This window comes from Stenotrophomonas sp. SMYL86 (assembly GCF_036320025.1).
Taxonomy (GTDB): domain Bacteria; phylum Pseudomonadota; class Gammaproteobacteria; order Xanthomonadales; family Xanthomonadaceae; genus Stenotrophomonas; species Stenotrophomonas maltophilia_A.
Genome location: NZ_JAWIRU010000012.1, coordinates 1 through 55496, shown reverse-complemented (window position 1 = coordinate 55496; position 55496 = coordinate 1). Strand labels below are relative to the sequence as shown.

Sequence of the window (55496 nt, the reverse complement as noted above, 5' to 3'; positions counted from 1 at the left end):
GTTGGCACCCGGCACCAGCGGGGCGGCCTGCCACGGCTTCACTGCAGCGTTGATCTGCTCGGCGAGGGCGCGCAGTTCGTTGTCGTTGGCGAGGTTGGCGCCCATGGAGTTCTTCCTGTCGTGGTTCTGGCTGCGCAGCAGGTCAACCGGCAGCGGGATCTTGGGGTGCGGAATCGATTCGAACGAAGCGACCATCTCGACCGGATCGCGGATCAGGTCGGCGATCGGCACGCGCTCGTCGGTGATGCGGTTGACGAAGCTGGAGTTGGCGCCGTTTTCCAGCAGGCGGCGCACCAGGTACGGCAGCAGGTCTTCATGCGAACCGACCGGCGCATACACGCGGCAGGGCAGGTTCAAGCGGTCGGCCGGCACCACTTCGGCGTACAGGTCGTCGCCCATGCCGTGCAGCTTCTGGTGCTCGTACACGCCGCCATTGGCGATGCTGCGCACGGCCGCGATGGTGTGCGCGTTGTGCGTGGCGAACATCGGGTAGATCGCGTCGGCATGCGTGAACAGGCGCTTGGCGCAGGCCAGGTAGGAGACATCAGTGTTCTGCTTGCGGGTGAACACCGGGTAGCCCGGGTAGCCTTCGATCTGCGCGCGCTTGATCTCGGCGTCCCAGTAGGCGCCCTTGACCAGGCGCACCTGCAGGCGGCGACCGGCGCGGCGTGCCATGTCGGCCAGGTGGTCGATCGTGTACGGCGTGCGCTTCTGGTAGGCCTGCACGACCACGCCGAAGCCGTCCCAGCCGGCCAGCGAGGCGTCGGAGAAGACCTGCTCGATGATGTCCAGCGACAGTTCCAGGCGGTCGGACTCTTCGGCGTCGACGGTGCAGCCGATGCCGTAGCTCTTGGCCAGTTGTGCCAGTTCCAGCACGCCCGGCACCAGGTCCTTCAGCACGCGCTCGCGCTTGGCGTGCTCGTAGCGCGGGTACAGCGCCGACAGCTTGATCGAGATGCCCGGCGCGTTGTTGACGTCGCCGTCCGGACGGCCGCCGCGTGCCTTGTGGTCGCCGCCGATGGCGTGGATCGCACGACGGTAGTCTTCCAGGTAGCGCAGCGCGTCCTTCATGGTCAGCGCGCCTTCGCCCAGCATGTCGAACGAGTAGCGGTAGTTCGCGTTGTCGCCCTTGTGCGAGCGCGACAGCGCTTCGCTGATGGTGCGGCCCATGACGAACTGGTGGCCCATGATCTTCATCGCCTGGCGCACGGCCAGGCGCACCACCGGCTCACCGACGCGGCCGACCAGGCGCTTGAACGCGCTGGGCGCATCGGCACGGGTGGCGTCGTTCATCTGCACCAGCTTGCCGGTCAGCATCAGGCCCCAGGTGGAGGCGTTGACCAGCACGGAGTCGCTGCCGCCCAGGTGCTTTTCCCAGTCGGCATCGGCCAGCTTGTCGCGGATCAGCTTGTCGGCGGTGTCCTGGTCCGGAATGCGCAGCAGCGCCTCGGCCACGCACATCAGCAGCACGCCTTCCTCGCTGCCCAGGTCGTACTGGCGCATGAAGGCTTCGATCGCACCCTGGTCCTTGGCACGCACGCGCACGCGGCCGACCAGGTCGGCGGCCAGCGCCTGCACCTTGGCCTGCTCTTCGGCGGGCAGGCGGGCCTGCGCCAGCAGCTCGCGCACGTGGCTGGCCTCGTCCTTCAACCAGCCATCGGTGATGGCCTGGCGGAACGGGTTGGGGGGCGCCGGCAGTTCCGGCGACAGCAGCGCGCCGGGACGCGGAGCGTCGTGGGCGGCAGGGGAGGAGGAAGGTGCGTTCATGCCGGTCCGGCCAGTGGAAAACTTGGCGATTTTAATCATTTTTGCGGGTTGCGGAAGTGCCCATCAGCCACCTTCGTGAAGCGCTGATAGCCCCTAGCTGCGGTGGATTCAGCGTGTTCAGCAAGCTCGGCAGAATTTGTGCTGAATTCGTCATTCGTGCCGCCGACCTCATGCTGTGTTGCAGCATGGTAAAAAGTGTGAATGCACCCTTGCTACCGGCGAGAGGGCGGGGCTACCATCGAGACGTTTCCCGCGGCAGGAACGCGGTTGCGACATGATCGAGGTGCTTCCAGCTCCGGATGGGTCAGGTACGCAGCTGCGGCTGCGTCCCCCACGGGCGCTCGATGCCCGGCAGTTCGTCCTGTTGTTCACCGTGTTGTCGGGTGCGATGTGGCTGGTGTCCGCCCTCGGGTGGTTGGCCGGCAATGCATTCGCCCCCCTGTTCGCGCTGCTGTACAGCCTGGTGCTGGCGGCGGCACTGCGTGCCTTGTGGCGCAGTGGTGAACGGCAGGAGGAGATCCGGGTAGTGCCGGCGTACGTGGAGGTCATCCCCGTACCCGGTGGATCGCCGGTGTTCCGGGCCCACCCCCACTGGGTGCGCCTGCTCACCGACGACGAGAGGGTCCGGCTGGCATCCAGCGGCCGGCAGGTGGAGGTGGGGAGTTTCCTCGCGCCGGCCGAACGTCAGACGCTCGCAGAGACACTTGAAAGCTTGCTCGCCGCCAGCGATGGCGGCAACCGACGACGCTAAGGGTCTAGGCAATGAAGCAAAGCAGCAGGTGGGGCACGAAGTGCGTTGCAGCGGTCGCCGCCATGGTGGCCGGGGGACTGATGCCGGCGTTGGCTTGGGCCCAGGCGGCCGATCCCAAGCCGTGGCAGCTGAACATGGGCAAGGGGGTGACCCAGACCTCGCGCCTGGCCTGGGAATCGAACAATCTCTCGTTGATCATCTGCACGGTGATCGGCGTCATCGTGTTCGGGGCGATGGCCTACGCCATCTTCAAGTTCCGCAAATCCAAGGGCGCGGTCGCCGCCACCTTCAGCCACAACACCAAGGCCGAGATCATCTGGACAGTGATCCCGGTGATCATCCTGATCGTGATGGCATGGCCGGCCACGGCCAACCTGATCAAGATGTACGACACCCGCGATGCCGAGATGACGGTGAAGGTCACCGGCTACCAGTGGATGTGGAAGTACGAATATCTCGGCGAGAACGTCACCTTCACCAGCCGCCTGGACCGCGAATCCGACCGCGTGCGGCAAAGTGGCATCGTGCCGACCCGCGAGAGCCATCCGCACTACCTGCTGGATGTCGACAACCGCCTGGTGCTGCCGGTCGATACCAAGGTGCGCTTCGTCATCACCTCCGACGACGTGATCCACGCCTGGTGGGTGCCGGCGCTGGGCTGGAAGCAGGACGCCATCCCCGGTTTCATCAATGAGGCCTGGACCAGCATCGAGCAGCCCGGCGTCTACCGCGGCCAGTGCGCCGAGCTGTGCGGCAAGGACCATGGCTTCATGCCGATCGTGGTCGAGGCGGTGTCCAAGGAAGAGTTCAAGCAGTGGCTGGCGCAGCGCAAGCCGGCGCCGCCCGCCGAGCCGGCAACGCCGGCGGCACCTGCCGAACCGACTGCACCGACGGGAGAGGCACCTGCAGCGCCTGCCGCTGCTGAAGCCGGCAGCGCGCCTGCCACCGCGGCCAGCGGAGCGTGATGTAAAGCCCGCGGCCGTTCGCGGCCGTGGTGACAACCGATTCTGAGAGGTGTTTTGCAATGGCGCACTCGGCAGTTGGGCACGACGATCACCATCACCAGCAGAGTTTCTTCGAGCGTTGGTTCTTCTCGACCAACCACAAGGACATCGGCACGCTGTACCTGGGTTTCAGCTTCATCATGTTCATCATCGGTGCGGCGATGAGCGTGGTGATCCGCGCCGAGCTGGCGCAGCCGGGCCTGCAGTTCGTCAAGCCCGAGTTCTTCAACCAGATGACCACCGTGCATGCGCTGGTGATGATCTTTGGCGGCGTGATGCCGGCCTTCGTCGGCCTCGCCAACTGGATGATCCCGCTGCAGATCGGCGCGCCGGACATGGCGCTGCCGCGCATGAACAACTGGTCGTTCTGGCTGTTGCCGGTGGCCTTCAGCCTGCTGCTGCTGACCCTGTTCCTGCCCGGTGGTGCGCCGGCCGGCGGCTGGACGCTGTACCCGCCGCTGTCGCTGCAGGGCGGCTACAACGTCGCCTTCAGCGTGTTCGCCATCCACGTGGCCGGCATCAGCTCGATCATGGGCGCGATCAACATCATCGCCACCGTGCTGAACATGCGTGCGCCGGGCATCGACCTGCTGAAGATGCCGATCTTCTGCTGGGCCTGGCTGATCACCGCGTTCCTGCTGATCGCGGTGATGCCGGTGCTGGCCGGTGCGGTGACCATGCTGCTGACCGACAAGTTCTTCGGCACCAGCTTCTTCAACGCCGCCGGTGGCGGTGACCCGGTGATGTACCAGCACATCTTCTGGTTCTTCGGGCACCCCGAGGTCTACATCATGATCCTGCCCGCCTTCGGCGTGGTCAGCGAGATCATCCCGACCTTCAGCCGCAAGCCGCTGTTCGGCTACCAGGCGATGGTGTACGCCACCGCCGCGATCGCGTTCCTGTCGTTCATCGTCTGGGCCCACCACATGTTCACCGTGGGCATGCCGCTGGGTGGCGAGATCTACTTCATGTTCGCCACCATGCTGATCTCGATCCCGACCGGGGTGAAGGTGTTCAACTGGGTCAGCACCATGTGGCGTGGCTCGCTGACGTTCGAGGCACCGATGCTGTGGTCGGTGGCGTTCGTCATCCTGTTCACCATCGGTGGCTTCTCCGGCCTGATGCTGGCCATCGTGGCGGCTGACTTCCAGTACCACGACACCTACTTCGTGGTCGCGCACTTCCACTACGTGCTGGTGACCGGTGCGGTGTTCGCGCTGATCGCGGCGGTGTACTACTGGTGGCCGAAGTGGACCGGGCGGATGTACAGCGAGAAGTGGGCCAAGGTGCACTTCTGGTGGTCGATCGTGTTCGTCAACCTGCTGTTCTTCCCGCAGCACTTCCTCGGCCTGGCCGGCATGCCGCGCCGCATTCCCGATTACAGCGTGGCCTTCGCCGACTGGAACCTGATCAGCTCGATCGGCGCGTTCGGCATGTTCGTCACCCCGTTCATGATGGCCGCGATCCTGCTGTCCTCGCTGCGCAACGGCGAGAAGGCCGAGGCCCGATCGTGGGAAGGTGCGCGCGGCCTGGAATGGACGCTGCCGTCGCCGGCACCGGCGCATACGTTCACCACGCCGCCGACCATCCGCCCGGGGGATCTGGCGCATGACGACATCACGCATTGAGGTGGGGCATGCATAACGAAAGCCCGCTCCCGATCGGTAGAGTCGAGCCATGCTCGACTGACGAAAAGCAGCCGAGCACGGCTCGGCTCTACAACAGCGAAGCGCAGCCGACCAGCGGTCGGCTCTACCAGGGTGGAAGCATCGAGCAGCAACGCCAGCGCGCCAGGCGCACGGCGATGTGGGTCGGCGCCATCGCCGTGCTGGTCTACGTCGGCTTCATCCTCAGCGGGGTGATCGGCCGATGAGCGACGCACCGGCCAGCACACCGTCACGCAGTGCGGGGCTGCCGCGCCTGATCGGCATGGCGGTGGCGGTGTTCCTGCTGACGTTCTCGCTGGTGCCGCTGTACCGCATCGCCTGCGAAAAGGTATTCGGCGTGCGCCTGGAGCGCGGTCCCGGCAGCGAGGCCAGTACCGGCGCCGTGACCGGCAAGCGCACCGTGCGCGTGGAATTCGATGGCGGGGTCAACTCACGGCTGCCATGGTCGTTCCATCCCGAGCAGCTGACCATGGACGTGGTGCCCGGCGAACTCAACGAAGCGCTGTACTTCGCCCGCAATGACAGCCAGCAGGCAGTGGTCGGCAGCGCGGTGCCTTCGGTGGCGCCGGCGCGTGCGTCGGGCTTCTTCAGCAAGACCGAGTGCTTCTGTTTCACCGCGCAGACGCTGCAGGCCGGCGAGAAGCGCGACATGCCGGTGCGCTTCATCGTCGATCCGGACCTGCCACCGGAGATCAAGACGATCACGCTGTCCTACACCTTCTACCGCAACGACGCGCTGTCCGATCGGCTGGCTCCGGCCGCCACCTCGGAAGGCGCGCACGCCGCACCCTGACCCCGGATACCGACATGGCCCAGACACCGACCGACGCCAACGTGTACTTCGTCCCGGCCCAGAGCAAATGGCCGTTCGTGGGTTCCATCGCGATGATGGTGACCATGGTCGGTGTGGCCAGCTGGCTCAACGATGCCAGCTGGGGACGCTGGACGTTCTACATCGGCATCGCGATGCTGGTGCTGACCCTGTTCTGGTGGTTCAGCGACGTGGTGCGCGAATCGCAGGCCGGCAACTACAACCATCAGGTCGATGGCTCGTTCCGGATGGGGATGATCTGGTTCATCTTCTCCGAAGTGATGTTCTTCGGTGCGTTCTTCGGCGCGCTGTTCTACACCCGCAACCTGGGCCTGTCGTGGCTCAGCGGCGAAGGCCGCGGGGTGATGACCAACGAGCTGCTCTGGCAGGGCTATTCCGCCGGATGGCCGACCAATGGCCCGGCGGCGATCGGTGGCGCGTTCCAGACCATTCCGGCCTGGGGCCTGCCGCTGATCAACACGCTGATCCTGTTGACCTCCGGCGTGACCCTGACCATCGCCCATCACGCGCTGAAGGCGGGCAACCGTCGCCAGCTGCTGATCTGGCTGGGCCTGACCGTGGTGCTCGGCCTCGGCTTCCTGACCCTGCAGGCGGAGGAGTACATCCACGCCTACAAGGAACTGAACCTGACACTGGGCTCGGGCATCTACGGTTCAACGTTCTTCATGCTGACCGGCTTCCACGGTGCGCACGTGCTGCTGGGCACGATCATGCTGATCGTGATGTGGCTGCGTTCGGCCAAGGGGCACTTCACCCGCGACAACCATTTCGGTTTCGAAGCCGCCGCGTGGTACTGGCACTTCGTCGACGTGGTGTGGCTGATGCTCTTCATGTTCGTCTACGTGCTTTGACCGCGCACGTATCGGTGGCCTCAGCCGCCGATGCCGTGCGGTTTTATCCAGCCCATGTAGATGCTCACGATCACCAGCAGGATCAACGCCACCGACACCGCGATGCGGCGGGTCAGTGCGTTGACCGTGCGCTTGGTCTGGCCGCGGTCGACCAGCAGGTAATACAGGCCGGCGCCCAGATTCCAGACGATGACGATCAGAAACGCGATTACCAGCAGGGTCTTCAGCGAATCACTCATGCGCGGCTCGAGGGCAGGGTGGATGCGCCTATCTGACCGCGTTTGCGCGGACTTGTCATGATGCGCCAGCACACGCGCGTGATCGGCTGGCTGTTGGCGGTGCTGGCGATGGCCGGTTTCAGCGCATTGGGGCTGTGGCAACTGCAGCGCATGCATGCCAAACAGGCAATGTTGGATGCGCAGGGTCCAGCTGTGGCGCAAGCGCTTCCGTTGTCGCAGGCCCTGGCGGCGCCCGGCGCCTTGCACGGCGTGGCCGACCACGGCCGCTTCCTGCCCGGCGTGGTGCTGCTGGACAACCAGACCCGGCATGGTCGCGCCGGGGTGAAGATCTATCGTCCGTTCCGCAGTGACGGAGGCAGCGTGCTGCTGGTCGACCTCGGCTGGCGCGCGCTGCCGCCGGATCGCACGCTGCCGGATGTGCCGGCGCCGCCTTCGCCGGTGGCGGTGCGTGGGTTATTGGCGCCGCCGCCGTCGGCGGGACTGGCACTGGGCCCGGCGTTCTCCGCTACCGATGAGGCCGGGCGTTGGCTGGCCAGCCGTTTGCCCGCCGAAGGCCTGGCGGCGGCGCTTGGCCTACCGGTATTGCCCGACCGCGTCCTGCGCCTGGACCCGGCACTGCCATTCGGCGACGAACGCGATCTGGACCTGCTGCCGAACACGCTGCCGCCGCAGCGTCACCTGGGCTACGCCGTGCAGTGGTTCGGCCTGGCCCTGACCGTGCTGGTGGTCGCGCTGGTGCTGGAGTGGCGCAGGAGACGTGCCGTGGCCCGGTAGTGGGGGGGGGGGGGGGGGGGGGCCCCCCGCGGGGGGGGGGGGGGCGCCGCGGGGGCGCCGCGCGGCGGCGCCCCCGCGGCGCCCCCCCCCCCCCGCCGCGGCGCCCCCCCCCCCCCCCCCCCCCCCCCCCCCCCCCACTACCGGGGCACCACACCCGCATCCCTTACCCAACCATGAGAAAATGCCCCGCATGAACACTGCTACGTCCCCGCAGGCGCGCGGCTCCGGCCGCCGGACCCTGGTGCTGCTGTTTGCCGTGTTCTTCGGTGCGATGGCACTGGCCGCCGTGCTGCGCTTCTCCGGCTGGCAACCGACCGGGCACCGCAATGCCGGCCAGCTGCTGAAGCCGCCGGTGGACCTGCGCCAGCAGGCGCCGACCCTGGCCAGCGGCCAGCCCTACGCCTGGAACCCCGAGGCCCGTACCTGGCGTCTGCTGGTGGCGCCGGCCGGTGCCTGCGACGCGCAGTGCGTCACTTTGTCGCAGGGACTGGGCAAGGTGTGGCAGCTGTTCGGCCATAACGCCGATAATGTCGAAATCCTGTGGCTGGGAACGCCACCGGCGTCGATCGCCTCGCTGCCCGCGCTGCGGCCGCTGGCTCCGTCGCCAGCACTGCGCGCGGCCCTGCCCGGCGTCGACGATCCGGCTGGCCTGCCGGTCTACGTGATCGATCCGAACGGCTTCGTGATCATGCGTCATGCCCCGGGCACCGACCTGGGTGGCCTGCGCAAGGACATGGCCACGTTGCTGAAACTGAAGTGAGTCCCGTTTGATGAGCCTTTCCGCGCGTCCGGCGCTGCACCGCAATTTCCACCGCCTGGCGTGGTTCGCCATGATCATGACCGCGAGCACGATCATGTTCGGCGCGTTCGTGCGCCTGTCCGATGCCGGCCTGAGCTGCCCGGACTGGCCGACCTGCTATGGCCAGGCCACCTGGCCGCAGCACGTGGAAGAGACCATCGGCCACCCGGCGGCGGAGATCCGCCCGCTGGAGACCCACAAGGCCTGGCGTGAGCAGGTGCACCGCTTCCTGGCTGGCGCGCTGGGCATCGAGATCCTGACCCTGGCCCTGTTGGCCACGCGCAAGCGGCGATTCGGAAGCACGGCGGTGGTGACCGCCTGCGTGCTGGTGGCCGCCGGCATACCGCTGTACATGATGGGCTGGCATGGCACGGCCAGCGTGCTGGCGTTGATCGGTGAGGCGATCCTGCTGATCGCCGCGCTGCGCTGGAGCAACATCGACCTGGCGCGCGCTGCATTGCTGACCCTGGCGGTGGTGATCTTCCAGGCCTTGCTGGGCATGTGGACGGTGACCCTGCTGCTCAAACCCATTGTAGTGATGGGCCATCTGCTCGGTGGCATGCTGATGTTCGGCCTGCTGGTGTGGATGGCCTGGCGCGCGACGCACATGCCGATCACCCTGGCCGAGGCGCCGAAGCTGAAGTGGCTGCTGCGCATCGGCGTAGCGGTGCTGGTCACCCAGATCGCGCTGGGGGGCTGGGTCAGCGCCAATTACGCGGCGCTGGCCTGCGGCGGTGGCAGCGCCTCGCTGGACAACTTCCCGCGCTGCGCCAACCAGTGGTGGCCGCAGCATAACTTCGTCGAAGGCTTCACTCTGTGGCGTGGCATCGGCGTGGATTACGAAGGCGGCGTGCTGGATGGCGCCTCGCGCATCGCCATCCAGATGGCACACCGCCTGTTCGCGGTGGTGGTGGCCGTTTACCTGCTGTGGCTGGGCGTGCGCCTGTTCCGGTTGCCGAGCATGCGTGGCTGGGCCAGCGCGCTGATCGCGCTGCTGGTGCTGCAGGTCACCCTCGGCATCCTCAATGTAAAGCTGGCGCTGCCGCTGGAAGTGGCGGTGGCCCACAACGGCGTGGCCGTTGCCCTGTTGTTCGTGCTGGTCAGCCTGCTGGCCCGCCTGCGTGCCCCGGACTGATTCCATGTTTTCCAATTACCGCCAGTACTGGGACCTGACCAAGCCCAAGGTCGTCGCCCTCATTGTTTTCACTGCCCTGGTCGGCATGGTCCTGGCCATCCCCGGCGTGCCCAGCTGGGAGCAGGTGCGCGCGGGCGTGCTCGGCTTCCTCGGCATCTGGCTGGCGGCGTCGGCCGCGGCCGCGATCAACCAGCTGCTGGATGCGCACATCGATGCGCAGATGGCACGTACCTCGTGGCGGCCGCTGGTGGTGGGCAAGGTCAAGCCGTGGCAGGTGCTGGTGTTCGCCAGCGTGCTGATCGTGCTGTCGATGGTCATCCTGGTGCTGTGGGTGAACCTGATCACCGCAGTGCTGACCTTCGCCTCGCTGATCGGTTACGCGGTCATCTACACCGTGTACCTGAAGCGTGCGACCTCGCAGAACATCGTCATCGGTGGCCTGGCCGGCGCGATGCCGCCGATGCTGGGCTGGGCCGCGGTGACCGGCATGCAGGGCTCGTCGGACTGGGCGTATTCGTCGCTGCTGGTGCTGATCATCTTCATCTGGACCCCGCCGCACTTCTGGGCGCTGGCGATCTTCCGCCGCGAGGACTACGCAAAGGCGGAGATTCCCATGCTGCCGGTGACCCACGGCGTGGTGCACACCCGCAAGCAGATCATGGTGTATTCGGTGGTGCTGGCGCTGGTCTGTCTGCTGCCGTACCTGGTGGGCATGAGCGGTGCGTTCTACCTGGGCGGCGCGATCGTGCTCAATGCGGTGTTCCTCTGGTACGCCTGGCGCATGCTCAATCCGCCGGACGAACTGTTCTCGATGAAGATGTTCTATTACTCCATCGTCTACCTGATGGCGCTGTTCGCCTTCCTGCTGGTGGACCATTGGATCCTGCCCTGGTTGTAGAGTCGAGCCATGCTCGACTCGGGGGCGGATCCCCGTCGGGGCTCTGACCCGGTCTGATGGTGGGCGCATCCACGCATGGCGTGGATCTACTGTAGGTTCACGCCATCCGCGGTTTGGAGTAGATCCACGCCATGCCTGGATGGTTTACCCGGAACGACCCGCGCGCCCTGTCAGGGCTTGCGCCGCGCGTAACGCTGCGCGATCACGCCGCAGACGATCAGCTGGATCTGGTGGTAGATCATCACCGGCAGCACGATCGCGCCGAGGCTGCCGCCGGCGAACAGTACCTTGGCGATCGGCACACCGGTGGCCAGGCTCTTCTTCGAGCCACAGAACACGATGGCGATCTCGTCCTCGCGGTTGAAGCGCAGGCGGCGGGCGATGAAGGTGATCAATGGCATGGCGATACCGAGCAGCACGGCGGCGACCACCGCCACGGCCAGCAGCGACAGCAGAGGTGTCTTGCTCCACAGCCCTTCGGTCACCGCTTCGCCGAACGCGGAGTACACCACCAGCAGGATGGTGGCCTGGTCGGTGTAGCGCAGCAGCGCGCGCTGCTTCTCCACCCAGCCGGCAATCCACGGCCGCAGCAGGTGGCCGGCCACGAACGGCACCAGCAGCTGCAGCATGATGCCGCCGATCGCGTGCAGCGGGTCGTGCACGCCGCCGGAGGTACCGGCCAGTGCGGTCAGCAGCAGCGGCGTCAGGAACACACCGAGGATGCTCGACAGCGACGCGCTGCATACCGCGGCAGGCACGTTGCCGCGTGCCATCGAGGTGAACGCGATGGACGACTGCACGGTGGAGGGCAGGGTGCACAGGAACAGCACGCCCAGGTACAGCTCCGGGGTCAGCAGCCAGCCCGACAGTGGCTTGAACATCAGCCCCAGCAGCGGGAACAGGATGAAGGTGCAGGCCAGGATGGTCAGGTGCAGCCGCCAGTGCAGCATGCCGCCGATGATCGACTCGCGCGGCAGGCGCGCGCCATGCAGGAAGAACAGCGCAGCGATGGCGAGGGTGGTGACATCATCGAGGACGATGGCGGCGGCGCCCTTCATCGGCAGCAGCGAGGCCAGGCCGACGGTGCACAGCAGGGCGAGGGTGAAGTTGTCCGGTCGCAGGCGCGACCACCAGCGGGTCATGGTGGGCAGAGTCCTTGGTGCGGAGGGTTCAGGGCGAGGTGACCGGCGTGGCCAGGCGCTGGCGGGTGGCGGCTTCCAGCGACTTCAGGCCGGCACGCTGGCCGAGCTGCAGGGCCTGTTCGGGGCTGGCGTGTTCGTAGCGTGCGTTGACCAGGCCGAGCACGGCGCCGGCGCGGTTGCCGGACGCGCAATGTAGCAGCACCGGCCCCTGGCTCTGCTGCAGTGCCTGGTGCACGGCGCGTACGTTGGCGGCATCGAGCCCCTCGGCGCCGGCCACTGGAATGCGCACGTAGCGCAGGCCCAGCGATTCGGCGAGGCGGGTTTCGTCAAAACCACGGTCCTCGTCGGGCTGGCGCAGGTCAATCACGGTGCGTACGCCCTGTGCGGCCAAGACCTGCAGCTGTGCGGCGCTGGGCTGGCCGCCGGCATACAGGCCGGGGCGGACTTCGTTGAGGGACGCGTCTTCGGCCAGGGCCGTCAGCGGCAGGCAGAGCGACAACAACAGCAGGCAGGTCAGGCGCAGCAGCATGGTCCTCTCCGTGAAAACGTTCTGCCCGCTACAGGCGCAGTCCGGCCCGCGCCTTCAGCAGCTCGCGCAGTTCGTATTTGTCAGTATCGTCCAGACCCTGTTGGCGCTGCTTTGCCAACAACTCCTCCAGACGTTGCACCAGCAGCTGTTTCTCCAGCTGGGCCACGGCATCGTGCAGTTCCTGGGTCCACATCGCGTCGTCGCCGGGCATCGTCTGCGCGGCCAGCGTGTGCAGTGACGCCTGTTCCTCACGCCCGTCGAAGTGCTCCAGCAGTGCGCCGGTGCTGATGTCCGGACGTTGCTCGACCAGGTCCAGCAGCTCCAGCAGCAGCTCCACGCCCGGCAGGCGCAGGCCCTGGAAGTGGTGCTTGCCGCCCAGCGTCAGTGCCAGCGAAGGCTGCTGCAGCAGCACGGCGATCGCGCCGCGCACCAGACTGCGCTTGGCCACCGGCTGGATCGCTCGCGAGGGCTGGCGTTGCGGCATCGGTGCGCGCGCTGCCTGGGCATTGCCGCCAAGGCCGGTCAGCTGCGCCAGCTGCTGCTTCATCAGGTCGCCGAAGGCGCCGTCGGGAATCTGCGCCAGCATCGGCTTTGCGCGCTCGGCCAGGCGCGCCTTGCCATCGAGCGTGCCCAGGTTGATTTCGCGGGTGAGCTCGTCGAAGAAGAACTGCGACAGCGGTGTGGCCTGTTTCAGGCGTTCGTTGAAGGCCTCGGCGCCTTCCTTGCGCACGATGGTGTCCGGGTCTTCGCCATCGGGCAGGAACAGGAAGAAGGCCTGGCGGCCATCCTTCATGCGCGGCAGCACCGACTCCAGCGCCTTCCAGCCGGCGCGGCGGCCGGCGGCGTCGCCATCGAAGCAGAAGAACACGTCCGGTGCGTTGCGGAACAGCAGCTCGGCATGGTCCGGCGTGGTTGCGGTACCCAGCGTTGCCACCGCCTGGGTGACCCCGAACTGGAACAGCGAGACCACGTCCATGTAGCCCTCGACCACGATCAGCCGCTCGATCTTCTGGTTGGCCTGGCGCACCTGCCACAGGCCGTACAGCTCGCGGCCCTTGTGGAACAGCGCGGTTTCCGGCGAGTTGAGGTACTTGGGGCCGTCGTCCTTTTCGAACACGCGGCCACCGAAGGCGATGACCCGGCCGCGGCGGTCGAAGATCGGGAACATCACCCGGTCGCGGAACTTGTCGTAGACGTGACCGCGATCGTTCTTGGAGAACAGGCCGGCGCGGTCGAGCAGCTTCATCCGCCGCTCGTCCTTGCCCAGCGCATCGCGCAGGCCGCTGTAGCCATCCGGCGCGTAGCCGATCTGGAAGCGCGCGCGGTTCTCTTCATCCACGCCGCGGCCATCCAGGTAGCTGCGGGCCTTGTCGCTGCCCTGCAGGTTGCTCTGGAAAAACTTCGTGGCCGCCTCAAGCGCCGAGTACAGCTCGCGGCTGTCGTCCTGCTGCTGGGGGCTGCGCGGGTTCTCGCTGCGCGGCACTTCCATGCCTGCGCGCTTGGCCAGTTCATCCACCGCGTCGAGGAATTCGAGGCGGTCGTAGTTCATCAGGAAGCTGATCGCGGTGCCGTGCGCGCCACAACCGAAGCAGTGATAGAACTGCTTGGTGGGCGAGACCGTGAACGAGGCCGAGCGCTCATCATGGAACGGGCAGCGCGCCGCGTATTCCTTGCCCTGGCGCTTCAGCGGCACGCGGCTGCCCACCACCTCGACGATGTCGGAGCGGGCGAGCAGGTCGTCGATGAAAGCGTCGGGGATACGGGCCATGGGCAACAGAACGGGGCGCGGCCGCCAGGGCGCGCAGCAGGGGCGGCGGATTCCCCTAGTTTACTCGCTGGCGACGTCGGGACTGGCCTGTTCGGCCTCGACCCCGGCCCTGGCCAGCTGCGCCCGTGCATGCTGGCGTTCGTCGATCACCGCGGTCATCAACGCACCGACGAAGAACACGGCGGTGGCGTAGTAGATCCAGACCAGCGAGATCACCAGCGCGCCCATCGAACCGTAGGCACTGCCCGGGGCCACGGTGGCGATGTAGACGCCGATGCCATAGCGGCCGAGGGTGAACAGCACCGAGGTGATGGCACCGCCGATGAAGGCCTGGCGCCAGGCCACGCGGCGGTCCGGCAGGTAGTGGTAGAGGAAGGCGAAGGCCAGCGTGTACAGCAGCAGCGAGGTCAGGTAGCCGATTGCCGGCAGTACCGAGGGCAATTGCGCGAACACCACCTGCAGTGCGGTGGTGGCGGTCATCGACAGGATCAGCAGGAAGCCCAGTGCCAACACCACGCCGAATGAGAACACGCGCTTGCGCAGCCAGGCCTTGATGCCTTCCAGACGCTGGCCGCTGGTGTGGAAGATCCGGTTCAGCGCGTTCTGCAGCTGGGCGAACACGGCGGTGGCGCCGATGAACAGCAGCAGCGTGCTCCACAGCCCGGCCAATGAACCGACGCTGGGCTGGCTGTTGGCGTTGTGCAGCACGGTGTCGGCGACGCTGGCCACGCTGCTGCCGGCCACCGAACCGATCTGGCTGATCAACGTCTGTTGTGCTGGTGGGTACAGCGAGGCGGTCAGCCACAGCAGCAGCACCAGCAGCGGTGCCATCGACAGCAGGGCGTAGAAGGAGACCGAGGCGGCCTGGGTCAGCACGTCGATTTCGACGAAGCGCTTGGCGACGGCCATCGGGAAGCTGTCCTGCAGGCGGTCAGCGTAGTGGCGAAGCCGTGCGGGAATGCCGTGGGGACGCGTGTCGGCGGGGGAGTGCGATTGCTCGACCATGGGGATGTTGTAGCAGCCGGGGGTCGAAGGTGCGGTGAAGCGGGTGCATCAATGGGGTCAGAGCCCTTCCGCGATGCGAAAGGGATCCGACCCCGGCAATGGCTTACGCCAGCTGCTGCTTGACCAGCTTGGAGACCAGACCCATGTCGGCCTGGCCAGCGAGCTTGGGCTTCAATGCGCCCATCAGCTTGCCCATGTCGGCCGGACCGGAAGCGCCGGTCTCGGCGATGGCGGCCTGGATCGCGGCGACGATCTCGGCTTCGCCCATCTTGGCCGGCAGGTAGGCTTCGATGACCACGATCTCGGCGCGCTCGATCTCGGCCAGGTCCTCGCGGTTGGCGGCTTCGAACTGGCTGACCGAGTCCTTGCGCTGCTTGACCATCTTGTCGAGCACGGCGATCACGGCGGTGTCATCCAGCTCGATGCGCTCGTCCACTTCGCGCTGCTTGATGGCGGCGTTGATCAGGCGGATCACGCCCAGCTTGTGCTTCTCGCCCGCCTTCATGGCGGCCTTCATGTCTTCGGTGAGCTGCTGCTTCATGCTCATGAGGAACCTCGTGGTGGTAGGTGGGGCGGGGCGGATGCCCGAACCCGGAAACGCAAAAAGCCGGCGACGCTCGCGCGTGCCGGCTTCGGCTCCATCGCGACAGGCAAGCCCATCGCAATGAAGATGCGTCCGATCAGTACAGGCGCTGACGCTTGGTAACGTCGCGCGACGAGCGGCGCAGCTGACGCTTCACAGCAGCGGCGGCCTTGCGCTTGCGCTCCTGGGTCGGCTTTTCGTAGAACTCGCGCTTGCGGGTTTCGGCCAGCACACCGGCCTTTTCGCAAGTGCGCTTGAAGCGGCGAAGAGCAAACTCGAAGGGCTCGTTCTCGCGGACTTTGACGCTGGGCATGGAATCTCCGGGACACAGTAGAACCGGGTCACGCCCGGCGAGCCGCACATTATAGCGGCGAATAGACAAACTGCAAGCGGCCAACCCTGAATACGGGCCAGAGGTTCGAAAGCAGTGAGACCTGCACGTCCCCCGAGGGGGCGGCAGGGGCGTCATAATAGCAGGCATGCGAGTCCTTGGCATCGAATCTTCCTGTGATGAGACCGGCGTGGCGGTGTATGACACCGACCTGGCCGGCAGCGCGGCCCTGCGCGCCCATGCGGTCTACAGCCAGATCGCCCTGCACGCCGAATACGGTGGTGTGGTGCCCGAACTGGCCAGCCGCGACCACGTCCGCAAGTTGCTGCCACTGGTACGCCAGACCCTGGCCGACGCCGGCCTGGGTGTAGGTGATATCGACGGCGTGGCCTATACGGCCGGTCCCGGCCTGGTCGGCGCACTGCTGGTCGGCGCTGGCGTGGCGCGGTCGCTGGCCTGGGCGCTGGAGGTGCCGGCGGTGGGCGTACACCACATGGAAGGCCATCTGCTGGCCCCGCTGATGGAAGACGACCCGCCGGAAGCGCCGTTCGTGGCACTGCTGGTGTCCGGTGGCCATACCCAGTTGGTGGCGGTGGATGCGATCGGCCAGTACCGCCTGCTGGGCGAGACCCTGGACGATGCGGCCGGCGAGGCCTTCGACAAGACCGCCAAGATGATGGGCCTGCCCTATCCGGGCGGCCCGCAGCTGGCCAGGCTGGCCGAGCAGGGCACGCCGGGTGTCTACCGCTTCGCGCGGCCGATGACCGACCGCCCGGGGTTGGATTTCAGCTTCTCCGGCCTGAAGACCCAGGTCCTGATGGCCTGGCGCGACAGTGACCAGAGCGAACAGACCCGCGCCGACATCGCTCGGGGCTTCGAAGACGCCGTGGTCGAGACTCTGTCGATCAAATGCGAGCGCGCGCTGGAAGCGGCCGGCACCAACGTGATCGTGGTGGCTGGCGGCGTCGGCGCCAACAAGCGCCTGCGCGCACGCCTGCAGCAGATGGCCGAGCGCCTTGGCGGCCGTGCCTGCTTCCCGCGGCCGGCGTTGTGCACCGACAACGGCGCGATGATCGCCTTCGCCGGCGCGCTGCGGCTGCAGGCCGGCCAGCACAGCCCGCCGAAGGTGGACGTCACCCCCCGCTGGGACATGGCGACCCTGCCGGCGGTCTGAGCCCCCGGCCGCGCGAACCGCTCGATCGGCGTTTGTAGAGTCGAGCTTGCTCGACTGGGCGCAATGACGGACACAGAGCAGTCGAGCAAGCTCGACTCTACAGGCAGGCCTCCGTAGCGCCGGGCCACGCCCGGCTACACATTACGGACGCCCTGCCAACGGCGACGCCGCCAACACCGTTGTCGCCCGCTCATGGCGCTGCAGCCAGCCCAGCGTATGCGGGCAGCGGGCGTGGATCAGCCGTCCGATCGCCGCCAGGTCGGCACCGATGTCGCGTTCCAGGATGGGTTCGTGGTGCGCGATGCGGTTGCGCAGGTGGCGAATGCGTCCGATGTCAGCGTGGATGGCTTTTCTGATGACGCTGGGATGAGCTGAGGGTGCATGCCGCAGAACTCCATTGAGTGCGGGTATCCACAGCGTGTCGTCGAAGCGACAGGTGAAAAGCTGCTGCCAGAACACCATCGGCAGCTTGGCGACGATTTCGGGTGTATCGGTCGTGCGGCCAGCAACCTGTTCCAGTGCTGCACGTGCGGAAGTACAGGACGAGGTTGGCAGCCTGCGTCGGAAGGCATCATTCCAGGGCCAACGCGGGCCATGCTGCCGGGCGAGCACGGTAGCAGCGGCGTTACGGGTGACCACTTCGCACAGATGGACCGGCATCATCAGTGCACCGCACATCCGCATGTTCCAGAGGTACAGAGATTCGGCCGTGACGTCGGGGCTGCAGGTCGATGCGATTCTCTCGTAAGTAGACAGACGCTCCGCTGACAACGCGCGCCGCAGTACATCGTATGGAGCCATCGTCATGTGCGGTGGTGAAGGAGGGATCGATGTTCGCGAGAGTGGGCGGCGGCCACCATCAGGGAACGTCGTTGTCTGCGCGGCTGATTCTCTGCGTTTGACCTCGGACGACTACCTGACCTGCCCTGTCGGAATTGGCCTTGACCGGTGATCTCGTCTTTACCTAATCTGCGTGCCTGCGCCACCGGGACCCGCGGCTGTTCAACAGCTCCCCCCGGGGACAAACGGTAGTACCAAAGGGCCCTGCTAGCGGGGCCCTTTGTTTTTTCTGGAACCGCGCCCCTGCCGGCCACCCATCGCCCGTTCCGGGCAGGCTCACCGCCGTGCCGTTACCATGGCCCCCTGTACTCGGGCTGGTAAGCGCAATGGACAAGGTTTTCATCGAGGGGCTGACGATCGACGCCCTGATCGGTATCTACGATTGGGAACGACGGATCCGCCAGGACCTGGTGTTCGACCTGGAGATGGGCTTCGACAACCGTCGTCCCGCGGCCTCCGACGACATCGCCCATACCCTGAACTACAAGGCGGTGAGCAAGCGCCTGGAGCAGTTCGTGCGCGAGTCGGAATTCGGCCTGGTGGAAACCCTGGCCGAGCGCTGCGCACAGATCGTGCTGGACGAATTCGACGTGAAGTGGCTGCGCCTGAAACTGAGCAAGCCGGGCGCGGTGCGTGGCGCGCGCGCGGTGGGCGTGATCATCGAGCGCTCGCGGGACTGATCCGGTAGTGCCGGCCGCTGGCCGGCACCCCCAACAACAACGACAACGCAAGGAGACAACTGATGGTGGACGCGGTGGTGGCGGTACAGTGGCTGGAAAAGCTGCAGAACACACTGGAACCCTATCCCGGCGCCTACCTGGCGTTGATGATCTCAGCCCTGCTGATCGCAGCGGGCCTGGCCAACTGGGTGACCAAGCGCATCCTGGTGCGTGGCCTGCGGCGCCTGCTGCAGCGCCTGCCGGGCGCCGAGTCCGGGCGCGGCAGCCACTTGATGCGGGTCATTTCGCGCCTGTCCAACGTGGTGCCCAGCCAGGTGATCGCCTCGGGCATCACCCTCATCCCGGATCTGCCGGAAGGCCTGGTCAAGGTCATCATCAAGCTGTGCATCGTATGGGCCGTACTGACGGTGTCGATGGCGTTCTCGCATGCGCTGGACGCGGCCAACAGCCTGTACGAGCGCAAGCCCGATGCGCGCAACAAGCCGATCAAGGGCTACCTGCAGGTGGTCAAGATCGTGGTGTTCGTGGCCGCCGGCCTGTCCATCGTCGCCACCCTGCTGGGGGTGAAGCTGGGCCCGCTGGTCACCGGCCTGGGCGCGGCCACGGCGGTGCTGATGCTGATCTTCCAGGACACCATCCTGTCGCTGGTGGCCAGCGTGCAGATCAGTGGCGATGGCCGCGTGCGCATCGGCGACTGGATCGAGATGCCCAGCCAGAACGCCGATGGCGACGTCATCGACATCGCGCTGCACACCGTCACCGTGCAGAACTTCGACAAGACCATCACCACCATCCCGACCAAGAAGCTGGTGACCGAGTCGTTCAAGAACTGGCGCGGCATGCAGGAGGCCGGTGGCCGCCGGATCAAGCGCGCGCTGTACCTGGACCAGCACAGCGTCGGTTTCCTGGACGAGGGCGACCTGGCCTTCCTCGGCGAATTCGCGCTGCTGCGTGACTACCTGCAGGCCAAGGAGCAGGAACTGGGCCAGTGGAACGGGCGCCTGCGCGAGCAGGGCGTGGCCGAGGTCAACAGCCGCCGGGTGACCAACCTGGGCACCTTCCGTGCGTATGTGGAGCGTTACCTGCGCAGCCACCCGGGCATCCATACCGACATGACCCTGCTGGTACGGCAGCTGCAGCCGACCACCGAGGGCCTGCCGCTGGAGCTGTACTGCTTCACCCGCAGCACCGCCTGGGGCGAGTACGAGGCGGTGCAGTCGGATATCTTCGACCACCTGCTGGCGATCCTGCCGGCCTTCGGCCTGCGCGTGTTCCAGGCCTCCAGCGACGCCATGTTGATGGCCGGGCAGCGCCAGTTGGCCGGCTCGGAGTAAGCTGCGGTGCCGCTGGCGGGGCCATACGGACCCCGCTGGTGGCTGAAACTGAATGAAGAAACCTCTCGCCAAATCGCCCGGGATCGCTAGAATGCCGGGCTTGTAAACGTTTTCATCAAGGACTGCCGGTGGCCTCCGATCGCATCGAATCCCTCATTGCCCAGATGACCGTCGAGGAAAAGGTCGGCCAGCTGGGTGTCTTCGCGGACATGGTCCGCCCGTTCGCCCCGGACGTGAACCCGGAAGCCAACGTGCGCAATGCCGACCAGGTGCTGCAGCAGGTGCGCGAGGGCAAGGTCGGCTCGCTGTTCAATGGCGTGGGCGCCGAGCTGGGCCGCCGCATCCAGCAGGTCGCCACCGAAGAGAGCCGTCTGGGCATCCCGGTGATCCTGGCCGCCGACGTCATCCACGGCATGCGCACCGTGTTCCCGATCCCGCTGGGTGAGGCCGCCAGCTTCGAGCCGGAGCTGGCCGAGCGCACCGCACGCGCCACCGCCGTCGAGGCCACCGCTGCCGGCCTGCACTGGACCTATGCGCCGGCGGTGGACATCGCCCGCGACCAGCGCTGGGGCCGTGGTGCCGAAGGTGCCGGTGAGGACGTGGTGCTGGGCTGTGCATTCGCAGCCGCCCGCGTACGCGGCTTCCAGGGCAGCGACCTGCGCGCTGCCGATTCGCTGCTGGCCACGCCGAAGCACTTCGCCGCCTACGGTGCGGTGATGGCCGGCATGGAATACAACATGGTGGACATCTCGCCGCAGACCCTGCGCGACGTGCACCTGCCGCCGTTCAAGGCCGCCTTCGATGCGGGCGCGATCACCGTGATGTCCTCGTTCAACGACATCAACGGCGTGCCGGCCAGCGCCAACGCCGAACTGCTGACCGACATCCTGCGCGGTGAGTGGAAGTTCCCGGGCGTGGTGATCTCCGATTACACCGCCGACATGGAACTGGTCGCGCACGGTTATGCCGCCGACGACCGCGATGCCACCGCCAAGGCGTTCACCGCCGGCCTCGACCTGAGCATGCAGAGCGGCTTCTACGCCGAGCACCTGCCGGGCCTGGTCGAGAGCGGCGAGGTGCCGATGGCGGTGCTGGATGAAGGCGTGCGCCGCATCCTGTGGCTGAAGGAAACCATCGGCCTGTTCGACGACCCGTACCGTTCGCTGGATCCGGCGCGCGAAGCCGATACCTCGCACATTGCCGCACATGACGCGCTGTCGCGCGATGCGGCGCGTCGTTCGATCGTGCTGCTGAACAACCGCGACAACGTGCTGCCGTTGCAGAAGACCGGGCAGAAGATCGCGCTGATCGGCCCGTTCGTGCAGGACCGCGAAAACATTGAAGGCTGCTGGACGCTGTTCGGCGACAAGCAGCGCTACGTGGACCTGGAAACCGGCGTTCGCGCCGCCATCGGCGATGACGCGCTGCTGGAAATCGTGCCGGGCTGCGAACTGGAAGTGGCCATCCCCGGTGGCACCGAAGCGGCCGTGGCCGCCGCGCTGCGCGCCGACGTGGTGGTGCTGGCGCTGGGCGAGCCGCAGCGTTACAGCGGCGAAGCGCAGTCGCGCGTGGAAATCACCCTGCCGCCGGCACAGCAGGCGCTGGCCGAAGCGGTGGCGATGACCGGCAAGCCGCTGGTGGTGTTGCTGCGCAATGGTCGCGCGCTGGCCCTGCAGGGCGCGGTGCGCAATGCACAGGCCGTGGCGGTGACCTGGTACCTGGGCACGCAGACCGGCCACGCGGTGGCTGATGTGCTGTTCGGCGATTACAGCCCGTCCGGCCGCCTGCCGGTCAGCTTCCCGCAGGTATCCGGCCAGCAGCCGTACTTCTACAACCACCCGCGCACCGGCCGCCCGGAACTGCCGACCATGTCGGAGTTCAAGGCCCGCTGGCGCGAGATTCCGAACGAGCCGCTGTATCCGTTCGGGCATGGCATCGGCTACACCACCTTCGCCTATGGCGTGCCGCAGTTGAGTGCGGGCCAGCTCGGCTGGGACGACACCCTGACCATCACCACCACGCTGACCAACAGCGGCGACGTGGCCGGCGAGGAAGTGGTGCAGCTGTACATCCACGACCGCGTGGCCAGCCGCGTGCGTCCGGTGCGCGAACTGAAGGACTTCCGCAAGGTGGCACTGCAGCCGGGCGAGTCGACCGAAGTGGTGTTCACCCTGACCCGCGAGCAGCTGGCGTTCACCGGCCGCGACGGCGTGCTGCGTGCCGAGCCTGGCCAGTTCGACCTGTGGGTCTGCGCCTCGTCGGCAGCAGGCGAAGCCGTGCAGTTCGAGCTGCTGAAGGCCTGATCGAGAAAAAGGGGACGGAGGGGATTAAGTCGTTTGTGCCACTAACGACTTAATCCCCTCCGTCCCCTTTTTTGTTGTCCTCACTGGGGCGGCGCTACCATCGGTGTTCTTGAACCGATGGATGCCCGCGCATGCGCACGATCGCTGTGTTGATTCCCGCCCTGTTGCTGGCGGCCTGTTCGCAGCCGGCACCGCCGGCCGAGCCTGCGGTGGACGCACCGCCGCCGATGGAGGCCAGTGCTGCGGCAACGCCTGCGGCACCTGCCGCTGAATCCGCTGCTTCGGCACCGGCCGCGCCCGCAGCGGAAGCGACTACCGAAGACGCACGTGCGCGCATCGAGACGCTGCTCGGCGACGCCGCGCAGTACGAGAAGGTGTTCAACGCGTTCAAGACCGCCGTGGTCGGCGGCGATCGCGCTGCGGTGGTGGAGGAAGTGCGCTTCCCGCTGAATATCGCTAACGGAAGGAAGATCACCGGCCCCGGTGAGTTCCAGCGCAACTACGAGAAGATCATCACCCCGGCGGTGGTCAAGGCGGTGTCCGAACAGGACTTCGGCAAGGTCTTCGTCAATCAGCAGGGTGTGATGATCGGCGATGGCCAGGTGTGGTTGAACGGGCAGTGCCTGGACCAGGCCTGCACGAAGACCGAGGTGAAGGTCATCACCATTCAATGAACGCAGACGGCCCCGCGTGCGGGGCCGTTGCGGGAAAACGTGCCGGCCAGCGGCCGGCACTACCGTCCTGTCAGGTTTTCGGGGTGAGCTTCAGCAGGCGCGCCTTGTTGCCGTCCTCCAGCAGCCACAGTGCGCCATCCGGGCCCTGTTCCACTTCGCGGATGCGCTCGCCCATGTTGAAGCGTTCGGCTTCGCGCGCGCTGTCACCATCGAAGGCCACGCGCACCAGCGAGGTGGACGACAGGCCGCCGATGAAGCCGCTGCCCTTCCACTGCGGGAACAGGTTGCCGCTGTAGATCACGAAGCCGGCCGGCGAGATCACCGGCGTCCAGGTCACCTTCGGGGCGGCGAATTCCGGGCGGGTGCTGTGGTCGGGAATCGGGCGGCCGTCGTAATGGTCACCATTGGAGACGATCGGGTAGCCGTAGTTGGCGCCGCGCACGATCAGGTTCAGTTCGTCGCCGCCGGCTGGGCCCATCTCGTGCGCCCACAGCTTGCCGTTGGCGTCGAAGGCCATGCCGAGGATGTTGCGGTGGCCCAGCGACCACACCTGCGCAGCAACACCGCCCTGCGAGGCGAACGGGTTGTCGGCGGGCAGGCTGCCGTCGTCGTTGAGGCGGATGATCTTGCCGAGATTGCCGCCCATGTCCTGGGCCGGATCGAACTTCTGCCGCTCGCTGGAGCTGATCCACAGCTTGCCGTCCGGGCCGAAGACGAGGCGGTGGCCGTAGTGGCCCTCACCACTGACCTTGGGGCTCTGCCGCCAGATCACCTTCAGGTCCTTCAGCTCACCGCCACCCTTGGCATCCAGCGCCAGCGTGGCGCGTGCGACGGCAGCGCCACGGGTGTCCAGCGTGCCTTCCTCGGCATAGCTGAGATAGATCACGTGGTTGCTTGCGAACTGCGGGTGCAGGATCACGTCACCGAAACCACCCTGGCCACCGTAGGCGACCTTCGGAACGCCGGTGATCTCGTGTTTCTGGCCGCTGGCCAGGTCCAGATGCTGCAGCTTGCCGCGCTTTTCGGTGACCAGCAGGCTGCCATCGGGCAGGAAGGTCATTGCCCACGGCTGGTCGAAACGAGTGATTTCGGATGCGGTGAATGGTCGCTGGTCGGCAGCGTCTGTGCTGGCAGCGGCAGCTTTCTGCCCACTGGCATCGGGGCCGGCGGCACTGCAGGCCGTGGTGGCGAGGATCGGCAACAGGCCGAGGACGAGCAGCAGGGGCGTGCGGGTCATGGGTATCTCCAGCGGAAGGGGATGCGGATGGCCAGGCTCTCCCTTGTATACCACCGGGGCGGTGACGGTCTTGGCCCGAAGGTCCTGTTTCCCCCTGTGCGGCGGCGGCGGGATCGTCTAGGGTGGGTTCGCCCGGGCAAAGCATGCCCGCCTGACTGCAAGGAACCGCAATGAACGCACCGATCATCCATCGACCCTCGCCGGCCTTCATTGCCGCCTCCTGGGTGGCCCTGCTGCTCGGCGCGGTGGCCTACCTGATAGGCCTGTTCAATGCGGAGATGCCGCTGAACGAGAAGGGCTACTACCTCACCCTGCTCCTGTTTGGCCTGTTCGCAGCGGTGTCGCTGCAGAAGAGCGTGCGCGACCGTGTCGAGGGCATTCCGGTGAGTGGCCTGTACTACGCGCTGTGCTGGTTCGCGCTGCTGTCGGCGCTGATGCTGCTGCTGGTCGGGCTGTGGAATGCCACCCTGGCGTCGAGCGAGAAGGGCTTCTACGGCATGGCGTACGCGCTGTCGCTGTTCGGTGCGGTGGCGGTGCAGAAGAACACCCGCGACCTGATCGCCGCCGGTGGCGGTGAAAGCAAGCGCAGCACGGCCGTGCCGCCGCTGCCGGAACAGGAGTGATGCAGCAACGATAGCGCCGGGCCATGCCCGGCGTTGCCGCATATCGGGTCCGTCAGGGGCCGCGTGCCAGGCGCGGTTCCACCTGCTGCGCTTCCTCCCAGCCACGGCGCACGGCACTGCGTGCCTGCGCCCAGTCCAGGCGGCTGCGGCCGCGTTCGCTGGCCCAGCGTGATTCCAGCTCGCGTTCCACTTCCTCGTAGGCGCGGATCATGTCCTGCGCACGTGCGGCGTGGCCGATGCGGTAGGCCGGCTCATAGTCCTCGAAGAACAGCTGGTCGTCGTAGTACGGCTCGGCCGTGTAGCGCTCGCGCCAGTAGTTGCTGACCGCATCGCGCGGTGTGCTGTCGTCCGGTACGCGGCCGGGAATCTGGTACTCGGTCATGGAAGGGCTCCGTTGTGGACGAAACCTGATCGTGCCTGCGAGGCGGTTAACGGCCCGGTCCGGCAGCGTGATCGCCAGATCAATCCGCCGGGCATGGCCCGGCGCTCCGCTCACCCGGCGTCGGCATCCTTGCGCGGCAGCTTGTAGATCACCGCGCCGATGGCAAACGCGACCAGTGCAGCGGCAATGTTCTGCCAGCTCGCACTGGCGAACAGGGCAACACATAGCAGCAGCGCCAATACCGGAATCAGTGGGCCACCGGGCAGCTTCAATGCACCGGGGCGGTCGGCGTAGCGCTTGGCCAGCACCAGTACTGCAGCGGCAGTACCGATGTAGGCGAACAGGCGCGTGGTCATCGACAGCAGCGCCAGCTGCACGAACGAACCGGACAGGGCCAGGCCGAGTGCGATCAGGCCCTGGCACAGGATCGACGCGGCCGGCGTGTGGAAGCGCGGATGCACCTGCGCCAGGATCTTCGGCCCGTAGCCATCGCGGGCCAGCGCGAACAGGAAGCGCGGGCCCATCATCATCGTGTTGCTGTTGGTGCCGAGGATGGAGATGGTCGCGCCGATGGTCAGGATCAGCGCCAGTGCCTCGCCACCGAAGCCGGCGGCGGCATCGGCCAGCGGCGTGGCCGAGCTGGCCAGGCCGGCCAGCGTGCCCTGCGCCACCACCTGCACCGCACCGTAGATGACGGTGACGGTGATGATCATGGTGATCAGCGCGAATGGAATATCGCGGCGCGGATTACGGTACTCGCCGGCGGCCGCCGGAATGTTCTCGAAGCCGGCGTAGGCGTACAGCAGCAGCAAGGCGGCTTCGCCCATGCGCTGCAGGTCATGCGGGTCCGGCCGCTGGCCGGAGAAGGCCAGCTGCGGATCGATGTAGAACGCACCGATGGCCACGAACAGCAGCAGCGGCAGCATCTTGCCGATCACCAGCACCACGCCGGTGCGCGCGGCCGAGCGCACGCCGATGATGTTGACGCCGGTGAGGAAGCCCAGCGACACCACGATCACCGCGATGCGGCCCATGCCGGCGCCGGCCCACGGCCAGAAGCGCGCGACCGCATCGGCCAGTGCATTGCTCAATGCGGCCGCCGAGCTGATGCGGGTCAACCAGATCATCCAGCCGATCTCGAACCCGGCGAATCGCCCGAACGCCTCACGGGCATACAGGTAGCTGCCACCGGGTTCATCGAAGTAGCTGGCGGCCTGCGCGTAGCACAGCACCAGCAGGGCAACGACGATGCCGGCGGCGACCACGCCCCACAGGCTGAAGGGGCCGAGCAGGGCGACGGTGGCGGCCGGCAGCAGGTAGATGCCGCTGCCGATCACATCGTTGATCGACAGGCCGACGATCTGCCAGCGGCTGACCGCGCGCTGTAGCTGCGGTTCGTCCTGCGCGCTCAACGGGCGTCTCCGCTCAGTGCGGGCAGCTGCCACTGGGCCTGCAGGCGCGTGTACTCGGCGCGCGGCAGCAGCACGAAGCGCGGCCTATCCTGCGGGCGCAACCAGTCCAGCAGGGCCTGCATGCGCGCCTGCGGCATGGCGGTGCAGCCGGCCGTGGCCTCGCCGGGCTGGCGCCACAGGTGGGCGAAGATGCAGCTGCCCTTGCCGGGCTGGTTGTCCGGGTTGTGGGCGATGACGAAGCCTTCCCGGTAGCGCACGTCGCCCTGGTTGTGCAGGTCCAGCCGCATCGGCTCGGTGGAGCCCTTGACCGCTGCACTGCCGACCTTCTTTTCATCCACGATGCGGTTGTAGAACGGAGAGCCGGGCACATCCATGCAGTAGCTGCTGTCCAGCATCGGCTGGTAGGGCATGGCGGTGCCGGGGCGTGTAACGGCATAGCCGAACGCGCTGCCCAGCGCGAACACGCCGGCCGGGCTGAGGCCATCGCCTTCCTGTTTCTGCGGGCCGTCGGCCTGCGCCGGATGCAGGCCCAGCCCCCAGGCGCTGCCGGTACGGCCGAGCGCCACCGGGAACGCCTGCCCATGTGCATGCCAGCCCTTGCCATCGCGCACATAGGCCTGCAGTTGCCCCTCGGTGCTGTCCCAGCTTCCGCTGGTGACCACGATCAGCTGGCGCGCGCCATCCAGCGGCGAGGCGTGGGAGGACATCGCTGCAGCAAGCAGCACGGCAGTGGTGGCAAGGCGGACCAGCGATTTCATCAACGTGCGCTCCGGTCAGGAATCCAGCAGGTGGTCGATCCGCTCCAGGTTCACCGCGAGCTGCTGCTGGCGATCCGGATTGGCGTGGCAGAGCAGCACGAACAGGAAATCGAGCAGGGCGTGCATGGCGCTACGGTACAGCAGCTGCGCGACCTGCGGCGTGCGGTCGTGCGCACACACCACCAGTGTTGCATCAGCATGCGCGCGCAGCGGGTTGGCGGTGTGGCGGGTGATGGAAATCACCTTGCCACCCATGTCCTGGAACTGGCGCGACAACTGCGAAAGCTGGGGCAGGTTGCCGAACTCGGAGAACACCAGCAGTGCATCACCGGGGCGCGCGGCCGACAGGTTGGCCAGCATCAGGATCGGGTCGGTATGCGGCACCACCAGCAGGCCGAGCAGCGACAATCGCATGGCGAACTCACGCGCGTACAGGCCGTCGTCACCCAGGCCGTACACGAACAGCTTCGGCGCGCCGTCGAGCAGCTGCACGATGCGCTCGATTTCCCCGCGCGGGTTGGCCTGGCGGGTTTCCTCTTCGGCTTGTGCCTTGCTGCGGCGCAGGGCCTCGCCCAACCGCAGGTAGTCATCGCCGCTGTCGGGTTCGCTGGGCGCCTGCTGCGGGTCGGCACCGGCGCGAGCCACATCCTGGCCGATCGAGTACTTCAGGTCCGGGTAGCCCTTGAAGCCGAGCTTCTGGCTGAACTTCACCACGCTGGACTGGCTGATGCCCAGCGCGCTGGCCAGCTGTTGGGACGAGTAGTCGCGCAGCAGGTGGGCGTTGTCGAGAATGAAGTCGGCGATGCGACGCTCGATGGCCGACATCTGCCCGCGCTCGGAACGGATCTTCAGCAGGGGCGGCATGCGGGGAGTCCGGGCATGTGTAGGCGCATTGCGGTTGGCAGCGTAGAGCGTGTCATGGAATGGGCCGGGCGGGTGCCAGACGCGAGGGGGGTACGGGGTAGAGCAGAAGCAGGAGCATCCACGCATGGCATGGATTTACTGGGTGCAGCTGTTGCTTTGGACGTTGAGTCCGCCTTGTAGCGAGCCGAGCACCGCAGGTCCGGCGAGGGCGAAGAGGCGCGGGTGTCTGAGCGCAGCGAGTTCCGCGCCGTCCCTCGCCGGACCGAGGAGCACAGGGCACCGACGTGCGCAGCACGTCGGCTCGCGGCCGGCGGAGCGTTTCTTTTGGTTACTTTTCTTTTCGCGAAAAGAAAAGTAACGCCCGACCAGGCATCAGATACGCACGGCCCTTGTAGAGTCGAGCCATGCTCGACTGCGCGGTTCAACCCAGCATCTCCAGCCCACGCACTTCGGTGATGCCCAGCCCCGGTACGTCGCTGATGCTGATCTCCGATTCATTGAAATGCACGCCCCCGCTGACCGGGTCGAACTGGCCCAGCGACGGGCCGTCCAGATCGACCTTGGTGATCACATCGCTCTTGGCCACCGCCAGGTGCACGGCCGCGGCCACGCTGACGCTGGATTCGATCATGCAGCCGATCATGCAGGGCACGCCGTAGATGCCGGCGATGTCGGCAATGCGGATCGCGTTGGACAGGCCGCCGGTCTTCATCAGCTTGATGTTGATGATGTCGGCCGCGCGCTGCTGGATCAGGTCCATCACCTGGCTCGGGCTGAACACGCTTTCGTCGGCCATCACCGGCGTGTTGACGCGGTCGGTCACGTACTTCAGGCCACTGATGTCGGCGGCCTTCACCGGCTGCTCCAGCAGCTCGAGCACCACGCCCGCTTCCTCCAGCGTGCGCATGGCATGCACCGCCTGCTTGGCGGTCCAGCCCTGGTTGGCATCCAGCCGCAGCAGGGCGCGGCCTTCCACAGCAGCGTGGATCGCCTTGACCCGTTCGATGTCCAGACCGATGTCCTTGCCGACCTTGATCTTCAGCGACTCGAAGCCGCGCTCGATCGCCGATAGCGAATCGGCCACCATCTTGTCGATGTAGTCCACGCTGATGGTGATGTCGGTGGTGATCACCGGGTCGCCGCCGCCCAGCATCTGGTACAGCGGCGCGCCATGCAGCTGTGCCCACAAGTCGTACAGCGCGATCTCCACCGCCGCCTTGGCGCTGGTGTTGCGCTCCATCGCGGTCTGCACCAGACCGCACAGGCGATTGAGGTTGGCCACGTCCTGGCCGATCAGGCGCGGCGCGATGAAGTGACGGATCGCTTCGATGATCGAGCCGTGCGTATCGCCGGTGATCACCGCCGTGGCCGGGGCTTCACCGTAGCCGGTGTTGCCCGTGTCGGTGCGGATCAGCACCACCACGTCTTCCACGGTTTCCACCGTGCGCAGGGCAGTCTTGAACGGTGTTTTCAGCGGCACGCGCAGCATGCCCAGTTCGATGGCAGTGATCTTCATTCAGGGGGTCTTGGCACGCAGGCGTTGGATGTTGGTGATGCGGTCGATGTAGCGGACGCTGTCGCTGGCCATCATCGGCTCCAGCGGGGTGACCGAAACACCATTGAGGTGGGCCTGCACGCGCGTGCCGTCAGCACCAAACCAGCTGCCGCCCGCCGTATCGTGGATCACCCAGGTGCGGCCGTCGACGTGGCCGATGGCCATCATCACGTGGCCGGGGATGTAGACCAGGTCGCCCACCTGCAGGTCGGTGACGGCGCGGTCGCGCACGGCCTTGCCGTCCTTGCCGGTGAATGGCACGCGGTCCAGCGCCGGGCTGACCGCCTGCGCGCTGGTATTGCGCGGCAGCAGCACGCCGAAGCTGCGGTAGATCTCGGAAACGAAACCGCTGCAGTCGCGGGTGTCGTAGTCGTGGCCCCAGCCGTAGCGTTCACCGAGGAATTTGAAGGCCTGCTGCAGCAGCAGGCGTGGGGTCAGCGGCAGGTAGTCGGCGGCGGTGTCCTGCGAGCGCGGCAGCAGGGCCGGTATCAGCTTCAATCGACCATCGGCCTCGCGTACCGGCAGCTGCACCACCCACGATGCGTGCGCCTGCTGGCCGTTCACCGGCTCTGACGCCGGCCAGTCGGCCAGCACCGGCAAGCGCACGCCCATGTCCAGCTGCAGGCGCGAGACGCGCGGTTCTTCCGGGGTGTAGGCAGTCTGCGCGGTGGCGCCGGTGATGATCCGGTAAGGTCCCTTCGCGCCGTAGCCGAGCACCGTGGCTTTGTCGCCGCTGGCGATGGCATCGGCCTCGATCCATGCGCTGTAGCGCTCGCTGTGCACGAACAACCAGCGGCCGTCGGCGCTGCGATGGACCACGGCAACCTTGTCGCCGGGGAACAGCGCCGATTCCTGGAAGCGATCGATGTCGGTGTCGCCGATGCTGCTGAACACGCGCTCGCGAGTGGGGAAGGTGCGCAGTGCGGCGCGCTTCACCACCAGCCCGTATTGCGGTGTCGTCTGCGCGGGAATGGACTGCAGGCCCAGATTGGCTTCGGTCGCGCTGCGCAGTGCCGGCGTAATGGCCTTGCCCTTGTCGTTGTACAGAGTGCGGATGGGCCAGCTCGACAGCGAGGTGATGCTGGCGCGCACCGCCGCCGCATCAAGCTGCGCGGGCAGTGCGGCGATGTCCTGGATGTGGCTGTCCTGTGCCTGCATCCGCGCGTTCTGTGCCTCGATCTGGCTGCGGTCCAGGATCGGCACGTCTGCGTTGTCCAGGCGCGCGGTCCAGTACTGCGGGGTGAGGTAGGCCTCGTGCAGGCCGATCACATAGGGCAGCGGCGCGCCCGGGTCGGGCGGCGGGGCCGCCTGTGCAAAGGCCGGTGCGGCCAGCAGGCACAGGGCCAGGGTCAAGCGGCGTGGCCAATGCCGATGCCGTTCGCGGGAAGCCAGGATCATGCGCTGCACACCCTCCTCGAATGCCTGCTGGAATATTTATTCCTTTTGGCATCGAAAGCAAGAATAAATTATTGACCGGCATCCCGGCCCGTGTTACACAGCCGTTACCACCCGCGCTGGGGAAGTGTCGCTGTGGAGTCTGCCGTTCGCAAACTGCGTCTGCCTGCTGCTGCCGGCCTGAGTGCCGCGCTGCTGCTGTGCGCGTGGTCGGCGGGAGCGGAGCCGCCACCCTCGGCCATCCAGTTCGCGCGCGTCGTGCAGATGATCGACGCGGGACGGTTCTTTGAAGCCGGCAGCGAACTGAACACCTGGTCGGCTGCGGACGCGGCGGAGCCTGGCGTCAGTTTCGACGACATCGCGTTCCAGGAAGAGCGCATGCGCCGCATCCGCCTGGATTTTTCCCTCGACGAAGCCGCCGCCAAGTCTGCCGTGCGCCGCTGGATTCCCGACCTGACCGACGAGGAATTCGCACGCTGGGACCAGCTTGGACTGATCGAACACCTCGACATCGATGGCACGCGCTGGTACTTCAAGCGCGCACCGTCGAACCTGTTCCTGCTCAGCGACGAGGCTCGCGCACGCCGGCGCGCGGATGCACCGATGTCACCGCCGGGACCGAACGAGGTGCTCAACGCGCACCACGCACGCGTGCTTGCCGCAGCCGAACAGAGCGGCCGGGCGTCGGTACTGCCGCAGCGCATTGAATTCACCCAGTCGCTCACGGTGAAAGCCGATGCGGTGCCGGCCGGCGAGACCGTACGCGCCTGGATTCCGTACCCGCGCGAGATCCCGGGCCAGCAGGAGCGGGTGCAGTGGCTGGGCAGCACCCCGGGCAAGGCGCGCGTGGCGCCAGCCAGCACCCTGCAGCGCACGGCCTATCTGGAAGCCAAGGCGGTGGCGGGGCAGCCGACGCGCTTCGAGGTCCGCTACGCGGTCACGATCCTGGCCCGGCATACCGCGATCGATCCGGCCAAGGTGCAGCCGACACCGGCCGATCCGGCGCTGAAACCCTACCTGGCCGAGCAGCCGCCGCACGTGCGATTCACGCCGGCACTGAAGCTGTTCTCCGACCAGGTGCTGCAGGGGGAAACCCGCCCGTATGAAGTGGTGCGCAAGCTGTTTGCTGCCGTGGATCGCATTCCATGGGCCGGTGCGCGCGAATACTCCACGATCAGCAACATCAGCGATTACGCGCTGCGTGCCGGACATGCCGACTGCGGCCAGCAGACGCTGTTGCTGATCGCGCTGCTGCGCATGAACGGCATTCCCGCACGCTGGCAGTCGGGCATGGTGTTCTCCGGCGATGGCAGTGGTTACAACAACCTGCATGACTGGGGGCAGGTCTACCTGGCGCCGTATGGATGGCTGCCGATGGACGTGACCACCGGCGCACTGGCCAGCGACGTGCCGGCCCTGCGCGATTTCTACCTGGGTGGCCTCGACGGCTACCGCATCGCCTTCAACGACGATTTCGGCCAGGCCCTGGTGCCGGCCAAGCAGCACTTCCGCTCGGAAACGGTCGACTCGCAGCGCGGCGAGGCCGAGTGGGCTGGCGGCAACCTGTACTTCGACCAATGGAACTACGACTTCCAGTGGCGGGTACTGCCAGCCGGGCAACGCTAGCGCGACACATCGCACTCCACACCATTCAATTCTTGCAGGAGAGAGCAGGGGATGAAGGCTTACAGCATCAAGCGGGCGGCGTTGTGCGTCGCCCTTGGGGCGTGTCTGGGCATGATCGCGCCCAGCGCATTCGCACAGGATGGTTCGGTGGTTGGCCGGCTGGTCACCGATTCGGGCCAGCGCCTGGACGCCGCCACGGTAACCGTGCGCAATCCGGCTACCGGTTTCTCGCGTTCGGTGAAGGCCGACGCCAACGGCAGCTACCGCATTCCACAGTTGCCGGTAGGCACCTATACGCTGGAGGTCGCGGTGGCTGGCGGTACGCCGGCGCAGGTGGGTGAAGTGACGGTGTCGCTTGGCAACGCCACAACGGTCAATGTGCCCGTCTCTGGCATCAGCACGCTGGGTGCCGTGCAGGTGCGCGCGCCACAGGTCATCTCGATGGTCGACGTGACCTCCACCGATTCGTCCATGAACCTCAGCCGCCAGGACATCGAGCGGCTGCCGGTCGACCAGGACCTGAAATCGGTGGCGATGCTGGCCCCGGGCGTGGTCTCGGGCAAAGGCTCGCTGGGTGCGCAGGGCATCTCCTTCGGTGGTTCGTCGGTGGCCGAGAACGCGGTCTACATCGATGGCCTGAACGTGACCGACTTCTACAACCGCGTCGGCTTCTCATCGGCGCCGTTCGCGTTCTTCCAGGAATTCCAGGTGAAGACCGGTGGCTACTCGGTGGAGTTCGGCCGTACCACCGGCGGCGTGATCAACGCTGCGACGCGCTCGGGCAGCAACGATTTCCACGCTGGCGTCGAGTACACCTTCGAGCCGCGTGCCTGGCAGTCCAGCAAGAACGATCACTACACCGCTGACGGCACGCCGTACATCATCGGCAGCCAGGACAAGCACACCACCAACCGGCTCAACGTGTGGGGTTCGGGTGCACTGGTACAGGACCGCCTGTTCTTCTTCGGCATGTACGAGATCCGCGACAACCGCGCCCAGTACACCAACAACGATGGCAACGTCTTCAACCAGGGCAGCACCGACGATCCGTTCTGGGGCGGCAAGCTGGACTGGCAGATCAACGACAACCACCGCCTGTCGCTGATGGGGTTCTCGGACAAGGACAACTGGGCCTACGACGTCTACGGCTTCGACCTGGCCAAGGGCGAGCCCACTGCCAAGACCAACGAGATCTACACCACCAATGGCGGCAAGAACTGGGCCGCGTCCTACAACGGCCAACTCACCGAAGGCCTGTCGGTGCGTGCGATGTACGGCAAGAACCAGCGCTATGCCTCGCAGCGCAGCATGACCGACCTGGAATGCAATCGTGTGGTGGCCGAGAGCGGACTGGCTCCGGCAGGCGTACCGCTGGGCTGCACCACCAACTCCACCGTGCAGTCGCGCGTGGATGACCGCGAGCAGGCGCGCCTGGATTTCGAGTGGCAGCTGGGCGCCCATCTGCTGCGCTTCGGTGTGGATCACGAGAAGAACGTGTCCACCTATGACCGCTATTATCCGGGCCCCGGTGCGTTCTACTACAACGTCTACAAGACCACTCCGGGTTCGATCCTGGAGAACGGCGGCGTGGTACCAGCGGGCACTACCGCCTACGTGCGCGCGCGGCGCAATGAAGTAGGGGGGGAGTTCGAGAGCACCAATTCGGCGTACTACTTGGAAGACAACTGGTCGGTCACCGACAACCTGCTGCTGAACCTCGGCATCCGCATGGAGACCTTCGACAACAAGGATGCCGAAGGTCGCAGCTACATCAAGATGGACAACATGTGGGCGCCGCGTGCCGGCTTCGCCTGGGACATCAAGGGCGATGGCGCGATGAAGCTGTTCGGCAACATCGGCCGCTACTACCTGCCGGTGGCCAACGTGATTAACATCAAACAGGCCGGTGGGCTGCTTGATGAGCGCACCTATTACGCTTTCAACGGCTGGGACATCCGTGAGATCAATGGCAGCCGCTATGCCGTGCCGCGCACCGGTGCGCAGATCGGGCCGGTGGACAACTCGCAGGGGGATGGCACCGTGGGTGACCTGCGCTCGGAAGTGGACCGTGACATGGATCCGGTCTACCAGGATGAACTGATCCTGGGCTTCCAGCAGATGCTCAACGAGCGTTGGTCCTATGGGGTGCGTGGCATCTACCGCAAGCTGCACAACGCCATCGATGACATGCACATCACGGCCAGCGCGCAGTGCGGCAATGCCGAAGTGGGCTGGGTGATGGCCAACCCGGGCAGGAAGGTCACCGTGTGGGGTGATACCAACTGCGACGGTGTCTCCGATGGCTGGTTGACCGTGGACACCAGCAAGGAGGGCTTCGCCCAGTACGACGACAAGGGCAACTACATCGGCCAGATCGGTTGGGACAAGCCGCGTCGCGACTACAAGGCGCTGGAACTGCAGCTGGACCGTGGCTGGGACGGCACGTGGGCGATGAATGCCTCGTACACGCTGGCCTACGGGCGCGGCAACGCCGAAGGCCCGGTCAACTCCGATACCGACTTTGCCGATACCGGCCGCACCGAGAACTTCGATGATCCGTGGGTCAACCGAGGGGGCTACGGCTACCTGGCCAATGATCGTCGCCATCAGTTGAAGCTGCGCGGCAGCTACGCGATCACCGAGAACCTGCTGGTCGGTGCCACCCTTGACGCCCGCTCCGGCGGTCCGATCACGGGGTTTGGCGTGGGTAACCCCAGCGGCAATACCAAGCCCTTCCACAGCTACTACATCTGCGTGCAGAACTGCACCTCCAGTGTTCCTTCCGAGCGCGTCTACGAGCATTCCCCGCGCGGAGGCTACGGGCGCATGCCGTGGACCTACGAACTGGGTGCGAACATCACCTGGAACAAGCAGTTCGGCGAGGCCGACCTGAAGGTCAAGCTGTCCATCTACAACCTGACCAACCAGCAGAAGAAGATGTCGGTGGACCAGGAGAAGGAAAACGCCATTGGTCACATCAGCGATACCTTCCTGTGGCCGACCAGCTTCCAGTCGCCGCGCTATGCGCAGCTGACCGTAAGCCTGAGCTACTGAGGCACCCTCCCGCGCCATCCCGATGGGTGGCGCGGGGGCTGGGTCATACCCCGTGAGGAACGCCCATGCATTCCCTGCTGATCCTCGCAGCGGCACTGGCCGCACCCTCCGCTTCGGCGGTCGATACCGCATCCATCGATGCCGATGTCGCCGCCGTGGTCCGGGCCGAGAATCTCCCCGGGCTGGCCATGGCAGTAGTCGAGAACGGGCGCGTGGTCTATCGCCATGCGGAAGGGGCGCGCGGTGATGGGGCCCGCATTGACGAGGACACGCTGTTCAAGATCGCCTCCAACAGCAAGGCGATGACCGCGGCGCTGCTGGCGAGGCTGGTGCAACAGGGCAAGCTGCGCTGGGATGACCCGGTGCGGCGGCACCTGCCCGGTTTCCGCATGCATGACGCATGGGTGGGCCAGCAGATGCAGGTGCGCGACCTGCTGATCCACAACAGCGGCCTCGGCCTGGGTGCCGGCGACCTGATGCTGTGGCCGGAACCGAACACGTTCACCCGCGCCGACATCATTGCCGGACTGGCGCACTTGAAGCCGGTCAGCAGCTTCCGCAGCCACTATGCCTACGACAACCTGATGTACGTGGTGGCCGGCGAAGTGGCCGCTGCGGCGGGTGGCAAATCGTACGACCCGTTGATGCGCGAGCAGGTGTTTGAACCACTCGGCATGACGCGCTGCCAGGTGGGGGCCTGGTCGGTGAAGCGCGTAGGCAACGTCGCGCAGCCACATGCCTGGCGTCGTGATCGCAATGAGGTGGTGAACGCTGACGGTGCCATCAGCCCGGACCTGCCGTCCATGGCTGCCGGAGGCATCCGCTGTTCGCTGCGCGACATGACGCGCTGGATGCAGGTACTGCTTGATCCTGCCGTGGTGCCGGATTGGTTGGACAGTGAACAGCGCCGCACGTTGTGGACATTACACATGCCGATGCCGCTGGGTGAGCGCCAGCGGCGCTGGGACAACGCGCATTTTTACGGCTACGGCTATGGCTGGCGCGTTTCTGACATGGATGGGCAGTGGAAGGTGGCACACACCGGCACGCTGTCAGGGATGTACTCGTCGCTGGCGCTGCTGCCCGACCGCAAGGTGGGTGTGGTGATGCTGATCAATGGCGAAGGCGAGGATGCGCGTACCGCGTTGATGCAGGCCGCGCTGAAGCGCTTCACCGCAGCGGACGATGCGCGGCCTGCGATGGAGTACCTGGCCGAATTGAAGGCAGACCAGGCAACGCGGGCGGCGACCGGCCATCCGCGGCCGTCCACCGTTGCGGCGCAGGAGACGAGCCGCACGGATCTGCCGCACTGGCAGGGCCGTTACCGCGATCCGTGGCTGGGCCCGGCCTCACTGTGCCCGGGCGCGGATGGCCTGCGCTTCAGCGTGGACAAGTCGCCCCGGCTGCAGGCCACGGTGCTGCAGTTGCAGGGGCGTTGGCTGCTGCGCTGGGATACGCTGGGCGAAGACGCACAGGCCTGGCTGCAGCCCGGTGACGGTGCGCCGCCCACACTGGACCTGCGTGCCATCGACCCGGACATCGACTTCAGCTATGACTTCCAGGACCTGCATTTCACTCGTACTGGCGACTGCCCTGGCAGCGAGCGCCAGCGCCGCTGAGCCGCCGCGTGTTTCGCCGGCCACCGATGCCGCCAGCGCCGGATTCGTGGAGATCCGCACGTTGTCGCCAGGCATCGAGATGGACATCCGCTACGCCGGCGCCAACAACTTCACCGGCGCGCGCGTGCCGGGTTACGAGGCGCCGTCCTGTTACCTGCTGGCGCCGGTGGCGAAGGCACTGGCACAGGTGGAACAGGACCTGCGCGCGGATGGCTTTGGCCTGCGCCTCTACGACTGCTACCGGCCGGTGCGTTCGGTGCAGGCCTTCATGGCCTGGGTGAACGATCCGCGCGAGCGCTCGCGCAAGGCTTTGCAGTACCCGGATCTGGACAAGCCACGGCTGCTGGCCGACGGCTACATCGCCGAGCGCTCCGGCCACAGTCGCGGTGCCACGGTGGATCTGGGGCTGCTGGATTGCGGCAGTGGTGCATGTACGCCACTGGACATGGGGACGGATTTCGATTTCTTCGGGCCACGCGCGCATACGCAGACGAGCGGGCTGAGCGCTGCGCAGCAGGCGAACCGCAAGCAGCTGGTGCAGGCGATGGCACGCCGTGGTTTCGTCAACTATCCGCAGGAGTGGTGGCACTACACCCTGCAGCCCGAACCGGACCCGGGCACCGCATACGACGTCCCCGTGCGGTAGGGACATCGGCAGAGGGGCGCTGCTGTTGGTAGGTGTCGACCTTGGTCGACACGGTAGATCCACACCATGCGTGGATGCTCTTCGTTCAATCATCGGAGTATTCGATTTCGATGGGGATTCATCCACGCATGGCGTGGATCTACCGGGGCTACCGGATTGGGTCCGAGGCAGATCCCTTACACTGGCCGCCATCCCACCGTTGCCCACCCGATGAACCTTCCCCTGCACTTCGGCCTGCTCGGTACCCTCGAAGCGGGCGCCATCGCCCTGCTGGTCGGGCTGCTGGTGTACTTCCTGTGGTCGCAGCTGTGCCGGCTCCTGCACTGGACGGTTGGCCACGCGATCGGCTGGTCCTGCGTCATCGCCGTGATCATCTCCGCCGGCATCGATGCCTGGAAGCTGTTCTACATGGGCATCGTGCGTCTGGAGTCGCCCCTGTATGCGCGCCTTTTCCTCGCCACCATCCACGATCCGAACGAACTCGGCAGCCGCGTGGTGCTGGAAATCGCCGGTGCGCTCGCCGGTGTTGCCCTCGGCTGGGTGGTGTTCAGTTCGCGGTCATCGGCTCAGAACGTCGACTGACGCAGGTTTTTCGTTGGTTGCCGGTTAAATCCAGCAGCGCTGAATGCGCATCTTATGAGCTGCTCACTTGCTGCTAACCACCGCGCTAAAGCATGCGTGGAGGTGAGTGGTTAATCGTGCGTGTTGACGCCGGTCGCGGGGCAAAATCGATTCAGAAACGCGGTGGCAGGGTAGGTGCCGTGCGGAAACAACACGCCGCGCAACACCACCCAATTGGTAGGAGACACCCCTGATGACTATTCGCAACCGCAAGCCCCTGATCGCCCTGATCGTCGCCGCCGGCAGCGTGCTGGCCATTCCGGCGATGGCCCAGTCGGCCAAGCAGCAGGCCGCGCAGGCACAGAATGAGGCCGCGCAGGCGCAGCAGTCGGCGGCACAGGCAGGGCAGGCGGCTGACCAGGCGACCAACGCGGCCGCAGCGGCTTCGGCACAGGCCAATGGCGGTGGCCAGACCTGGGCCAGCATCGATACCGATGGCAACGGCACCATCAGCAAGACCGAGGCGCAGGTGAACGCAGGCCTCGCTCAGGTGTTCGACCAGGCCGATACCAACAAGGACGGCGAGCTGAGCGCCGACGAGTACAAGGCCTACGTGGCCGCCCAGCAGGCCGGTGCAGGTGCCGGCGCGGCGCAGGGCCGCTGATCCACGCCTGATTCGGGAAGACCGGTGCATGGGGACCCGGGCGGCTGCGGCCGCCCGGGTTTTTATCGTCACCAGCACCCCTGTATCCTTGTGCGATGAACACCCCCACGCCTGCGCCGTCGCGCGCCATCGGCCTGGTCGGTTTTGACGGTGACGATACGCTGTGGAAGAGCGAGGACTACTACCGCAAGGCCGAGCAGGATTATCTTGACCTGCTGTCGCGCTACGTCGACGTGCATGACACGCAGACCGCGCGCCACCTGCTGGAAGTGCAGCAGCGCCACCTGGGCACCTTCGGTTACGGCGTGAAGAGCATGACGCTGTCGATGATCGAAGCGGCCATCGACATCACCGGCCAGCGCATCGAGGCCAAGGACATCCAGCGCATCCTGGACATCGGCCACGACACCCTGCGCCACCCGGTCGAACTGATCGACGGTGTGCGCGAAGCGGTGGCGGCGATCGCCGAGCACTACCCGGTGGTGCTGATCACCAAGGGCGACCTGTTCCACCAGGAAGCCAAGATCAAGGTCGCCAACCTGGCCGAGTTGTTCCCGCGCATCGAGATCGTCTCCGAGAAGGACCCGGAAACCTACGCCCGTGTGCTGGCCGAGTTCGACCTGCCGATGCAGCGCTTCGTGATGGTCGGCAACTCGCTGCGCTCGGACATCGAGCCGGTGGTGACCCTGGGCGGCTGGGGCGTGCATACCCCGTATGCAGTGACCTGGGCCCACGAGACCCAGCACGGCGTGGCCGACGACGAACCGCGCATGGTCACTGCCGATACCGCCCATGATTGGCCGGCCGCACTGGCCGCGATCGAGGCCAAGGCCTCGGCGGCGGCCTGACAGGACCCGGCGGCTGCGGCAGAATCGGGGCATGAACGTCCGAGTGCGCGCGCTGTTGTTGTCCCTGCTGCTGGTGCCGGCCACCGTGCTGGCCCAGCAGACCGCCGAACGTTCGGCGGCCTACACGGTGGAAACCGGTGACCGCTGGGTCGATGCCCAGCTGCAGGACATCAACCACTACGCCGAACGCTACCCCGACGCCTTCCTCGACGAAGTGTCGCGCTATGCCGAGGTGCCGCGCGGTTACATCAGCGCGCTGTTCACCACCCATGGCTGGCAGGCCGGGGATATCTACTTCGCCTGCTTCTGGGCCAAGGCCAGCGGCCAGACCTGCCGCGACAGCGTGCGCGCCTTCAGCCAGGACCCGGAGGGCGGCTGGGAGGCGGTGGTGAAGCGCATGCCGGCCAAGCCGGACAACCTGCATTACCGCGCCGTGCGCCATGCCATCGTGGCCAGCTACCAGCACTGGGACCGGCCGATCACCCTGGATGCCACCCTGAGGCGCCAGCTCAAGCGGTAGTGGGGGGCGGGGGGGGGGGGGGGGGGCGGCGCCGGGCTCCCGCGGTTGGGGGGGCGGGGGCGGGGGGACCGGGTCCGTGATGCACCCCTGAGCCCCCAGATCTCCCTGTTGCCCGGGCCGCGGCCCGGCAACTGCATCATTCCAGGCATCCCGAGTTTGCCGGCCAGCGGCCGGCACTACCGATTTCCTTCATGTTGCTCTGCATATCGCCGCGGCCCCGCGCTCCGGCGACAATACGGGTTCGAGCTGTTCCCCGTTCCCGTAATCGAGTGACTGATGAGCTCCTCTTTCGTTTCGCCTGATGTGATCCGCCGCCTGTTCGCGCAGGCCATGTCCCGCATGTACCGCACCGAAGTGCCGCTGTACGGCACGCTGGTGGAACTGGTGGAGCGGATCAACGCGCAGGTGCTTGACCAGGACCCTGCGCTGGCCGCGCAGCTGCAGCGCAACGACGAGCGCGCGCGCCTGGATGAAGAGCGCCACGGCGCGATCCGGGTCGGCACCGTGCAGGAACTGGCCACGCTGCGCCGCCTGTTCGCGGTGATGGGCATGTACCCGGTCGGCTACTACGACCTGTCCGTGGCCGGTGTGCCGGTGCATTCCACCGCGTTCCGCCCGCTGACTGGTGCCGCACTGGCGCAGAACCCGTTCCGCGTGTTCACCTCGCTGCTGCGCCTGGAGCTGATCGAAGACGAAGCGCTGCGTGCCGAATCGGCAAAGATCCTTGCACGTCGCCGCATCTTCACCGAGGGCGCGCTGGCGCTGATCGAGCAGGCCGAGCGTGACGGCGGGCTGTCGCAGGCCGATGCCGAGCGCTTCGTCGATGAAGCACTGGAAACCTTCCGCTGGCACGGCGATGCCACCGTCGATCTGCCGACCTACCACGCGCTGCACAACGCGCATCGGCTGGTGGCCGACGTGGTCAGTTTCCGTGGCCCGCACATCAACCACCTGACCCCGCGCACGCTGGATATCGACGCGGCGCAGGCGGCGATGATCGAGCATGGCATGGCGGCCAAGGCGGTGATCGAAGGCCCGCCGCGCCGTGCCTGCCCGATCCTGCTGCGGCAGACCAGTTTCAAGGCACTGGAAGAAGCCGTGCATTTCCCGGACAGTGAGGGTGGTGATGCCGGCACCCACACAGCGCGCTTCGGCGAGATCGAACAGCGTGGCCTTGCGCTGACCCCGAAGGGCCGCGCGCTGTACGACCAGCTGCTTTCGCAGGCCCGTGATGCCGGTGGCGAAGGCAGCACCGGCGGCGACTACGGCCAGCGCCTGCAGGCGGTGTTCGCCAGCTTCCCGGATGACCATGACACGCTGCGCCAGGAAGGCCTGGGCTATTACCGCTACCAGCTGACCGATGCCGGCCGCGCCGCGCCGGAGCGCGTGGCCGATCTGCCGGCTGAAGTGCTGGTGGCCGCAGGCCTGGCCACGGCCGACCCGATCGTCTACGAGGATTTCCTGCCGGTCAGTGCCGCGGGCATCTTCCAGTCGAACCTGGGCGGTGAAGAACAGCGTGCCTATGCCGCGCATGCCAACCGCGAGGCCTTCGAGCAGGCGCTGGGCGTGGCGGTGAATGACGAGTTCGAGATCTACGAGCGGCTGCAGGCCGAATCGTTGGCGAGCCTGCGCACCGCGTGAAGGTAGAGCCGGCCGCTGGCCGGCTGTTTTGGGAAGCCGGCCAGCGGCCCCCCCCCCCCCCCCGGCCCCCCCCCCCCCCCCCCGGGGGGGGGGGGCGCCCCCCCCCCCCCCCCCCCCGGCTCTACCCGATGTCCGTGCCTGGGGTCATGGCGCTGCCCTCTGTAGAGCCGAGCCATGCTCGGCTGCCGAGAAAAGCAGTCGAGCATGGCTCGACTCTACAAAAGCGGGTCTCAGCCCTTCATCGTGCCGGTATCCAGCCAACGCTGGTGCCACGACAGCGCTTCCGGCAGCAGGTGCGGGGTGTGCTTGCCGTAGCTCTCGCGGCTGGCGCGGTCGAAGTAGTCCTGCAGCTGCGGGCGGAAATCCGGGTGCGCGCAGTTGTCGATCAGCACCTGCGCACGCTTGCGCGGGGTCAGGCCACGCAGGTCGGCCAAGCCCTGTTCGGTGACGATCACCGACACGTCGTGTTCGGTGTGGTCGACATGGCTGGCCATCGGCACGATCGCCGAGATGGTGCCGTTCTTCGCGGTGGACGGGCTCAGGAACGCCGACAGGAAACCGTTGCGGGCAAAGTCACCGGAACCGCCGATGCCGTTCATGATCCGCGTGCCCATCACGTGCGTCGAATTGACGTTGCCGTAGATGTCCACCTCGATCATGCCGTTCATGCCGATGCAGCCGAGGCGGCGCACCAGTTCCGGATGGTTGGAGATCTCCTGCGTGCGCATGATGATGCGCTCGCGGTAGAAATCGATGTTCTCCTTGAACGTCTCGTTGGCCTGCGGGCTCAGCGCGAAGCCGGTGCACGAGGCATAGCTCAGCACGCCGTCGCGCAGCAGGTCGAGCATGCCGTCCTGGATCACTTCGGTGAACGCGGCCAGGTCGCGGAAGCCGCTCTTGGCCAGGCCGGCCAGCACCGCGTTCGGAATATTGCCCACGCCCGACTGCAGCGGCAGCAGGTTCGGCGGCAGACGGCCCTTCTTCACTTCATGCTTGAGGAACTCGATCAGGTGCGAAGCGATCTGCTCGCTGGTCGCATCGATCGGGCTGAACGGGCTGTTGCGGTCCGGGCCGTTGGTACGCACCACGGCCACGATCTTGTCCGGGTCGCAGCGCAGCGCGGTGTCGCCGATACGGTCGTTGGCGTTCACCAGCGGAATCGGCTTGCGGTGAGGCGGCAGCGCGGTGCCGTAGTAGATGTCATGCATGCCGTCGACGCCGGCCGGCTGCCATTCGTTGACCTCGACGATCACCTTCTTGGCCAGGTCCAGCCAGGTCTTGTTGTTGCCGACCGAGGTGGAGGGCACCAGCGAACCGTCTTCGCGGATGGCCGAGACTTCGATCACGGCGGTATCGATCTCGCCATAGAAACCGAACCACACGTGCTGGGCCACGTGGCTGAGGTGGATGTCGATGTAATCCAGCTTGCCCTCGTTGATGCGGTTGCGCGCATCCGGGTCGCTCTGGAACGGCATGCGCATGGCGATGCCATCGGCCTTGGCCAGCGCGCCATCGAGTTCCGGCGCGGTGGAGGCGCCAGTCATCAGGCTGATCTGGAAGGGCTGGCCCTGGGCATGCACCGCTTCGATGCGGCGGGCCAGTTCGACGGGAACGGCCTTGGGATACCCGGAGCCGGTAAAGCCGCTCATGGCCACGGTTTCACCGGGCTGGATCAGCGCGGCTGCGGCCTCTGCGGAGACCACGCGGTCACGAAGACGCGCGTTGGCGATGCGATCAACAGACATGACGACACGTGTTGCTGGGGGGAATTCCGATTATCGGCCATCCTCATCCGTACGGGGGGTTCTACCTTCGTGGAATGGCTTTTCCCGCAGGGGTCACCCAAACCCGCCGGTTTTGTTTTGCAGTGCAGCGTGCAAAGTGCTTTCGCAGCCCGCACGATGGACCTGCATCCCGACGTGGGGGAGGGAGCAGAGCCCGCTGGCAGTTCGCTGCAAGCGGGCTTTTTTATTGCCTGTCGTCCAGTATGAATACGCGGTCTCCATTATCGGTAGTGGCGGGGGGGGGGGGGGGGCCCCCCCCCCCCACCCCCCCCCCCCCCGCCGCCCCCCCCCCCCCCCGCCGGCCGCTGGCCGGCAACCCCAGTAACCTTCGGCAGGATCATCGGATCTGCCGGCCAGCGGCCGGCACTACCGGGTCCGTTGCGTCCCGGCCGGGTCGATACAATCAGCCCATGACCCTCGCCCCCGCCGATCTGCCCACCTCCCTGCAGCCCCTCGTCGACCGCGCGCTGGCGCGCCTGGCCCAGGCCCTGCCCGAGCCCGTTCCTGCCGAGCTGCTGCCGCTGCTGACCCGGCTGGCGGTGGCCAGCGACTTCGCGCTGGACACCCTGGTGCGGCAACCGGCGCTGCTGGCACAGCTGGCCGCCCCCGGCTGCCCGCCGATCCCGGCGCCGATGCTCGATCCGCTGCAGCCCAGCGACTGGCCGGCGCAGATCCGGCGCTGGCGCACGGCAATGTCCACACGGCTGATCTGGCGCGATCTGACCGGTTTGGACGACGTGGCGCAGACCCTCGCTGGCGCCACCACCTTGGCCGAGGACTGCCTGCGGCTGGCACTGGACGCCCTGCAGCAGGAATTCGCCCAGCGCCACGGCGTCATCGCTGATGAACATGGCACGCCGCAGCAGCTGGTGGTGTTCGGCCTTGGCAAGCTGGGCGGTGGCGAGCTCAACTTCAGTTCCGATGTGGACCTGGTCTACGCCTATCCGCAGGGAGGTGAATCCGATGGACCGCGTCCGTTGGCGGCGGAAGAATATTTCGCCCGTCTCGGCCAGCGCCTGGCCAAGCTGCTGGACGAAACCACCGTTGATGGTTTCAGCCACCGCGTCGACCTGCGCCTGCGCCCGTTCGGCAGCGCCGGTCGGGTTGCGCTGTCGTTCGCGGCGATGGACCAGTATTTCCAGCGTGAGGGCCGCGACTGGGAACGCTATGCCTGGCTGAAGGCGCGCGCGGTGGCCGGCGATATCGAGGCCGGTGAGGCGTGGCTGCAGACCCTGCGCCCGTTCGTGTACCGCCGCTACCTGGATTTCACCGCGCTAGACGGCCTGCGCGAAATGAAGGCGGCCATCACCGCTGAAGTCGCACGCCGCGAATTGCACGACGACATCAAGCGCGGTGCCGGTGGCATCCGCGAAATCGAATTCCTGTGCCAGGCGCTGCAGCTGATCCGCGGTGGTCGTGAACCGGCATTGCGCGAGCGTCGGCTGCTGGTGGCGCTGGACGCACTGGTGGCCGCCGGGCAGATCGCGCCCGAGGACGGCAGTGCGCTGCGCGAGGCCTACCTGTTCCTGCGCCGGCTGGAAAACCGCCTGCAGATGCTGCGTGACGCGCAGACCCATGTGCTGCCCAGCGACGCCCTTGACCGCGAACGCATCGCTGTTGGGCTCGGCTACCCGGACTGGGAGGTGCTGCGCGCGGCACTGGCCGTGCAGCAGCAGCGGGTCAGTACCGAATTCGCCGCGTTGCTGGCACCGCGCAAGGGCCAGGCCGCGCCCGATGCGCTGGCCAACTACTGGCGCAGCCTGCCCGAAGGCAGCAACGCACCGCTGCTGGCCGAAGCCGGTTTCCTCGATGCCAACGGCGCTGACCAGTCGCTGCGCGACTTCGCCCAGGGCACCGGCGTGAAGTCGTTGTCCGATGCCGCGCGTGCGCGGCTGGATCGCGTGCTGCCCGCGCTGCTGCATGCGGCCACGCGTTCGCCGCAGCCGGATGCCGCGCTCAAGCGCGTGCTCGGCCTGCTGCAGGCGGTGCTGCGCCGGACGAGCTATCTCGCCTTGCTGGACGAACAGCCCAGCGCACTGGCGCGGTTGGTCGATGTGCTGGCGCGTAGCGCGCTGCTGGCCGAGCGCCTGGCGGCGTATCCGCTGCTGTTGGACGAGCTGCTGGACGTACGCGTGTCCGGCCCGATGCCCGACTTCGCCGGCATGCTGGCCGAATGCCAGCAGGTACTGGCAGTGGAGGATCCCGAATCCGCACTGCGCTGGCTCAATGAAACGCGGCTGGCACTCAGCTTCCGCATGGCGATGGCCACGCTGGATGGCCGCCAGGGCGCGGTCGACAGCACGCGGCAACTGGCCGAGCTGGCGCAGGCGGTGGTAGTCACCGTGTTGGCGATGGCCGAAGCGGACATGCATGCCGCGCACGGCGAGATTCCCGGCGGGCGTTTCGCGATCATCGGCTACGGCAGCCTTGGTGGGCTTGAACTGGGCTTCGGTTCCGACCTGGACCTGGTGTTCCTGCACGACAACCCGGCCGGCGTGGATGCCAGCGATGGCGCGCGTCCGCTGGAGCCGGGGCGCTGGTATGCGCGCCTCGCGCAGAAGGTGATGGCGCTGCTCGGTGCGGTGACCGCCGCCGGGCGCCTGTACGACATCGACGTGCGCCTGCGCCCGGATGGCGGCAAGGGTTCGCTGGTGTCTTCGTTGGCCAGTTACACCGAATACCAGCGCGAACGCGCGTGGACCTGGGAACACCAGGCGCTGGTGCGCGCGCGTGGCGTGGCTGGCGATGCCAGTCTGCTGGCCGACTTCGAGCAGGTGCGTGCGCAGACGCTTGGGCGTGAGCGCGACACGGGTGTGCTGTACGCGGACGTGCTGAAGATGCGTGGCCGCATGCGCACCGAACTGGACCGCAGCGATGCCGCGCGGCTGGACCTGAAGCAGGGCGCGGGTGGCGTGGTGGACCTGGAGTTCCTGCTGCAGACTGGCGTGTTGGCGCGTAGCGCCCGGCATGCAGCGCTGCTGCAGCCGCGCGATACGCCGTCATTGATCGATGCGTTGGCGGTTGCCGGTTTCCTGCCGGAAGACACGGCGCAGGCATTGCATGGAGCACATGCCACGCTGCTGGACGTGGGCCTGGCCTGCACCCTGGACCGGCGCCCGCGACTGGCACCGACCACGCCCGCGATTGAAGACGCGTGTGCCGCGATTACCGCCGCGTGCATCGCCGCGGAGCTGCCGTTCGCCTGAGTGGGTGCAAATGCTGCAACAACTTTGGGTGAGTACCGACCGTTGGTCGGCACCATCTGTCGGCAGCGATGGGTTCTGCAGGGCGTGCCGACCAACGGTCGGCACCCACCGGATCATTGGCCGGCGATGGCCTGCTGTTGGTAGATGCCAACCTTGGTTGGCATGAATGCAAAGCGCCAACCAAGGTTGGCGACTACCGGATCAATAGCCCGGCGATGACCCGCCGGATCAATGATCTGAGCATTGGCCTGCTGTTGGTAGGTGCCAACCTTGGTTGGCACAATCCGTCAGCGTTCATGACCCCGGCAACAGCGTGCCAACCAAGGTTGGCACCTACCAGAGCAACGGCGGTCAGCTGGTGGTGCGCAGCGGCGCCATCTTCCACAACAGCGCGCGGAACGGGGCCAGCAGGCAGACGCCGATCGCCAGCTTCACCGCCAGGTCGCCGGCAGCCCAGCTCACCCACGGCAGGGTCGAACCGGCAAACGCGATCGACCAGAAAATGGTGGTATCCACCGTCGCGCTGCAGGTGGTGGCCACCATCGGTGCGCGCCACCAGCTGCCACGGCGCAGGCGGTCGAACACGGTGATGTCCAGCAGCTGCGCCACGATGAAGGCCGAGCACGAGGCAATGGCGATGCGCGGGGTGGCCACCCAGATCGAAAGCAGCACCGCCACCGCGAAACCGATCCACGCCACGCGGCGGGCAGGGCCCGGGCCGAAGCGGCGGTTGATCAGGTTGCTGACCAGGAACGCGACCGGGTAACTGAAAGCACCCCAGGTCAGCCAATCGTTGATCGGGTACTGCACCAGCACGTTGGACAGCAGCACCACCGCGCCCATGGCCAGCACCGCCAGCACCAGGGCGCGGGCGGTCAACGGGGCAAACACAGGGGCAGGACGCACGGACATGGCGAGCCAGGGGGACAAAGGGGATCGCCCATTATCCGCCCGGCCCGCGGCAATGCCAAAACCGGCCGTTCAGCTTTACAGCGTTTCGCTCATCACATCGCCGGCGGCATAGGCGGTCGGCACATAGGCCAGCGCCTGGCCCTGCGCGCTCTTCACGGTCCAGCCGGCACCCGCGTCGGTCGGGTCGAAGCGCACCTGCTGGCCGACGACGAAACCGGCAATCGGGTCATCGCCTGCAGCCGCCGGCCATTGCAGCGTTGCGGTCTGGTCGGCCTTGCCGGGCACCTGCAGGTGCACCTGGCGATCACCGGCTGGCGTGGTGGCGACCTGCTTCACTTCCATCGGTGGCAGCGGCACCGCCGGCGTGCGTGCGGCGACCTTGCCGTTGCGCTCGCTGGCCTTGAACGGGGCCTTGGACAGTTCGGCCAGTCCCATCGACGTGGCCAACGGAATCGACAGCACGATCAGCGACGTGACCAGCACGCTGGTCTGGCCGCTGTTCAACTGCGGCGCGGCGCCGGCATGGACGGTGGGCACCACCAGCGCCGAAAGCAGCAGGGCAGTGGCGGGAACGCGCAGGCAACGGAACATGGAGACCTCCTGGTCAGGGTGGGGACGGCGGCTCAGCGCCGGGTATCGAAGATGTCGCGCGGGCCGGTGGCCTCGGGCAGGTATTCCAGCGGGCGGCCCTGGTTGTCCTTCAGCTGCCAGCCCTGGTCGGCGCCGGTCGGTTCGAAGTTCACGGTCTGGCCCACGGTGAACTGCACGGCGGGATCGCCGATGCCGCGCGGGTACTGCATCGATGCGGTGTTCTGCGGATCGTTGGCATCGCGCAGCAGCACTTCGCGGCGGCCATCCACGGTGGTGGCGATGGCGCTCACCTGCATCTGCGGCAGCTTGATCTGCTGCGGGCGGGCCAGCGGCTGGCCAGCGTCGGCGGCATCCTGGGCTTCCTTCGCCGCCGCCGCGCGGGCCGACGTCACCATCTGTGTGGACATCTCCAGGCTCGGTCCCTGCGGACCCGGGTCATGGATGATCACGATGCGGCGCTCTGCATGAGCGGCCGTGGACCAGGCCAGGCTTGCGACGATCAGCATCGGCATCAGGACGGCGGGCAGGGTACGCATGTCGTTCTCCTTGCTGGATTCAGGGCGTGGCGGCGGCAGCACCAGCTACCGGCACGTGAGGGATCACCAGTTCCTGCTGCAGCTGGCTGCGCTGGTGCAGGAAATCGAACACCGATTCCACCGTCACCACCGAATAGTTGCCGGAGATGCGTTCGCCGGCCGGATGGTCAGTGGTGGTGGCGTTGGCCACGAACAGGCGCGCACCCACGCGCTTGCCCAGGCCGATATGCAGCACGCTGGGCTGGTACTTCTGCTGGCGCAGCCACTGCTGGGCCTGTTCGCGCTTGACGATGGCCGGTGCGCCATCGGCCTGTGCCATCGCTGCTGCCAGCACTTCCAGCACCCACTGGTTGGAGTTCTGGTAGTCGGTGGCGAACGGGTAGGCGACCACGTTGTACCTGGTTTCGTGCAGCGCCTTGGGCTGGATCGAGGGCGAGACCAGCATCGCGCGCAGTGCTGCACGCAGCGGTGCCGACGGTACGCCGATGCGCAGGTCGGTATGGCCGCCGCTCTCGCCGACGAAGTTGCCCAGGCCTTCGTGGTACAGCTGCGAGCTGTCGGTCTTGCAGCGGTTGAGCAGGTGCATCGCGCGCCAGCGGCCATCGTCTTCGCGCAGCAGGAAGGCCAGATGGCTGTGGCGCAGGCCGTAGCGACTCAGGTCCTGGCCACCGCGCGCGGCCACCACCACGTCCACATCGGGCAGCGCGTCCAGGCGCTCAGCGGTGGTCCAGGCCACGTCCAGCATCGCCGCCTGCGCGGCCACGCTCGGGTAGCGCTCGCGGCATTCGGTGCTGTTGGCCCAGGCCGGTGCGGTCGCCAGCAGGCTGGCGATCAGCAGCGCGGCGCGCGGCAGGCGGGAGAAACGATCCATGTCGATACCTTCAACGGCGGGCAGGCCCGCGCGCCGATCATACGCTGCTCAGCGCAGGGGACGATCCACGCCCTTGCGCTGGAGCTCCTTGTCGCAGGCATCGCTGATCGGGGCCACCGGCAGCGGCGGGCGCTGGCCCTTCGGATCGCGCAGCGCCGGTTGTTCGCGGTACGCGTCCAGCTGCTGCTGGCATTGATACGAAATCGGATCCAGCTCGGTGGGCGTGGTGGAGCAGGCCGCGAGCAGGGCCAGGGGCAGCAGGAGCAGGGTACGCATGAAGACGTTCAGAGTGATGGGGGACGCTGGACTCTAACCGCGCAGCCGGATCGAAATGTTCAGAAAACGCTGGGCACCCGGGTAGTGGCGGGGGCGGGGCGGGCCCCCCCCGGGGGGGGGGCCGCGGGGGCGCCGGGCGCGGGCCCCGGCGCGCCCGCCGCCCAGGCGGCCGCTGGCCGGCAACGACAGGGTGTTCGGCAATGGGTACAGCGTTGCCGGCCAGCGGCCGGCACTACCGTGATGCCAGGCGCCGAGGATTGCCGGCCAGCGGCCGGCACTACCGCAATGCCAGGCGCTGTTTCACTTCTGCCGCCACCCGCGCGGTCTCGCGCAGCGGCTCGATACGGTCGTACTGCCAGTCCAGCCAGTGCGCCTGCAACCGCCCACGCTCGCGCAGCTGCTGCTGGAAGCGCGCCAAGCGGCCCTGCGCGGTATCGGCCAGCGCCACCATCACCGGCATGCGCGTGGCGCAGGCTTCAGACAGCAGGTTCACCGAATCGGGCGAGACCACCACGCGGTTGGCCCAGCCGAGCAGGCCGCCATAAGGATTCGTACCGTCGCCGCCGTCGCCCCAGATCACGTGCGGCAGGTCGGCGAACGTCGCGCGCAGGATCTCGGCCAAGGCCGGTGGCGTGCGCCGCGAAGTCGTGGCCAGCAGGCTGCCGCCCTCGCTGCGGATCTGCTCGGCCAACGCCTGGAACACGCCCACCATCGCGGTCTCGTCCCAGGGCGCCAGCGGTGTCGGCCCGCCCACCAGCAGCGCGGTGCGCGGGCCGGGCAGGGTACTGAAGCCGGCGAACGCGGCGCGGCCCCAGGCCAGCCAGTCATCGTCCACCGGATTGAGGCTGCCGAGCAGGGTCAGCACGTTGCTGCCACGCAGGGCATCGTGTTCGGGCACCACCACCATGTCCCAGTGGCGGGCATTGATGCGCGGGTCGAGGATCTGCACCACCTGGCTGCCACGTGCGCGCAGCACGCGCAGTGCGCCGGCGGCCTGACGGCCACAGCCGATCGCCAGCGGCGGTGCGTCCGCGGCCAGCGTCGCGAATGCCTCGCCATAGCCGTTCACATCACCGGGCAGCCGCCGCGGCGACAGCCAGCGCCAGGGTGCGCGGGGCTGCAGGACCAGCGGCCGATGGGTGCCCTGGCGCAGCGCAGAGGCCAGCGCGACCGCCTGGCGGACATTGCCCGCACGGCCGTCCGTGACCGTCCAGGGCGCGCTCGATCGTTTCACCTGTGGCATTAATTCGTTTCAGCCCTGCTGGGTGTTGCAACAGTCGCGACACTCTACACTGCGGCTCGTCGTTTCGCCCCGCGCCGCCCGCGGGCACTGACTTCCCTTAGCCGCCCTGGAGATCCACCGATGTCCCACGCGCTCGACGCTGCTGCCCTCGACCAGCTGTTCCGTACTGCCCGCACCCAGAACGCTTTCCTCGACAAGCCGGTCCCGGCCAGCCTGCTGCAGGAACTGTATGACCTGGTGAAGTGGGGCCCGACCGCCGCCAACACCACGCCGGCCCGTTTCGTCTTCGTCACCTCGAAGGAAGCCAAGGCCAAGCTGGCCCCGGCCCTGTCCGAAGGCAACCACGACAAGACCATGGCCGCCCCGGTCACCGTCATCATCGGCTTCGACCTGGACTTCCACGAGAAGCTGCCGTACCTGTTCCCGCACACCGATGCCAAGGCCTGGTTCGACGGCCCGCAGGAAGGCCGCCACGAAGCCGCCATCCGCAACGGCAGCCTGCAGGGCGCCTACCTGATCCTGGCCGCACGCGCGCTGGGCCTGGATGCCGGCCCGATGTCGGGCTTCGATGCAGCCAAGGTGGATGAAGCCTTCTTCGCCGGCACCTCCATCAAGTCGAATTTCCTGGTCAACCTGGGTTACGGTGACTCGGCGGGCCTGTTCCCGCGTCTGCCGCGCCTGTCGTTCGACGAAGCGGCGCGCATCGCGTAAGTCGCTGTATCGGTTTCGGGCCTGCCGTCCCGTGGCAGGCTCTTGCTGCACCGTGTACCCACCCTACGATCCGGAGAGTTCCTCAGATGAGCGCCACCCGTAAACTGCTGCTGCCGCTGGCCCTGACCCTGGCCATCGCCGCCTGCTCCAAGCCGGCCGACACCGCTGCCCCGTCTGCTGACGCTGCCGCCCCGGCCACCACCGAACAGGCTGCCACCCCGGCTGCCGATGCCGCTGCCGCTGCGCCGGCCGCCGAAGCGATCAAGATCGCCTCGGGCACCTACAAGCTGGACCCGACCCACACCGACGTGCTGGCCCAGTGGAGCCACTTCGGCTTCTCCAACCCGAGCGCGCACTTCGGAAACGTTGAAGGCACCCTGGTGTACAACGCCGAAGACGTGACCAAGTCCACCGTGGAAGTGAAGCTGCCGCTGAGCGGCCTGAACAGCTTCACCGCCAAGTTCGACGAGCACCTGAAGAGCGCCGACTTCTTTGACGCCTCCAAGTTCGCCGATGCCACCTTCAAGAGCACCAAGGTGGAAGCCGCTGGCACCAACAAGCTGACCGTCACCGGCGACCTGACCATCAAGGGCATCACCAAGCCGGTCACCCTGGACGTGACCGTCAACGGCGGCGGCGAGCACCCGATGGCCAAGGTTCCGGCCGCCGGCTTCGATGCCACCACCACCCTGAAGCGCAGCGATTTCGGCGTCGGCGCGTATGCTCCGAACGTCAGCGATGAAGTGAAGATCCGCATCACCACCGAAGCCACCGGCGAAAAGCCGGCCGCTTGATGCACCCCGCTCACTCGTCGTGAGAAGGCAGAAGGCCCGCTGAAAAGCGGGCCTTCTTTTTTGGGCGTGGGGGACGCCTTGGTAGATGCCAACCTTGGTTGGCACACGAGCACTCCGCAGGCCAACCGAGGTTGGCCACTACCGGTTCATGCAGGGCGGGAGAGTGCTTCGGTAGGTGCCAACCTTGGTTGGCACGCGAGCATTTCGCGGGCCAACCAAGGTTGGCCACTACCGGTTCATGCAGGGCCGGAGAGTGCTTTGGTAGGTGCCAACCTTGGTTGGCACACGAGCATTTCGCAGGCCAACCAAGGTTGGCCACTACCGGTTCATGCAGGGCCGGAGAGTGCTTTGGTAGGTGCCAACCTTGGTTGGCGCACGAGCATTTCGCAGGCCAACCAAGGTTGGCCACTACCGGTTCATGCAGGGCCGGAGAGTGCTTTGGTAGGTGCCAACCTTGGTTGGCACACGAGCACTCCGCGGGCCAACCAAGGTTGGCCACTACCGGGTACGCGTGTTCAGCGCAGCGCGCCCAACCATGCCACGCACGCTTCGCTCGGGCTCTGCTTGGCCTTCACCGCCAGCCCGCTCACGCGCACGAAGGTCTGCGCCGCCTGCGCCACGACCTGGCGTGCGATCAGCGCCGCCTGCTTGGTCGCGGCCTGCTGCTTGCGCAGCTGCACGATGTTGATCGAAGGCCGGCCCACCGGCGCGTACTTCTGGTCGCGGCGCAGCACATCGGCCACCTGCGCCACTTCGAATTCGGCCTGCAGGTAGCGGTGCTGTGCCTCCACCAGCTCACGCAGCGGTACGCGCAGGGCAGCGGTGTCGGCGAAGGCGGCCAGTGCCGCGTCGCAGGCGGCGTCATCGGCAAAGCGGGTACGCAGCGCATCCACGCTGGCCAGGGTCAGTTTGGCCATGTGGCCCTCGTTGCTGCAGGAAAGGAGCGCGATTGTCGCATTGCTTGGCGTGCTCCGGGCCGGGAGGCTTTCGCTTTGGTAGAGTCGACTGTCAGTCGACTGCTCTTGGCGCGATGCCGGAAACCTCCGCGCTGCGCGCGATAGTCGACTGACAGTCGACTCTACCTGGCTGGCATTTCAGGCGCAGCCGCATCCACGGAAGGAAGACCCATGCAGGACACGCAGTACTGGTTGAACGAATTCTGGACGGGCCTGAGCGTGCTCGATCTGCTGGGCGGCAGCCTGCTCGGTACGCTGCTTGGCCTGGTGCTGGGCATCTTCGCCTGGCGCTGGCTGCACCGCCGCGGTTGGCTCCAGCGGCGCAAGCGCTGGCATCACTGGCTGCTGGCCAGCTACGTGGTGCTGCTGCCGCTGGCCACCGCCTTCTTCGGCCTGCAGCTGGGCTTCACTGCTGGTGCGCACCGCGCGCTGTTCAAGCAGCTCGATCATTTCCAGCCGCACCTGCAGACCCTGGTGGAAGGCTGGAGCGAAGGCTTCACCGATTCGCTGGACGACCCGCGCATGCGCGAGGCATTGCGCAGCCAGGGCACGGTGGGCGATGTGGCCGACACCATCGCCTCGGCCTACCTCAGCGAACATCCGTTGCCCGGTCTTGATCGTCTTGGCAACGGCCCGTTGGCGCGCGGCACCGGTTGGGTGATCGGCAAAGTGCGCGAAGGCCTGCTGCGCGGCATGGTGGAAGACACGCTGGTGGACAAGGCCGGCACGCTCGGCCTGGAGCCCAAGGTGGTGCGCGAGGCGCTGACCATGCACGTCGATGAGCTGCTGCACACCCGTGGCGTGCTGCGGCTGGTGAAGGCGCAGATCAACGGCATGATGCCCGGCGTGTACTTCGGGCTGCTGTTGCCGTTGCTGATCATCGCGCTGCTGGTGGCGCTGGAGATCTGGGCCGCGCAGCGGTTCGGGTGGACGCGGCAGGTGGCGTCCAGCGCGGTAGTGCCGGCCGCTGGCCGGCAGCTGCAGGTTCATGCCGAAGGTTCATGAGGTTGCCGGCCAGCGGCCGGCACTACCCAGCCAGGCAAGAAGGTGCATGAGCGGCGGCGGAGTCTCTGTAGAGTCGAGATCCTATGTTCGTGGTCAAGCCTGCTGGAAGCAGGCTTGACCCACCTT

Annotated in this window: 54 protein-coding genes (1 of these 54 running past the window's edge); 29 read left to right on the top strand and 25 right to left on the bottom strand. The window is 66.8% G+C overall.

From position 1 onward, the window contains the following. Positions 1-1767: the 5' portion of a bifunctional proline dehydrogenase/L-glutamate gamma-semialdehyde dehydrogenase PutA gene (putA, locus tag V3B64_RS13950; RefSeq protein ID WP_329914298.1), read on the bottom strand. Its footprint begins 1452 nt before the window's first position; the window shows 1767 of its 3219 coding nt (coding positions 1-1767); it begins with the start codon at positions 1765-1767; the stop codon falls past the left edge of the window. A gap of 274 nt (positions 1768-2041) precedes the next feature. Here putA and V3B64_RS13945 point away from each other — a divergent pair, with 274 nt between their 5' ends. From V3B64_RS13945 to V3B64_RS13920, 6 genes are read left to right on the top strand one after another with little or no spacing between them, the layout of a single operon-like run. Then, positions 2042-2518 carry a DUF2244 domain-containing protein gene (locus V3B64_RS13945; RefSeq protein WP_004153894.1) on the top strand — a complete coding sequence of 159 codons (477 nt, stop codon included), beginning with the start codon at positions 2042-2044 and terminating at the stop codon, positions 2516-2518. A gap of 11 nt (positions 2519-2529) precedes the next feature. Continuing rightward, a complete protein-coding gene (coxB, locus tag V3B64_RS13940; RefSeq protein ID WP_164162233.1) occupies positions 2530-3483 on the top strand; it encodes a cytochrome c oxidase subunit II in 954 nt (317 codons plus the stop codon). Between the two features lie 59 nt (positions 3484-3542). Continuing rightward, positions 3543-5150 (top strand): cytochrome c oxidase subunit I, encoded by a 1608-nt coding sequence (gene ctaD / locus V3B64_RS13935; RefSeq protein WP_004153896.1) that lies wholly within the window; start codon positions 3543-3545, stop codon positions 5148-5150. Positions 5151-5158: 8 nt separating this feature from the next. Continuing rightward, positions 5159-5395 (top strand): hypothetical protein, encoded by a 237-nt coding sequence (locus tag V3B64_RS13930; protein WP_032129721.1) that lies wholly within the window; start codon positions 5159-5161, stop codon positions 5393-5395. Next, positions 5392-5982, top strand: a complete 591-nt coding sequence (locus V3B64_RS13925) for a cytochrome c oxidase assembly protein (protein ID WP_329914297.1) — start codon at positions 5392-5394, stop codon at positions 5980-5982. Before V3B64_RS13930 ends, V3B64_RS13925 begins: the two co-directional genes overlap by 4 nt. Before the next feature lie 14 nt (positions 5983-5996). Then, a complete protein-coding gene (locus V3B64_RS13920) occupies positions 5997-6872 on the top strand; it encodes a cytochrome c oxidase subunit 3 (RefSeq protein WP_005412024.1) in 876 nt (291 codons plus the stop codon). A 20-nt stretch (positions 6873-6892) separates the two neighbouring features. Here V3B64_RS13920 and V3B64_RS13915 read toward each other — a convergent pair whose 3' ends face one another. Next, the gene (locus tag V3B64_RS13915; protein WP_005412025.1) at positions 6893-7111 is read right to left on the bottom strand and encodes a twin transmembrane helix small protein; all 219 of its coding nucleotides are present in this window, start codon (positions 7109-7111) and stop codon (positions 6893-6895) included. 57 nt (positions 7112-7168) lie between these two features. On the opposite strand from V3B64_RS13915, the gene V3B64_RS13910 reads away from it, so the two are divergent. From V3B64_RS13910 to cyoE, 4 genes are all read left to right on the top strand, one after another. Further along, positions 7169-7885: an SURF1 family protein gene (locus V3B64_RS13910; protein ID WP_049461907.1), complete on the top strand. Its 717-nt coding sequence runs from the start codon at positions 7169-7171 to the stop codon at positions 7883-7885. 190 nt (positions 7886-8075) lie between these two features. Then, positions 8076-8645 carry a hypothetical protein gene (locus V3B64_RS13905; RefSeq protein ID WP_032129724.1) on the top strand — a complete coding sequence of 190 codons (570 nt, stop codon included), beginning with the start codon at positions 8076-8078 and terminating at the stop codon, positions 8643-8645. 10 nt (positions 8646-8655) lie between these two features. Next, entirely contained in the window at positions 8656-9819 is a 1164-nt protein-coding gene (locus tag V3B64_RS13900; RefSeq protein WP_032129725.1) for a COX15/CtaA family protein, read from the top strand. Positions 9820-9823: 4 nt separating this feature from the next. Next, the gene (cyoE, locus tag V3B64_RS13895; protein WP_121504718.1) at positions 9824-10717 is read left to right on the top strand and encodes a heme o synthase; all 894 of its coding nucleotides are present in this window, start codon (positions 9824-9826) and stop codon (positions 10715-10717) included. 170 nt (positions 10718-10887) lie between these two features. Here cyoE and V3B64_RS13890 read toward each other — a convergent pair whose 3' ends face one another. The 6 genes from V3B64_RS13890 to rpsU form a co-directional block, all read right to left on the bottom strand. Continuing rightward, positions 10888-11859, bottom strand: a complete 972-nt coding sequence (locus V3B64_RS13890; RefSeq protein ID WP_121504719.1) for a bile acid:sodium symporter family protein — start codon at positions 11857-11859, stop codon at positions 10888-10890. Positions 11860-11887: 28 nt separating this feature from the next. Beyond that, positions 11888-12388, bottom strand: coding sequence for a protein tyrosine phosphatase family protein (locus V3B64_RS13885; protein ID WP_121504720.1), 501 nt, complete (start codon positions 12386-12388; stop codon positions 11888-11890). 28 nt (positions 12389-12416) lie between these two features. Continuing rightward, positions 12417-14156: a DNA primase gene (gene dnaG, locus V3B64_RS13880; protein ID WP_012509841.1), complete on the bottom strand. Its 1740-nt coding sequence runs from the start codon at positions 14154-14156 to the stop codon at positions 12417-12419. 60 nt (positions 14157-14216) lie between these two features. Further along, positions 14217-15161, bottom strand: coding sequence for a YihY/virulence factor BrkB family protein (locus V3B64_RS13875; protein ID WP_107432945.1), 945 nt, complete (start codon positions 15159-15161; stop codon positions 14217-14219). Between the two features lie 103 nt (positions 15162-15264). Continuing rightward, a complete protein-coding gene (locus tag V3B64_RS13870) occupies positions 15265-15708 on the bottom strand; it encodes a GatB/YqeY domain-containing protein (RefSeq protein ID WP_004153909.1) in 444 nt (147 codons plus the stop codon). Positions 15709-15841: 133 nt separating this feature from the next. Further along, positions 15842-16057, bottom strand: coding sequence for a 30S ribosomal protein S21 (gene rpsU, locus V3B64_RS13865; RefSeq protein WP_002808376.1), 216 nt, complete (start codon positions 16055-16057; stop codon positions 15842-15844). A 166-nt stretch (positions 16058-16223) separates the two neighbouring features. Here rpsU and tsaD point away from each other — a divergent pair, with 166 nt between their 5' ends. Further along, positions 16224-17249, top strand: a complete 1026-nt coding sequence (tsaD, locus tag V3B64_RS13860) for a tRNA (adenosine(37)-N6)-threonylcarbamoyltransferase complex transferase subunit TsaD (RefSeq protein WP_032129730.1) — start codon at positions 16224-16226, stop codon at positions 17247-17249. A 141-nt stretch (positions 17250-17390) separates the two neighbouring features. On the opposite strand, the gene V3B64_RS13855 is transcribed toward tsaD, so the two are convergent. Beyond that, a complete protein-coding gene (locus V3B64_RS13855) occupies positions 17391-18056 on the bottom strand; it encodes a hypothetical protein (protein ID WP_121504722.1) in 666 nt (221 codons plus the stop codon). A 359-nt stretch (positions 18057-18415) separates the two neighbouring features. Between V3B64_RS13855 and folB the strand changes: the two genes are divergently transcribed. The 4 genes from folB to V3B64_RS13835 all read left to right on the top strand — a co-directional run bounded on the left by folB (position 18416) and on the right by V3B64_RS13835 (position 23080). Further along, the gene (folB, locus tag V3B64_RS13850; RefSeq protein ID WP_025878255.1) at positions 18416-18769 is read left to right on the top strand and encodes a dihydroneopterin aldolase; all 354 of its coding nucleotides are present in this window, start codon (positions 18416-18418) and stop codon (positions 18767-18769) included. A gap of 62 nt (positions 18770-18831) precedes the next feature. Next, positions 18832-20103: a mechanosensitive ion channel domain-containing protein gene (locus tag V3B64_RS13845; protein WP_329914296.1), complete on the top strand. Its 1272-nt coding sequence runs from the start codon at positions 18832-18834 to the stop codon at positions 20101-20103. A gap of 128 nt (positions 20104-20231) precedes the next feature. Beyond that, positions 20232-22406, top strand: coding sequence for a glycoside hydrolase family 3 N-terminal domain-containing protein (locus tag V3B64_RS13840; protein WP_329914295.1), 2175 nt, complete (start codon positions 20232-20234; stop codon positions 22404-22406). A gap of 131 nt (positions 22407-22537) precedes the next feature. After that, positions 22538-23080 carry a hypothetical protein gene (locus V3B64_RS13835; protein ID WP_329914294.1) on the top strand — a complete coding sequence of 181 codons (543 nt, stop codon included), beginning with the start codon at positions 22538-22540 and terminating at the stop codon, positions 23078-23080. A gap of 70 nt (positions 23081-23150) precedes the next feature. Here V3B64_RS13835 and V3B64_RS13830 read toward each other — a convergent pair whose 3' ends face one another. Further along, positions 23151-24317: a PQQ-dependent sugar dehydrogenase gene (locus V3B64_RS13830; RefSeq protein WP_329914293.1), complete on the bottom strand. Its 1167-nt coding sequence runs from the start codon at positions 24315-24317 to the stop codon at positions 23151-23153. Between the two features lie 170 nt (positions 24318-24487). On the opposite strand from V3B64_RS13830, the gene yiaA reads away from it, so the two are divergent. Continuing rightward, on the top strand, positions 24488-24940 hold the full coding sequence (yiaA, locus tag V3B64_RS13825) for an inner membrane protein YiaA (protein WP_329914292.1): 453 nt from the start codon (positions 24488-24490) through the stop codon (positions 24938-24940). 52 nt (positions 24941-24992) lie between these two features. Here yiaA and V3B64_RS13820 read toward each other — a convergent pair whose 3' ends face one another. From V3B64_RS13820 to V3B64_RS13795, 6 genes are all read right to left on the bottom strand, one after another. Next, positions 24993-25322, bottom strand: a complete 330-nt coding sequence (locus V3B64_RS13820) for a hypothetical protein (protein ID WP_032130379.1) — start codon at positions 25320-25322, stop codon at positions 24993-24995. A 110-nt stretch (positions 25323-25432) separates the two neighbouring features. Further along, positions 25433-26734, bottom strand: a complete 1302-nt coding sequence (locus V3B64_RS13815) for an amino acid permease (RefSeq protein ID WP_121504728.1) — start codon at positions 26732-26734, stop codon at positions 25433-25435. Then, complete coding sequence (locus tag V3B64_RS13810) at positions 26731-27492, bottom strand: L,D-transpeptidase family protein (RefSeq protein WP_329914291.1); 762 nt, start codon at positions 27490-27492, stop codon at positions 26731-26733. The genes V3B64_RS13815 and V3B64_RS13810 overlap by 4 nt, the downstream gene beginning before the upstream one ends. A gap of 15 nt (positions 27493-27507) precedes the next feature. Next, entirely contained in the window at positions 27508-28356 is an 849-nt protein-coding gene (locus tag V3B64_RS13805; RefSeq protein ID WP_107432958.1) for a MurR/RpiR family transcriptional regulator, read from the bottom strand. 421 nt (positions 28357-28777) lie between these two features. Continuing rightward, positions 28778-29872 carry a dipeptide epimerase gene (locus V3B64_RS13800; protein WP_329914290.1) on the bottom strand — a complete coding sequence of 365 codons (1095 nt, stop codon included), beginning with the start codon at positions 29870-29872 and terminating at the stop codon, positions 28778-28780. Next, entirely contained in the window at positions 29873-31309 is a 1437-nt protein-coding gene (locus V3B64_RS13795; protein ID WP_329914289.1) for an SH3 domain-containing protein, read from the bottom strand. Between the two features lie 132 nt (positions 31310-31441). On the opposite strand from V3B64_RS13795, the gene V3B64_RS13790 reads away from it, so the two are divergent. From V3B64_RS13790 to V3B64_RS13750, 9 genes are all read left to right on the top strand, one after another. Further along, on the top strand, positions 31442-32932 hold the full coding sequence (locus tag V3B64_RS13790) for a transglutaminase domain-containing protein (protein WP_329914288.1): 1491 nt from the start codon (positions 31442-31444) through the stop codon (positions 32930-32932). A 51-nt stretch (positions 32933-32983) separates the two neighbouring features. Continuing rightward, positions 32984-35986: a TonB-dependent receptor gene (locus V3B64_RS13785; RefSeq protein WP_329914287.1), complete on the top strand. Its 3003-nt coding sequence runs from the start codon at positions 32984-32986 to the stop codon at positions 35984-35986. Positions 35987-36051: 65 nt separating this feature from the next. After that, positions 36052-37605, top strand: a complete 1554-nt coding sequence (locus V3B64_RS13780; protein WP_329914286.1) for a serine hydrolase domain-containing protein — start codon at positions 36052-36054, stop codon at positions 37603-37605. After that, positions 37538-38251, top strand: coding sequence for a M15 family metallopeptidase (locus tag V3B64_RS13775; RefSeq protein ID WP_329914285.1), 714 nt, complete (start codon positions 37538-37540; stop codon positions 38249-38251). The genes V3B64_RS13780 and V3B64_RS13775 overlap by 68 nt, the downstream gene beginning before the upstream one ends. A 210-nt stretch (positions 38252-38461) precedes the next feature. Continuing rightward, entirely contained in the window at positions 38462-38833 is a 372-nt protein-coding gene (locus V3B64_RS13770) for a hypothetical protein (RefSeq protein ID WP_032968343.1), read from the top strand. A gap of 232 nt (positions 38834-39065) precedes the next feature. Next, a complete protein-coding gene (locus V3B64_RS13765) occupies positions 39066-39476 on the top strand; it encodes an EF-hand domain-containing protein (RefSeq protein ID WP_004139214.1) in 411 nt (136 codons plus the stop codon). 95 nt (positions 39477-39571) lie between these two features. Beyond that, on the top strand, positions 39572-40324 hold the full coding sequence (locus V3B64_RS13760) for an HAD family hydrolase (RefSeq protein ID WP_032130030.1): 753 nt from the start codon (positions 39572-39574) through the stop codon (positions 40322-40324). A 31-nt stretch (positions 40325-40355) separates the two neighbouring features. Continuing rightward, positions 40356-40844: a hypothetical protein gene (locus V3B64_RS13755; RefSeq protein ID WP_329914284.1), complete on the top strand. Its 489-nt coding sequence runs from the start codon at positions 40356-40358 to the stop codon at positions 40842-40844. A gap of 276 nt (positions 40845-41120) precedes the next feature. After that, on the top strand, positions 41121-42485 hold the full coding sequence (locus tag V3B64_RS13750; RefSeq protein WP_329914283.1) for a VOC family protein: 1365 nt from the start codon (positions 41121-41123) through the stop codon (positions 42483-42485). 230 nt (positions 42486-42715) lie between these two features. Here the strand turns inward: V3B64_RS13750 and V3B64_RS13745 are convergent, their stop codons facing one another. Continuing rightward, on the bottom strand, positions 42716-44230 hold the full coding sequence (locus tag V3B64_RS13745; RefSeq protein WP_012509864.1) for an acetyl-CoA hydrolase/transferase family protein: 1515 nt from the start codon (positions 44228-44230) through the stop codon (positions 42716-42718). Positions 44231-44679: 449 nt separating this feature from the next. Here V3B64_RS13745 and glnE point away from each other — a divergent pair, with 449 nt between their 5' ends. Continuing rightward, a complete protein-coding gene (glnE, locus tag V3B64_RS13740) occupies positions 44680-47475 on the top strand; it encodes a bifunctional [glutamate--ammonia ligase]-adenylyl-L-tyrosine phosphorylase/[glutamate--ammonia-ligase] adenylyltransferase (RefSeq protein ID WP_329914282.1) in 2796 nt (931 codons plus the stop codon). A 113-nt stretch (positions 47476-47588) separates the two neighbouring features. Here the strand turns inward: glnE and V3B64_RS13735 are convergent, their stop codons facing one another. From V3B64_RS13735 to V3B64_RS13705, 7 genes are all read right to left on the bottom strand, one after another. Further along, on the bottom strand, positions 47589-47756 hold the full coding sequence (locus V3B64_RS13735) for a hypothetical protein (RefSeq protein WP_161785768.1): 168 nt from the start codon (positions 47754-47756) through the stop codon (positions 47589-47591). Positions 47757-47826: 70 nt separating this feature from the next. Next, positions 47827-48387, bottom strand: a complete 561-nt coding sequence (locus V3B64_RS13730) for a queuosine precursor transporter (RefSeq protein ID WP_004139497.1) — start codon at positions 48385-48387, stop codon at positions 47827-47829. A gap of 75 nt (positions 48388-48462) precedes the next feature. Then, on the bottom strand, positions 48463-48978 hold the full coding sequence (locus V3B64_RS13725; RefSeq protein WP_004139500.1) for a hypothetical protein: 516 nt from the start codon (positions 48976-48978) through the stop codon (positions 48463-48465). Positions 48979-49010: 32 nt separating this feature from the next. Next, positions 49011-49514, bottom strand: coding sequence for a hypothetical protein (locus tag V3B64_RS13720; RefSeq protein ID WP_004139502.1), 504 nt, complete (start codon positions 49512-49514; stop codon positions 49011-49013). Positions 49515-49533: 19 nt separating this feature from the next. Then, positions 49534-50385 (bottom strand): DUF2145 domain-containing protein, encoded by an 852-nt coding sequence (locus V3B64_RS13715; protein ID WP_329914281.1) that lies wholly within the window; start codon positions 50383-50385, stop codon positions 49534-49536. Between the two features lie 48 nt (positions 50386-50433). Then, positions 50434-50661, bottom strand: coding sequence for a hypothetical protein (locus tag V3B64_RS13710; protein ID WP_004139505.1), 228 nt, complete (start codon positions 50659-50661; stop codon positions 50434-50436). 277 nt (positions 50662-50938) lie between these two features. Beyond that, complete coding sequence (locus V3B64_RS13705) at positions 50939-51904, bottom strand: mitochondrial fission ELM1 family protein (RefSeq protein ID WP_121504741.1); 966 nt, start codon at positions 51902-51904, stop codon at positions 50939-50941. Positions 51905-52024: 120 nt separating this feature from the next. Between V3B64_RS13705 and V3B64_RS13700 the strand changes: the two genes are divergently transcribed. After that, positions 52025-52615, top strand: a complete 591-nt coding sequence (locus tag V3B64_RS13700; RefSeq protein WP_004139510.1) for a malonic semialdehyde reductase — start codon at positions 52025-52027, stop codon at positions 52613-52615. A gap of 86 nt (positions 52616-52701) precedes the next feature. Then, positions 52702-53409, top strand: coding sequence for a YceI family protein (locus tag V3B64_RS13695; RefSeq protein ID WP_329914280.1), 708 nt, complete (start codon positions 52702-52704; stop codon positions 53407-53409). A gap of 515 nt (positions 53410-53924) precedes the next feature. Here the strand turns inward: V3B64_RS13695 and V3B64_RS13690 are convergent. Continuing rightward, positions 53925-54326, bottom strand: a complete 402-nt coding sequence (locus V3B64_RS13690) for a hypothetical protein (protein ID WP_049462943.1) — start codon at positions 54324-54326, stop codon at positions 53925-53927. A 210-nt stretch (positions 54327-54536) separates the two neighbouring features. Here V3B64_RS13690 and V3B64_RS13685 point away from each other — a divergent pair, with 210 nt between their 5' ends. After that, positions 54537-55370 carry a hypothetical protein gene (locus V3B64_RS13685; protein WP_329914279.1) on the top strand — a complete coding sequence of 278 codons (834 nt, stop codon included), beginning with the start codon at positions 54537-54539 and terminating at the stop codon, positions 55368-55370. The last annotated feature ends 126 nt before the right edge of the window (positions 55371-55496 follow it).

Excerpts from the sequence above, each read along its gene's own strand:
- V3B64_RS13905 (WP_032129724.1), top strand. The coding sequence starts at position 8,076 with ATGAACACTGCTACGTCCCCGCAGGCGCGCGGCTCCGGCCGCCGGACC.
- V3B64_RS13910 (WP_049461907.1), top strand. The coding sequence starts at position 7,169 with ATGATGCGCCAGCACACGCGCGTGATCGGCTGGCTGTTGGCGGTGCTG.
- V3B64_RS13835 (WP_329914294.1), top strand. The coding sequence starts at position 22,538 with ATGCGCACGATCGCTGTGTTGATTCCCGCCCTGTTGCTGGCGGCCTGT.
- V3B64_RS13780 (WP_329914286.1), top strand. The coding sequence starts at position 36,052 with ATGCATTCCCTGCTGATCCTCGCAGCGGCACTGGCCGCACCCTCCGCT.
- V3B64_RS13900 (WP_032129725.1), top strand. The coding sequence starts at position 8,656 with ATGAGCCTTTCCGCGCGTCCGGCGCTGCACCGCAATTTCCACCGCCTG.
- V3B64_RS13685 (WP_329914279.1), top strand. The coding sequence starts at position 54,537 with ATGCAGGACACGCAGTACTGGTTGAACGAATTCTGGACGGGCCTGAGC.
- cyoE (WP_121504718.1), top strand. The coding sequence starts at position 9,824 with ATGTTTTCCAATTACCGCCAGTACTGGGACCTGACCAAGCCCAAGGTC.
- V3B64_RS13930 (WP_032129721.1), top strand. The coding sequence starts at position 5,159 with ATGCATAACGAAAGCCCGCTCCCGATCGGTAGAGTCGAGCCATGCTCG.
- V3B64_RS13765 (WP_004139214.1), top strand. The coding sequence starts at position 39,066 with ATGACTATTCGCAACCGCAAGCCCCTGATCGCCCTGATCGTCGCCGCC.
- V3B64_RS13755 (WP_329914284.1), top strand. The coding sequence starts at position 40,356 with ATGAACGTCCGAGTGCGCGCGCTGTTGTTGTCCCTGCTGCTGGTGCCG.
- V3B64_RS13925 (WP_329914297.1), top strand. The coding sequence starts at position 5,392 with ATGAGCGACGCACCGGCCAGCACACCGTCACGCAGTGCGGGGCTGCCG.
- V3B64_RS13875 (WP_107432945.1), bottom strand. The coding sequence starts at position 15,161 with ATGGTCGAGCAATCGCACTCCCCCGCCGACACGCGTCCCCACGGCATT.
- V3B64_RS13890 (WP_121504719.1), bottom strand. The coding sequence starts at position 11,859 with ATGACCCGCTGGTGGTCGCGCCTGCGACCGGACAACTTCACCCTCGCC.
- folB (WP_025878255.1), top strand. The coding sequence starts at position 18,416 with ATGGACAAGGTTTTCATCGAGGGGCTGACGATCGACGCCCTGATCGGT.
- V3B64_RS13810 (WP_329914291.1), bottom strand. The coding sequence starts at position 27,492 with ATGAAATCGCTGGTCCGCCTTGCCACCACTGCCGTGCTGCTTGCTGCA.
- V3B64_RS13710 (WP_004139505.1), bottom strand. The coding sequence starts at position 50,661 with ATGCGTACCCTGCTCCTGCTGCCCCTGGCCCTGCTCGCGGCCTGCTCC.
- V3B64_RS13695 (WP_329914280.1), top strand. The coding sequence starts at position 52,702 with ATGAGCGCCACCCGTAAACTGCTGCTGCCGCTGGCCCTGACCCTGGCC.
- V3B64_RS13800 (WP_329914290.1), bottom strand. The coding sequence starts at position 29,872 with ATGAAGATCACTGCCATCGAACTGGGCATGCTGCGCGTGCCGCTGAAA.
- tsaD (WP_032129730.1), top strand. The coding sequence starts at position 16,224 with ATGCGAGTCCTTGGCATCGAATCTTCCTGTGATGAGACCGGCGTGGCG.
- yiaA (WP_329914292.1), top strand. The coding sequence starts at position 24,488 with ATGAACGCACCGATCATCCATCGACCCTCGCCGGCCTTCATTGCCGCC.
- V3B64_RS13915 (WP_005412025.1), bottom strand. The coding sequence starts at position 7,111 with ATGAGTGATTCGCTGAAGACCCTGCTGGTAATCGCGTTTCTGATCGTC.
- V3B64_RS13720 (WP_004139502.1), bottom strand. The coding sequence starts at position 49,514 with ATGCGTACCCTGCCCGCCGTCCTGATGCCGATGCTGATCGTCGCAAGC.
- V3B64_RS13700 (WP_004139510.1), top strand. The coding sequence starts at position 52,025 with ATGTCCCACGCGCTCGACGCTGCTGCCCTCGACCAGCTGTTCCGTACT.
- V3B64_RS13690 (WP_049462943.1), bottom strand. The coding sequence starts at position 54,326 with ATGGCCAAACTGACCCTGGCCAGCGTGGATGCGCTGCGTACCCGCTTT.
- ctaD (WP_004153896.1), top strand. The coding sequence starts at position 3,543 with ATGGCGCACTCGGCAGTTGGGCACGACGATCACCATCACCAGCAGAGT.
- V3B64_RS13715 (WP_329914281.1), bottom strand. The coding sequence starts at position 50,385 with ATGGATCGTTTCTCCCGCCTGCCGCGCGCCGCGCTGCTGATCGCCAGC.
- rpsU (WP_002808376.1), bottom strand. The coding sequence starts at position 16,057 with ATGCCCAGCGTCAAAGTCCGCGAGAACGAGCCCTTCGAGTTTGCTCTT.
- V3B64_RS13770 (WP_032968343.1), top strand. The coding sequence starts at position 38,462 with ATGAACCTTCCCCTGCACTTCGGCCTGCTCGGTACCCTCGAAGCGGGC.
- V3B64_RS13830 (WP_329914293.1), bottom strand. The coding sequence starts at position 24,317 with ATGACCCGCACGCCCCTGCTGCTCGTCCTCGGCCTGTTGCCGATCCTC.
- V3B64_RS13705 (WP_121504741.1), bottom strand. The coding sequence starts at position 51,904 with ATGCCACAGGTGAAACGATCGAGCGCGCCCTGGACGGTCACGGACGGC.
- V3B64_RS13885 (WP_121504720.1), bottom strand. The coding sequence starts at position 12,388 with ATGCTGCTGCGCCTGACCTGCCTGCTGTTGTTGTCGCTCTGCCTGCCG.
- V3B64_RS13745 (WP_012509864.1), bottom strand. The coding sequence starts at position 44,230 with ATGTCTGTTGATCGCATCGCCAACGCGCGTCTTCGTGACCGCGTGGTC.
- V3B64_RS13785 (WP_329914287.1), top strand. The coding sequence starts at position 32,984 with ATGAAGGCTTACAGCATCAAGCGGGCGGCGTTGTGCGTCGCCCTTGGG.
- V3B64_RS13855 (WP_121504722.1), bottom strand. The coding sequence starts at position 18,056 with ATGACGATGGCTCCATACGATGTACTGCGGCGCGCGTTGTCAGCGGAG.
- V3B64_RS13820 (WP_032130379.1), bottom strand. The coding sequence starts at position 25,322 with ATGACCGAGTACCAGATTCCCGGCCGCGTACCGGACGACAGCACACCG.
- V3B64_RS13795 (WP_329914289.1), bottom strand. The coding sequence starts at position 31,309 with ATGATCCTGGCTTCCCGCGAACGGCATCGGCATTGGCCACGCCGCTTG.
- V3B64_RS13945 (WP_004153894.1), top strand. The coding sequence starts at position 2,042 with ATGATCGAGGTGCTTCCAGCTCCGGATGGGTCAGGTACGCAGCTGCGG.
- V3B64_RS13775 (WP_329914285.1), top strand. The coding sequence starts at position 37,538 with ATGACTTCCAGGACCTGCATTTCACTCGTACTGGCGACTGCCCTGGCA.
- glnE (WP_329914282.1), top strand. The coding sequence starts at position 44,680 with ATGACCCTCGCCCCCGCCGATCTGCCCACCTCCCTGCAGCCCCTCGTC.
- V3B64_RS13920 (WP_005412024.1), top strand. The coding sequence starts at position 5,997 with ATGGCCCAGACACCGACCGACGCCAACGTGTACTTCGTCCCGGCCCAG.
- V3B64_RS13870 (WP_004153909.1), bottom strand. The coding sequence starts at position 15,708 with ATGAGCATGAAGCAGCAGCTCACCGAAGACATGAAGGCCGCCATGAAG.
- V3B64_RS13760 (WP_032130030.1), top strand. The coding sequence starts at position 39,572 with ATGAACACCCCCACGCCTGCGCCGTCGCGCGCCATCGGCCTGGTCGGT.
- V3B64_RS13750 (WP_329914283.1), top strand. The coding sequence starts at position 41,121 with ATGAGCTCCTCTTTCGTTTCGCCTGATGTGATCCGCCGCCTGTTCGCG.
- V3B64_RS13845 (WP_329914296.1), top strand. The coding sequence starts at position 18,832 with ATGGTGGACGCGGTGGTGGCGGTACAGTGGCTGGAAAAGCTGCAGAAC.
- V3B64_RS13730 (WP_004139497.1), bottom strand. The coding sequence starts at position 48,387 with ATGTCCGTGCGTCCTGCCCCTGTGTTTGCCCCGTTGACCGCCCGCGCC.
- V3B64_RS13805 (WP_107432958.1), bottom strand. The coding sequence starts at position 28,356 with ATGCCGCCCCTGCTGAAGATCCGTTCCGAGCGCGGGCAGATGTCGGCC.
- coxB (WP_164162233.1), top strand. The coding sequence starts at position 2,530 with ATGAAGCAAAGCAGCAGGTGGGGCACGAAGTGCGTTGCAGCGGTCGCC.
- V3B64_RS13725 (WP_004139500.1), bottom strand. The coding sequence starts at position 48,978 with ATGTTCCGTTGCCTGCGCGTTCCCGCCACTGCCCTGCTGCTTTCGGCG.
- dnaG (WP_012509841.1), bottom strand. The coding sequence starts at position 14,156 with ATGGCCCGTATCCCCGACGCTTTCATCGACGACCTGCTCGCCCGCTCC.